Genomic DNA, 55,382 nt, shown 5'->3' with positions numbered 1-55,382 from the left:
GCCGCCAACTCGTTCTTGGAGGAGTAATGCCGGTAGAAAGTCGCGATCGCCACACCCGATACGCGGATGATCTCATCCACGCTGACATCGCGAACGCCCCGCTGGGAAAAGAGGTCGTAGGCCGTCATCAGGATGCGCTTCTTGGCGCTTGGCCTCGTCGCATCCGCCATGTCAACCCCTTTTCTCCTACTTGACAGAATCCCCGGTCTACCCCCTAATGGGTGGTAGAGAGAACGCTCGCTCTTAGATACTACCAACGGGAGGTCGGACAGTGAGCCTTGCAGAACGTATCGAACCCCGCGTTACCTCCAAGACGGTAACCGCCAAATCGCAGAAGGTAACCGCCAGCGCCCAACCGGATACCGCGCGGAGGCCAATCCCCGGCGCCAGCGACGACGCTGTACGGGACTACCTGCAGAAGATCGGGTCAATCCCGATCCTCACTGCAGAAGAAGAAATCGAGCTGGCCATCTGCATCGAAGTCGGGGTCCTCGCTCAGGAGAAACTCGACTCCGGCGAGGTGAAGCCGGGCACCGAGTTGGCGCGCGAACTGCGAACCCTCGTCCACGACGGAGAGGCCGCCTACCTCCGATTCTTCCGCTCGAACCTCAAGCTGGTTGTCACCGTCGCGAAACGATACGGCGGGAAAGGCACCCAGTTCATGGATCTCATCCAGGACGGCAACCTCGGCCTCGACCGCGCCGTCAAGAAGTTCGACTACCGCCAGGGATTCAAGTTCTCCACCTACGCCATGTGGTGGATCAAGCAGGCGGTGGCGCGGTCTGTGTCGGAAGCCAGACTCATCCGTGTGCCGGTTCATACGGCGGAGAAGGTCGCCAGTGTGCGCCGAACTTCACATCAGCTCGAGTTGGAGTTGGGACGGGTTCCCACTCCGGAAGAACTCGCCATCGAGACGAACTTCAGCGTTGAAGACATCCACAAGTTCCTGGATGCCGACCGGGAGCCGGTGTCCCTCCATACGCTTGTCGGCGACGACGGCGGCACCGAACTGGGCGACCTGATCGAAGACGACGAGGACGCCCCCGTCGTCGACATCATCGGGGCACTCCTGCGCACCGAACTGTTGCGCAAGAAGGTGGCGGACCTTCCGCCGCGGGAAGCCGAGATCATCCAGATGCGCTTCGGGCTGCGTGAGGACGCGCCGATGACCTTCACGCAGGTCGGTTCGGCCCTGGGAGTGTCCAGGGAGCGGGTGCGCCAGATCGAGCATCGCGCCTTGGCACGGCTCCGCTGCAAGGAGCTGAAGTAGGGCTACCGCGCCAGGTGGTCGCGCAGCACAACAGCCTGATTGTGCTCCGTGTCGCGCGCGCCATAGAGCAGCGTCACCTTGCGGTGTGAACGGATGATCTCACGCAGGCTTTCGAGAACAGGGTTGGCTGCGAGTTCTTCTCGATAGCGTTTCGCGAAATCGTCGAAGCGGTCTGGATCATGGCCGAACCAGGAACGCAGCTCATCCGTCGGCGCGACGTCCTTCACCCACTCGTCGAGGTGGGCGGAATCCTTGCTCAGGCCCCGCGGCCAGATGCGATCGACCAGCACCCGGTAACCGTCGCGCTGGCCAGGGTCGTCGTACACCCGCTTGATGACTACGGTCATAACTCCACCTTGCCACTATCGGCAGGATTCGAGCCGCGGTCATGAGTGCCTTCCACCAAAACTGTGCTGCCTTTGTGTAGGTTCGCTCCCAGCATTCACCGGCATGATCGGCGATGATTGTGGTACGAGTGCGCGAGGAGATAGAAGGACATGGGAGTCACCGCAACCACCCGCCTGCCGGCCGGGTGGTATCCGGATCCGGAAGGCGGCAACCGACGCCGTTGGTGGGACGGCCAGGAATGGACCCAGTACACCGCCGACTTCCAGCGGCCAACCTCCGTGGACGAGCTCACGCTCGAACCGCCCATTGACGCGCCGAGCGGCAAGAAGAAACCGGCCAAGGCCGCTCGCAAGCTGCGCCGGGTCGAAGACACCGAGGTGCCGGATGCTTCCCCGGCAACGCCCGTGAGTTCCACCCCTGAGCGCCTGGGGCGCTGGCTCGCCGGGGTCGTACATCGCGCTCCCTCGGTCACCAAGCGTCGGACCCGCAAGGGTCGCCGCGCGCATCGATCGGCCGATTGACCGATCGTCTGCGCCCCCAACACGGGGGCATGAAAGCTCATATCTGCTGCCCTAGACTCACACGAGGGGGAACGCGAGGTCTCGGTTAGGGGACAGAGAAGTATGACCGACGCACTGAGTCCAGCAGTGCCGGCGGGCTGGTATCCAGACCCGTGGGGGTCTACTTCGCAGCGCTGGTGGGACGGCACGTCCTGGAGCGCGAACCTGGACCCGCAACCGGAGGCCCAACTGGAAACTCAGCCGGAGCCCCAGCCGGAGAAAGCGGCGGATGCGCCGGTGCCGGTGGCTGTCGGCGCCCAGGTTTACGACTCCTCCGCCGCAGTGGAGGAAGACTACGTACCGGTCGCCGCGCGATCGACCTTCGAACCGGCATCCTCGTATCGGGACGCCGCAGCGCCAGCACCGGTTTCGCCGTACCCGTCACGTCGCACCCTGCGCGAACTGGCCTCCGCGACGAACACAGCGTCCGACGAAGAGCACCCTGCTGCACTAACGGAGGACGGCCCCATGGAATCGCAACCCCGCGAAGCTCCCCTCAGTGGTGGCCTGCCTGCGTTCACGCAGGCCCCCGAGTTCTCACCCGAACCCGTTTCGGCGCTGCCTCCTCCGGTGTGGCAAGACCCAGAGGTCGAGGCAGACGTTGCCGTGCAGGCGACCACACCGGAACCGGTGGCCGAGACACCCGAGCCAGCACCCGCACTCCCTCCGGTGGCGTTGGAGCCGCCGCTTCCGGTGCCCGAAACCAGCGCCTCGTCCGAGCCGGCCACCTCCACGCCTGCTGACGATCCGACCGGTGCCGACGACGACTGGGCAGCCTCCCTGGCCCGCTGGGAAGACGTGGAGACGACATCCGCACCCCCGGACGCCCTGCCCATCTTCGGCGACTCGCCGCCGGTCTCGTACTCGCAACGCGCCGTGAAGTACCAGCCGATGCACGGTCGCACCTCTCCGGTCTGGCTGATCGTGTTCATGCCGGTGGTGCAGCTGGTCAGCATGGTCGGAAGCCTCTACCTCTTCCCCGGCCTGCTCGGGTTCGACGCCGAACTGTTCGCTCTCGTCCCCACGGAGGCCGCCGCGATGGGGCTCCTGCTCAGCCTGCGGGACTGGCTGCTGTTCGCCGCGCTCCCCCTCACTTTCGCGTTCTTCGTCTTCACCTTCATCATGGGGTTCCAGGACCGTGCCCGGCTGCGCCTGCTCGGTCACGACCAAACCGCCTCGCCCTGGTGGATCGTGCTGAGCCCGCTCGTCTACCTGATCGTGCGCAGCGTGAGGGTGCGGCAGTGCACCGGCCGCCGTGGGTCGGGTCCGCTGACCACCTACGTCTGCCTGTACATCGCGCCGCCGATCGCGCTCATTGTCGCGCGTGCGGTGACCACTGCGCTCTCCGGGGCGATCCCAGGCTGATTCATTCGTCGCCGAGTACGCAGTCGAGTACGCGAGAATTGCCCTATGCAGGCCCTCGCCATACTCAACCAGCCGTCAGCGGATGCGCCACCCCACCAGCCGGGACAGCCACCCTTCGAGCTGGCGGACCCGAACGGCCTTCACCTGAGCGTTCTCGACCTGGGCGCGACCCGCGGCGACGGCGTCTTCGAGACCGTCAGTGTCGCATCCGGTACTCCCCAGGCCCTGGAACCCCACCTGGCCCGCTTCGCCCGCTCGGCGATGGCGCTGGACCTTCCGGCACCGGACCCGGATGCGTGGCGCCAGGCGATTATGGCGGTCGCCGACGCCCTCGCCGACCTGCCCGAGGCTGCGGTCAAGACCGTCTACACCCGCGGGGTGGAGGGCGACGGGCGGCCAACCGGCTGGGTGTACGGTACCGCGGCACCAGACTTTTCGCATGCACGAGCCCGCGGCATCCGTGTGGTCACCCTCGACCGCGGCTACCGGCACGACGTTGCCACCACGTCGCCGTGGCTGCTCGCGGATGCCAAGACGCTCTCCTATGCCGTGAACCGTTCGGTGTTGCGGGAGGCGGCACGACGCGGCGCCGACGACGTGATCTTCATCAGCTCGGACGGTTACGTGCTGGAGGGGCCGTCATCGTCGGTGCTGTTGCGACGCGGCGACACGCTCGTGACCCCGGGCACCGGCCTGGCCATCCTCGATGGCACCACCCAGGGCAGCATCTTCACCTTCGCGGCAACCCGTGGGATGCCGACCGAATTCGCGCTCGCTCCCGCCGAGACGCTGCGGCAGGCGGATGCCCTCTGGCTGGTTTCCAGCACCCGGCTCGCTGCGCCCGTCGTCGCGCTGGACGGCGTGCCGATGCCCGTGGACCGGGAACTGACAGCCGCCATGAACGAGTACCTCGCCGCTCGCACCAGCTGACTAGGCAAGCACGCTGCGGAGGCTGTTCGCCAGCCACTGGCGATAGGCCTCGGCGCTCCAGTCGCCGTCGACCACCAGCGATCGGTAGGACTGCGGATGCCCGAGCGCCCAGATCGCGGCAGCCACCTGCGCGTCGCTCGACCCCGACGTCAGCCCGCCGCGGCTGCGCGCCACCGCGGCAACTTTTCCGTAGTTGCTGAGCCGGCGTTCCCCGCGCTCCCGTTCCAGCGCAGCAACCTCCGGGTAGACGGCGGCTGTCTGGTGGATGAGGGTGAGGATCTCATTGCTGCGTTCATTCACCTCCGCGATCCAGTCGGCGAGCAGGCGGCTGAGGCCGGTGAGGCCGCCCGTGGCATCCGCCCGCGCCTGCATGAACTCGGAAACGCTCCGCGGGGCGTCAGGACCCGCCGTCACCTGGTCGAGCACGGCCGCCAGCAGGGCGGCCTTGTTGCCGATCGAGTTGTAGATGGTCTGCACTGCGACTCCAGCGAGTTCAGCCACAGCGGTCAACGAGGTGCGCACATAGCCCCGGGTGAGGAACAACTCCCTGGCGGCGGCCACGATCTCGGCCCTCGTGGCACCCGCCTGCAGGTCCCGTCGATTCGCCATGGTTAGAGCGTATGCGGTTGCCGGCGGGTTCCGTGGCTGGACGCTCGCTGAGCACCAGTACCGCGAAGGCACACCGGTGCCTATCGTCGCCGGTATGAACACGTCAACAGGAAACGAAGATAGCGACCTGGGAACCGACCTGCGGAACACCTGAAGCTTCGCTGTGTGAGGGTTCCAGGTCGGTGAGCGGATGCCTATGGTGGCCGCATGAACGAGCGCGAACGAGCCCAGGATCCGGCAGAGGGCCCGGACGATCCCAACGTCTACGAGCCGGAGCCTGGCCAACCGGGCACCGGACCGGATGGCGACGATGCCGAAATCGGTATCGATGACATCGGCGAGGCGATGCCGGGCGCCGGACGGATGAACGAGAGCACCGAGGACCCGAACTCCTCGGACCCCGACCTCCGCCCCGACAGCCCTGCTCCACTGCCCTGAGCCGGAGCACCATGGAATACCACCCGAAGCGGGCAATTGTCACCGGGTCGGACTCGGGTATCGGTCGTGCGACCGCGGTCGCATTGGCGGCAGCTGGCATGGATGTCGGCGTGACCTGGCACTCCGACGAGGCCGGCGCGTACGAGACCGCTGATCTGGTGCGCAACCTCGGCCAGAACGCAATCGTCGAGCGTCTCGACCTGACCGAGCTGCCCGGCTGTGCGGACGTCATCGACACCCTCGCTGAGCAGTTGGGCGGCCTGGACGTATTCGTGAACAATTCCGGCACCGGGTCGAACACGCCCATGCTGGACACCGATTTCGAACTGTGGCGCACGATCATGGCCACAGACCTGGATGGCGCGTTCCTCTGCATCCAGCGCGCCTGCCGCCGGATGGTCGCGGCCGGCAACGGCGGGCGGATCATCGCGGTGACCAGCGTGCACGAACACCAGCCGCGAGTCGGGTCGGCGGCATACGACGCCGCCAAGCACGGGCTCGGCGGCCTGATCAAGACGATCGCCCTTGAGCTGGGCGAGCACGGTGTGACGGCCAACTCGGTCGCTCCCGGCGAGATCGCGACCCCGATGACCGGGCAGGAGGACGCGGACCCTCACCGCATTCATCGCCCGGGCGTGCCGCTCGGCCGCCCGGGTGACGCCCGCGAGGTCGCAGCGGTCATCGCGTTCCTGGCGTCAGCCCAGGCGTCGTACGTCACCGGCGCATCCTGGGTCGTCGACGGCGGCATGCTGCAGATGGGCCCTCAGGCCGGATCGCACCTGACCTCGGATGAGTGGCGGAACGGTTGACCGCGACTAGGCGGCGCTGATCCCGAACAGGCCGATGATGAGGGCCATCACGAGGTAGGTGACCAACTCGTGGGAGATGTTCAGGAGGGTGAGCATCCGCGGCCGGTTCTCAAAAGCATCGTGCGTGATGAAGCGTGCAGCCGTGAAGCCGGCCCAGAGGATGATCGCGGTGACTATGGTGTTCGCCAGGAAGGCTCCGCCGTAGAAGTGCTGCGCGATCGCGGCCGCGCCAGCCAGTACCCAGGCGCTGATGAAGCTCACGATGATGGTCACGATGATCGCCACAACCGCGTTCGACTTGGTCTCGACGCGGGCCGTCTTCTCCCACCAGGTTCCGAAAACCCTTGGCGCGTACCAGACGGATCCGACCACCATCGTCGACAGCGTGGCGACGATCACTGCCCACCAGTTGATCTCGGGAACCATGACGTACCTCTTCCTTGAAGTTGTCTCGAAGTCTACCCTCGCCGCCTTGCGTGGCCACGCTCGCGGGCGTACACCGGTACACACGAACAGTTGTACAGCGAAGCACCACCCACACGAAAGGGTCGATGATGAGTACACACGGAAATCGGAACCGCGGCCGGGACGACAAGGACCACGCCAACAGTGGTTACAGCACACGGGACGAGCGACGCGGAGCGGTTCCGGTAGAGCCGACGAGTTCGCTCCGCGAGGACGTCGCCGAGCGGGAGGAAGAGCGTTTCGGCGGGGTCAAGATCGGTTCGGCATTCTTCGGCTGGCTGGCCGCCATGGGCATGGCAGTGTTGCTGACGGCGGTCGTCGCAGCGGCTGGAGCTGTCGTCGGCCTGGGGCTCACCGGCGATGTCGAGGATGCCACCGGAGCCGCCGCTGACAATGCCGAGACGGTCGGCGTGATCGGCGCAATCGCGCTGATCGTCATCATGCTGGTCGCCTACTATTGCGGCGGCTACGTCGCCGGGAGAATGGCCAGGTTCGACGGCGCGAAGCAAGGGATCGCCGTGTGGGTCTGGGCGGTCGTGATCGCGATCGTCGTGGCCATCCTGGCTGCCATCGGCGGCGCCGACTTCAACATCCTGGCGAACGTGAACGGGTTCCCCCGCATCCCGATCAACGAGGGAGACCTGACCACAGCGAGCATCATCACCGCCGTGCTGGTGGCCGTGGCGAGCCTGGTCGGAGCGATCCTCGGCGGGATGGCAGGCATGCGCTTCCACCGCAGGGTCGACCGCGTCGGCCTCGGACGCTAGGAGGGTGCAGCGATGATCAGCAACGAGAACCTGGGCAGCATCATGGGCGCGCCCGTCGTCGGCCCGGACGATGACCGCATTGGAACGGTGGGCCAGGTCTTCGTCGACCCGACCACCGGTGCACCCAATTGGGTCACCGTCCACACCGGCCTGTTCGGCCGGCACGAGACCTTCGTTCCCCTGAACGAGGCGACCTGGGACCGGGAGGTGCTGCACGTGCCCTACGAGAAGGACCTGGTGAAGGAGGCACCGCGCATCGACACCGACGAGGCGCTGACTCCCCGGGCCGAGGACGACCTCTACCGGTACTACCGGATGGGCGCGGAAGCATCAGACGATGATGAAGAGCGCGACGATGATGAGCACGAGGATCGTACTGAGGACGCGGATGCTGCGCCCACCACCGGCGAGAGCCTCCGGTTGCGCAAGTACACGGTCACCGAGGAGCACAACGTGACCGTTCCGGTCACCCACGAGGAGGTTCGCCTGGAGCCGGATACGAACGCCGAGGCGCCGGGCGCAGAGGCGAACGGCGACAAGGAGGGGTCGTCAGACCGCAATCGCCGGGGCCGCCACCGCGCCTGACAGCCGACGCGTGACATCCGCAGGTTGCAGTCGTAGTATCTCCGCATCAATCCGTGCAAAAAGGGGAACCACCATGAGCAACACCAACCTTCCGTCGGGCACCCACGAGACGATGGCCGACGTCTACGACATGGACGGAGCCGACACCCAGGAGGAGTACGTGGGCGCCGACACTGTCGACGACGAGGACGTTGTAGATGACGCCGACGAGCTGGTCGATGATGACGACGACGACCTGCTGATCGAGGACGACGATGACGACCTGCTGGATGACGAAGACCTGGTGATCGACGACGAGGACGACGACGACCTCTAGCGCCATCCGCACGCCTCGCCCGTCAGCTACGGACACGCCCGTACACGCAACGCAGCCCGCTGGGTCCGCAGCTGACGGGCGAGGCGGTCAGGAAGCGCGCACCACGTACCAGCGGCCCTTCACCCGCTCCGTGACCTTCCACACCAGCACCTCGGCAGCCTGGGCCGTCGCCGCCGCAATGTGCGCCCCGAGTTGCCGGGCGAGCTCTGCGTCATCCGCTGTGAACCGAATCGTGATTCGCGGGGCTCCGGCCACGATCCCCAGGTCGGCGGCCTCGACCGTGGTCAGCTCCCGCGCCGCCTCGGCCGCGACCGGAAGCACCCGGTCGGGGGCGACGCCCGGCTTCAGCATCCCGACGGTCATGGTCACGCGGTAGGAGGGCACCCAGTCAGGCTACGGGGAAGCAGCCTAGGCTGGCATCATGGCCAAGGAACTTGCACACGAGACGGATGCCGGACGCTACACCCTGCGCGACGGCAAGGACCTGCTCGCGACCGCCGATTACCGCATCAACGGCAACCAGATCTCATTCCACCACACCTACACGAGCCCCGCGCACCGCGGAAAAGGGCTGGCCGGGGAAGTGGTCACCTATGCGATCGACGACGTGGAGCAGAACACCACCTACCGCGTGGTCCCGATGTGCTGGTACGTCGGAAAGTGGTTCGACGAGCACCCGGAGCGCGCGGGCCTGCTCACCCGCTGACCGGCTATTCGCCTGGCTGCTCCACCGGCAGTTCGATCGGCTCCCCCGCCATCGCCCTGGCTGACGCCTCCGGCACCCACAGCACGTCCCCGTGCTCGACGTTGGCGCCGCGCGCGATCACGAAGAGCAGCAGCGACAACCGGTTGAGGTAGTGCGCGGACAGCTCATTCAACTGGCCGGGATACGCCTCGATGGCCGTCCACACCGAGCGCTCAGCCCGCCGTACCACCGCGCGCGCCTGATAGAGCAGCGCCGCGGCGAGAGTGCCGCCGGGCAGGATCATGCCGCTGAGGTCGGAGGCTTCCAGCACGAAATGGTCGACCGCGCGCTCCAGCCGCTCAATGTGCGCCTGCTGAATGCGCGCATCCGCTTCTGAGCCCACCGGCGACGCCAGGTCGGTCACCAGGTCGAACAGGTCGTTCTGCACGCTGGCAAGCATCGTGATCACGTGATTCGGCAGCGCACCGCCGGCGATGGCGACACTGACGGCCGAGTTCGCTTCATCGCAGTCCGCGTAAGCGGCGACCCGCGCATCCGTCTTCGACAGCACGCCGTGCCCACCCAGCCTGGTGTTCCCGGAGTCGCCGGCATGGGTTTTCCTGGTGAGTTCGTTCAGGTTCGCTTCGTGCTCTTCAACCATGCGGACACTATAGGCGCACCCCCCGTCCGGGGGTAGCGTGGCTGTATTCAGTCCCGGAAACCGACGACGGCTCGAGGAGTGACATGGCGCACGTTCCAGACGATCAATACGCGGCACGGATCGGCGATCCGGTATCCGCACCACTGGCCAGGGGCTGGGCGAGCGTCGACAAGGTGGTGTTCGGAGTTTCGGCCGGCATCATCCTGGTCATCTGCCTGCTCGGCATCCTGGTAACCGACACCTTCGAGGCGGCGGCGAGCGCGGCGCTCGGTTGGGTCACCGAGAACGTCGGCTGGCTGTTCATCCTCGGCGCGACCGGGTTCGTCGTCTTCGCCCTGGTGCTCGCCTTCGGCCGGTACGGCAACATCCCGCTCTCCAGCGAGGGCGAGAAAACCGAGTTCTCCACGATCTCCTGGGTGGCGATGATGTTCAGCGCCGGCATGGGCATCGGGCTGATGTTCTTCGGCGTGTACGAGCCGGTGACCCACCTGGCCGACCCTCCCCCCTATGTGAATGCCCCGGCGGAAAGCGCGGAAGCCGCACGCGCCGCGATGGCCTACACCTTCTTCCACTGGGGGCTGCACCCGTGGGCCATCTACGCGGTCGTCGGCCTGACCCTGGCCTACTCGACGTTCCGGATGGGGCGCGGCAACCTGATGAGCGCGCCATTCCAGTCACTGTTCGGCAAGGAGCGCATCGAGGACAAGGGCTGGGGCAAGCCGATCGACATCCTGGCGATCATCTGCACCAAGTTCGGCTCGGCGACCTCGCTCGGGCTGGGGGCGCTGCAGATCGCGGCCGGCATCGCGCTGCTCCGCACCGGCGAATTCGCGGATGAACCAGACACCGCCGTCGCGATCATCGTCATCTGCGTGCTCACCGTCGGGGTCGTGCTTTCGGCGGCCAGCGGAGTCTCGAGGGGCATCAAATGGCTGAGCAACACCAACATGGTGCTCGCCGGCGTGCTGCTGCTGTTCGTCTTCGTCGTCGGGCCAACCGTGTTCATCCTCGACCTGCTGCCGTCGTCTATCGGCTCGTACCTTTCCAACCTGATCCCGATGAGCTTCCACTCCGCGGTATTCGGAGGCGGCGAGTGGCTGGCCAGCTGGACCATCTTCTACTGGGCCTGGTGGATCTCCTGGACCCCGTTCGTCGGCACCTTCATCGCCCGCATCTCCCGCGGTCGCACCATCAAGGAGTTCGTGCTGGGCGTGCTGTTGGTGCCCACCGCGGTGAGCACGATCTGGTTCGTCGTGTTCGGTGGAGCCGGCCTGCACCTGCAGCTGGGCGGCATCGATATCGCCGGAACCGGAGACGAGGCGGCCGGCTTCTTCGCGGCCCTGCAGCAGTACCCCTTCTTCATCGGGGCGGCCCTGGTGGTGATGACCCTCACCGCGGTCTTCTTCGTCAGCGGGGCGGATGCCGGTGCTCTCGTGCTGGGGACCCTCTCCAGCCGCGGGCGCAAGGAACCGTGGAAGCCGCTCGTGATCCTCTGGGCGGTGCTGACCGGCGCTGTCGCCGCGGTGCTCCTCTATGTCGGCGGACTGCCGGCGTTGCAGACGTTCACGATTCTCGCGGCGACCCCGTTCATCCTGATCATCATCGGGCTGTGCCTCGCCCTGTACGCGGACCTCAGACGCGACCCGCTGCGCCAGCGGCGGGCAGGGCCGGTGCGCGGCGCCTCGGAGACGCTCTCCACGGTGCCCTTCACAGAACCCGTCGACCTGCCCGATGCGGATGATGAGCAGTAGTCGCAGTTAGCATCCTGTGCCATCATGAACCATGCATGGTGAACCCGGGTTCGATGTCTCATTCGACTTCCGGACCGACGTCCCCGTCGGGAAGGACCCTGACGAATTCAGCGCCAGATTACGAGCAACCCACCGGCTTCTCTGGTCAAGGCCACTGAACTCGGGCACAGCGCTGGAGCTGGTCGCCCCTTCGTCCAGACGAAAGGGTTACCTCCTCAACGCGTACCCGAATGGTCCCGAGCTCTGCTTCGGCAGCGACGCGATTACTAACTCCTACACCACCTGGATACGCCCGAGAACGTTGGTGAATGCGATTGCCGAGCTGGATGAGCATCAACGTTTGAGGTACCTGAACCCTGCATACACCGTAGGAAGCACCATGATCTGGCCAGTCCGGACCAAGGACCAGCCAACAATAAATCAAGCGCGAGGAACTCGCTCAGAAATCGCCGACCGTATAGACCTCACTCTCGAGTGCGTTCGACTGCACTACGCGGGCGATTCAGACTCACCGTTGGCTGATGTGTTCCACGCTTACCGCGACTTCTTTTCGCTGTTCGCCGACTTCTCGGAATTCATCACCTTCTTCCACTTTCAAGACCTGGTTACAGACGATCACACCCGAGTTGAGTTCTTTCTACCGTTCGACGGGTTTGACCGCCCCGGCACTCCCCAGTCCACCGATGAATACATCACCTACCGCGAGGCAACGGTGTCGTTTATCGAGGGCCGCGAACGTCTGATCAGCGATAGGATGACTCGCGTTCAGCCCTGATGAAAGTCAACGCCAGCCGACCGTCGGCGCGACCAGTTTCACGATGCTCTCGAGCAGACGGGCGTTGTAGTCGACACCGAGCTGGTTCGGTACCGTCACGAGCAGGGTGTCGGCCTCCTGGATTGCGACGTCCTTCGCCAGTTCTTCGGCGAGCGCATCCGGCTCCCCGATGTAGCTCTTGCCGAACCGGGCCAGCCCGCCGTCGAGGTGGCCGACCTGGTCCTTGCCCTCGACCTGGGCGCGCAGCCCGAAGTAGTGGCGGTCCTCCTCGGTGACGAGAGGCATGATGCTGCGGCTGACCGAGACCCGAGGCTCTTGCCTGTGCCCGGCATCCGCCCAGGCGTCCCGGAACATGCGGATCTGCTCGGCCTGCAATTGGTCGAACGGCACGCCGGTGTCTTCCGTGAGCAGGGTCGAGCTCATCAGGTTCATCCCCTGCTCGGCGGCCCACACCGCCGTGGCGCGGCTGCCGGCTCCCCACCAGATGCGTTCGCGCAGCCCCGGCGAGTGAGGCTCGATGGGCAGGAACCCGTCGCTGCCGACCATCTTCGGGTTCGCCCGCGCCACCCCTGCTCCGTCGATCGCCGCTCGGAAGATGGCTGCCTTGTTGCGGGCGTCATCCGCGTCGCTGCTGCCCTCGCCCGGCACGTAGCCGAACGCCTCATACCCGTTCAGGGCCGGTTCTGGTGAGCCGCGGCTGATGCCCAGCTGCAGGCGCCCGTCGCTGATCAGGTCGACGGCGGCCGCCTCCTCCGCCATGTACAGCGGATTCTCGTACCGCATGTCGATGACGCCGGTTCCCATTTCGATACGGCTGGTGCGCGCGGCGATCGCGGCCAGCAGCGGGAACGGGGACGCCAGCTGCGGCGCGAAGTGGTGCACGCGCACGAACGCGCCATCCACCCCCAGCTCTTCGGCGGCGACCGCCAGCTCGATGGACTGCACGAGCGCGTCGCGGGCGGTCTTGACGACCGAGCCAGGCACATCCTGGTAGTGGCCGAAAGAGAGGAACCCGATTCGCTTCATACCCGGTGCAGCGTTCATGCCTTCGAGCGTATTCCTCGTTCCCACCGTTTTCCGAAGGAGGTGCCATACGGTTCGACTATGGAACTTCGCACCACCACCCTGACCGACCTCCCGCTGACCCGTCTGGATGGCACCCCGGAACGCCTCAGCGACTATGACGGCAAGGTGCTGCTGGTGGTCAACGTCGCATCCCGCTGCGGATATGCGCCGCAGTACGAACAGCTGGAAGAACTGCAGCGCACCTACGCGAGTCACGGGTTCAGCGTGCTCGGGTTCCCGTCGAACCAGTTCGCGCAGGAGCTGAAGTCGGCGGATGCGATCGAGCAGTACTGTTCGGCCACGTGGGGCGTCACCTTCCCGATGTTCGAGACCACGCGGGTGAACGGGCGGTCCAGGCATCCGCTGTTCTCGGCGTTGCACCAGGTGAAGGACCAGGCCGACCGCAAGGGCCGGGTGAGGTGGAATTTCGAGAAGTTCCTTATCCTGCCGAACGGGGACATGCACCGCTTCCGCAGCAAGACGCTGCCGGACGACCCCGCGATCGTCGAGCTGATCGAGCACGCACTCCCGGAGGATTAGGCGCCGATACGATTGAGCCCATGATCATCGCCGCAGCAGACGGGTCCGCCCTCGGAAATCCTGGACCCGCCGGCTGGGCCTGGTACGTGAACGACGGATGCTGGGCGGCCGGAGGCTGGAAGCACGCCACCAACAACCAGGGCGAGCTGAAGGCCGTGCTCGAGCTGTTCCGGGCGACCGCGCACCTCGACGACGACCTGCACGTGCTGTGCGACAGCCAGTATGTGATCAACTCCGTGACCAAGTGGATGCCCGGCTGGAAGGCCAAGGGCTGGCGCAAGGGCGACGGCAAGCCGGTCATGAACCTGGAGTTGCTCAAGGAGCTCGACGACGCGATCGTCGGCCGCCGCTACACCTTCGAGTGGGTGCGCGGGCACGTCGGGCACATCCTCAACGAGGCCGCCGACCTGCGTGCGCGCTCGGTCGCGGAGGCGTTCCAGCGCGGGCTCCCGATCCCGTCCGGCCCCGGCTGGAACGACTGAGGCGTTCTGTCAGCGACGCTCGCTTAGGCTGATCGGGTGCGACTCTTCCTCATCCGCCACGGCCAGACCCCGGCCAATGTGCTGGGCCAACTCGACACCGCCCACCCGGGCCCGGGTCTCACCCAGCGCGGCCACGAGCAGGCTGCGCGGGTTCCGGATGCGCTGAGCAGCGAACCGATTGACGCCCTCTTCGCGTCGACGCTGGTGCGCACGCAGTTGACTGCCGCTCCGCTGGCGGATGCCCGGACACTCGACGTCGAGGTCAAGACGGGCCTGCACGAGATCGAGGCCGGCGACCTGGAGATGCGCAGCGACCACCACTCGGTGCGCCGCTACCTGGAGACGGTGTTCGCCTGGGGCTCGGGCGAACTGGATGTCGCCATGCCGGGCGGCCCGACCGGCCACGACTTCTTCGGGCGCTACAACGCCGACCTGGAGGAGATCGCGGAGTCTGGCGCGTCTTCGGTGGCCGTAATCAGTCACGGTGCCGCCATCCGCGTCTGGGTTGCCGGCAACGCGACCAATGTCGCGCCCAGTTTCGCCGGCGAGAACGACCTCGATAACACCGGTGTGGTCGTCGTTGAGGGCTCCTTCACCGACGGCTGGACCCTCACCCGCTGGGCCGACCAGCCGGTGGGCGGTGCTGAGCTGGCGGATGCGACGGCAGCCGACCCGACGGGAGAATCCCTGAGCGAGGCGCAGGCCGCCGACAGCTAGACCGCGCCAGCCGTCGCGCAAAAGCAGGAGAAACCAGGTCGTTGCCGAAAATAGTTCCCTCATTCGGTGCGGATGGCCGAAAAGGTCCCTCATTTGGGCCTGACCGAACCTGAACGTGAGAGGACCCCGCCCGGTGAGCACGGGCGGGGCCACATTGGATGGGGCTAGTCGGTGAAGGCGTCTTTCACGTTCTCGCCGGCCTGCTTGAGGTTGGCCTTCGTCTGATCCATCTTGCCTTCGGCTTCGAGCGATTCGTTGTCGGTCACCTTTCCGGCGCCCTCCTTGACCTTGCCCTTCATTTCTTCTGCCTTGTTCTCCATGTCGGCCATATTGATCAACCTCCTAGTCGAAAACGTCAATTGGTCGGGTCCACGTTAACCCTCGCTATTGGCGGCGGGGAGGGGCTGACAGCACTCTCGCAGGCTCGCGCTGACCTAGGCTGTTCGCGTGAAACCACCGCGAGTTCCCGGCACCGTGAAGCGGTTCTTCACCGGCCCGCGCTACCTCGCCAAGGGGCTGGGAATGTGGGCCACCTCCCCCAGGCTCATGTTCCTCGGCGCGATCCCCGCCCTCATCGTCGGCGCAGTCTTCATGGCCGGGGCGGTTCTGTTCGTCATGAACATCGACACGATCGCGGCCTGGTTGACCCCGTTTGCCGAGGGCTGGGACGAACCGTTCCGCATCGCCACGCGGGTCGCGGCCGGGCTGGCGGCATCCGTCATCGTCGTCTACGCAGGCCTCTTCACCTTCACCGCCCTCACCCTCGCGGTCGGCGACCCCTTCTACGAGCGCATCTGGCGTGAGGTCGAGAAACGCGGCGGCGGCCCGGTGCCTGAACCGTCGGAGACCGTGTGGGCATCCGTCCGCCGCGGGGTGGGCAACGGCATCCGGATGTTCGCGGCCACCGCTGCGATCGGCGTGACCCTGTTCGCCTGCGGGTTCATCCCGGTGGTCGGCCAGGTCGCGGCGCCCGTGTTGGGCGCCCTGTTCGGCGGCTGGCTGCTCGCGGTCGAACTCTCCGGATTCGCCTTCGACGCCCGAGGGGTGACGCTGCGCCAGCGGCGGCGGATGCTCGGGGCGAACCGCGCGGGCACCGTCGGTTTCGGCGTGGCCACCTACCTGCTCTTCCTCGTGCCGTTCGGGGCGGTATTCGCCATGCCGGCGGCGGTCGCCGGGGCCACCATGCTCAGCCGTGACGCGCTTGATCTCTCCGTGGGTTGAGTAGGCGCGCAGCGCCGTATCGAAACCAAGCCATATTCACCGCGGCCGCTCAAGCCATCGGCTGATGGAGTCGCGTGCGGGAGCGGCTAGGCGGGGGCGAGGAATGCCTCGATCGCGGCGGTGAACGCGGCGGGGTCCTCGGCGCCGCAGAGTTCGCGGGCCGAATGCATCGACAGCAGCGGGATCCCCACATCGACGGTGCGGATGCCGAGGCGGGTCGCCGTGAGCGGGCCGATGGTGGTGCCGCACGGCATGTCGTTGTTCGACACGAACTCCTGGTAGCCAACTTTCGCCTGCGCGCAGGCGCGGGCCCACTCTGCCGCACCCATCGCATCCGTCGCATACCGCTGGTTGGCGTTGATCTTGAGCAGCGGCCCGCCATTCAGCACCGGGCGATTGGCCGGGTCGTGGCGATCCGGGTAGTTCGGATGGACGGCGTGGCCGGCGTCGGCGGAGAGGCACCAGGAGTCGGCGAAGGCTCGCATCCGGTCGGTGTCGGATGCTCCGAGGCCGGCGCTCACTCGGGTGAGGATGTCGGCGAGGAACGGCCCGCTCGCCCCTGAGCGGGTGGCCGAGCCGACCTCCTCGTGGTCGAAGGCGGCGAACATCGGGATGTGCGCGTGCCGGTCGCCGAGGCGCAGCAACGCGGTCAGGCCGGAGTGCACCGATGACAGGTTGTCGAGGCGGCCGGATGCGAAGAAGGCGTCGTCGAGGCCGAACACGGTCGGGGGCGCGGTGTCGGCGACGGAGATGTCGTAGCCCGCGACCTCGGATGCCTTGCGTCGCCCGGCGAGGCCGGTGAGGTGGCCGAGAAGGTCGGCATCCGCCCGGTCGCCGAGCCCGAACACCGGGTTCATGTGTGCCTGGCGCTTGAGGGTGAGCTTGTCGTTGACCTCGCGATCGAGGTGGATGGCCAGCTGCGGGAAGCGCAGGAACGGTCCGGTGCGCACCAGCGAGGTGGTGCCGTCCGTGAAGGCGATGCGGCCGGCGAGTTCCAGTTCGCGGTCGAGCCAGGAGTTGAGCAGTGGGCCACCGTACACCTCGACGCCGGCCTGCAGCCAGCCCTCCGAGCCGATGGTCGGCTTCGGCTTCAGTTTGAACCCTGGCGAGTCGGTGTGCGCACCGAGGATGCGGAACGGCGTGGTCGCGGTGGCGTTGGCCGGCCGGATCCAGGCCACGATCGACCCGTCGCGGATGACGTAGTGCCGTCCTGCAGCCTTGGTCGCCTTGCGCTGGGGGCGGCTCCAATCATCCGCCTCATGCAGCTGGGTGAAACCGGCCTCCTCCAGGCGACCGGCCGCCTCGGCGACAGCGTGGAAGGAGGAGGGTGACGCTTCGACGAATCGGGCGAGGTCCTGGATGTGGTCGGAGGCAGTCATACCCCAATTCAAGCACCCCTGCGGCGGGTCCCGGCTCGGCGCAGGAATCGAGGAGAAAGCAGCATCCGCTCGCCGTTTTCTCCCCGAATCCACGCTGATCGCGCGATTGGTCCTCGAAAACGGCTAGCCGGCGGCGGCGTGCTCCAGCTCAGCCTCCGCCGGCGTGGAGCTCGACGCGGCGGCGAATCCGAGCAGCGCGACTCCGAAGTTGACGGCAGTCTCCGCGAAGCCAGGATGCGCGAACCCGGTGAAGTTGGACAGCACGAACACCAGCGGCAGCAACACGGCCGGCGCAATCAGGAAGGCGGCCGGCATCCGGAGCCCAGGACGGCGGATCAGCGCAAAGCCGAGCAGGATCGGCAGCACCAGCATGAACAGGAATGCGACGGTGAACACGATGCCGACCGCGCCGAGTGCCTCCACGCCGACCCCCGAGAAACCCGACCACAGGGTCACGCCGCCGAAGAGCAGGAAGGAGAACGCCAGCAGCCGCCGCACCCATCGCGAGAATCCGCCCCGATCGATGCGCGGGCCGAGCTGCACCAGCAGCACGGCGAGGATGAGGTACGGGATCGCGTGGGCGAAGTCGACCCCTCGCTCCATCCAGACCAGGCCGCCCACTTCCGCCCAAGGTGGCGGCGTTCCCTCGAACCCCTGCCAGAGGGCATCGGTGAGGGCGACGGTGGAGACGATTGTTGCGCCGACCAGGCCGGCGATGGGGAGCAGTTTCATGACGTGTCCTTCTGTTGCGGCGGTCGTTCCGCCGGGCTGACATCAGCGTGGCCGGGAGCGGCGAGCCGGACATCCGCCAGGGCGCACCAGCATGGTCGTCCCGAAGTCGTGTGCAGTTGTCCCCCGCAGGCGGATGCTCGTCAGACTTTTGGGGGACGCGCTGCAGCATCCGTCGCCGCTAGCCTCTGATCATGCGTCTCAGCCGACCATTGCTCAGTGAATGGGTTGTTGCTGCCTCAGGCGGTCTGTGGGTTGCCGCTTTCCTCGCGCCCGCGACCGAGTGGGCGCTGGCGATCGCACCGGTGGCCGGTGTGGTGATGCTGTGGTTGCGGCAGGCGCCGGCGACCGGAGCACTCCTGCTGGCAACCCTGCACCTGGCAACCGTGGCCCTGGGCGTTCCCGCGGAGAACCCCGCCGGACTGGTACCCGCCTTCGTCGCCCTGTACACGCTGGGCCGTCACGCGAGGGTCATCCGCGGCTCCGTGACGGCCATCCTGTACCTGGCGGCGATCGTCGCCTGGGATTTCGCCGTGCCGACCCTGCTGTTCGCGGTATTCGTGATGGGGGGAACGTTCGCGTTCGGACGCGTGGTACGACACCGCTCATCGAGTGCCGGCCGTGCCCGCGCTGCGGCGCTGAGGCTGGAGAACCTCGATGCCGCGTGCCTGACGGCCGAGGTGGTCGCCGACGAGCGGGCGCGGCTGGGTGGCCAAACCCTCGACGTGATCAGGCACTCGGTGGAGGAAATGAAACGGGACGCCTCGGCGGCCGCAGCCGACCTTGATCCGGTCGTGGTCCGGCGCATTGCCGAACGGGGCAGGGCAGCCGTCGCAGAATTGCGCTGGCTGCTCGGCCTGCTGCGCACCGAGCCGGAGCCGGCAGCGACAACCGCACCGAACCGCCGCCGGCGTTGGCTCACGGATGCCGCCATCACCCTGGTCATGCTCGCACTCTCCGTCGTCGACGGCCAGATCGCTGTCGAACCGCTGTCTCCGATCGGCTGGCTGCTGCTTCTCGCGCTGCCGACGACGCTGCTGATCCGTCGCATCCGCCCGGCGATCGCCTGCCTGGCGGCGGCCGCCATCGTCGCTCTCATGCTGGTGGCCGGGTCGCCGCTCCTCGTCGGCGTGGGCTTCGCCGCCCTGCTGACCCTGGCGCTGTTGGCCTGGTCGGCGGCCATCGACGGGAGCCCCCTGGCGTGGGCAGGCCTGGCGCTGCTCACCGGTGCCGCCCTGGCCCGGCTCGGGGCACTGGACCCGGCTAACGTCCCCATCACCTTCATGCTCCTGGCCCTTCCCGCGTTCGCCGGCCACGAGTGGGGTGCCCGTGACCGCGCGGGCCGCCTGGCCGAAGCTCGCGCGTCCGCGTTGAGGGCTGCCCTCGACTCGCACATCGACCGCGCGGTTCGGGCCGAGCGCCTGCGCCTGGCCCGCGACCTTCACGATGTGACCAGCCACGCGGTCGGCGTCATGGTCTTGCAGGCGTCGGCTGCACAGGCGTTGCTGGCCTCAAACCCTGACGCTGCCCGCAGCGCGCTGCGCACGGTCGAGGTCGCCGGCGCCCAGGCGTTGTCCGAACTGGACGTCCTGTTCGACATTCTCGATGCCGGCGCGATCGGCGGCCCCGGCCTCACCAGACCAGCACCGGAAACGCTTGACGAGTTGGTCGAGCGGATGCGCGCCATCGGGTTGCAGGTCACCCTGCAGTCGGCCCCCGTCGACCCCGCCCTCGGCGAAACGGTTTATCGCATCGTGCAGGAGGCGCTCACCAACGTGGCCAGGCATGCGCACGCCAGCACGGTGCGCGTTCGGGTCGGCGTGGTCGGCGGGGCGGTCGAGGTTGCTGTCACCAATGACGGCCCGACCGAGTTGGTGGATGCCGCGGACACGGGCACCGGCTTCGGTCTGGCCGGTCTTGCCGAGCGGGTTCGTGCGGTCGGCGGCGGGTTCACCGCGGCCCCACTCCCCAGTGGTGGCTACGGCGTGTTCGCGCGGCTGCCAGTCATGCGGCGCGTACCGTCGGGGATGTCATGATCCGGGTGGTGATTGCGGACGACCAGGACCTCATTCGTGCCGGCCTTCGGGCGATTCTCCAAGCCGAGCCGGATCTGAAGGTGGTTGGCGAAGCATCCGACGGTGCCTCGGCAGCCCGGCTGGCAGCATCCGAAACCGCCGATGTGGTGTTGATGGATGTGCAGATGCCCGGTAGTGACGGCATCGAAGGCGTGCGGCTGGTCGCTGCATCCCGACCGCAGGCACGCGTGCTGATGCTCACCATGTTCGACCTGGACGAGTACGTGTTCGGGGCACTGCGCGCGGGGGCGAGCGGGTTCCTGCTGAAGACGACACCGCCGGCCGAGCTGGCATCGGCGATCCGCGAATGCCACAGCGGCGAGCTGCTGTTCGCGTCGACCATCACCCGCCGACTGGTGGAGGCTTTCGTGCAGCGGCCGCCGGTCAGCGACGGCGTTCCTGGCGAGCTGGCCGGGCTGACTGAACGCGAGCTCGATGTCTTCCGTGCGTTGGCGGGTGGCCTGTCGAACGCCGAGATCAGCGCGAAGCTGTTCCTCGGTGAGGCGACGGTGAAGACGCACATCACGCGCATTCTCTCCAAGCTGGGCCTGCGCGACCGGGTGCAGGCGGTGGTGCTGGCGTACGAGTGCGGGCTCGCCGGGCGACGCTAACGCGATAGCAGGAGATATCGCGTTCCGGGCTGCGAATCCTCCTCCTTTTCGTGCGGATGTCCGAAAAGGTCCCTCAATTGGGATGGGGACCGGCGGGGGCGTAGCTATCCCGCAGCTCCAGTGCGACAGTTGGTAGTACGCATCCGCCGGCAACGCGCGAGGAGTGACGATGAAGTTCATGATCATGGTGTTCGGTGACGAGAAGGACCTGCACTCCCGCCCGCCGGAGTGGGCTGAGGACGTCACCGCGTTCGCGGCGAAGCTCGACAACGAGCTGGCCCACACCGGTGAACTGGTCTACTCCGAGATCCTGGAGGACGGCGGCGGCGCCACCGTGGTCGACCGGCGGCGGCGGTTCCACCACGGCTCGATCACCGGCCGCGGCTTCCCGCTGTCCAGGTTCTGGGTGGTGAAGGTGTCGAGCGGGGAGCGGGCCGACGAGATTGCGGGCTCCCTCGCCGAGGTCATCGGCGCTGCGGTCGAGGTGCGCCGGGTGATGGAGGGGTCGCAGCGGCCCTGAAGTCCCCGGGCTTAACAGACGAACCGGCAGTGACTGGTTCGTCACTGCCGGTTCGCGGTTCGCGTTGTTACTCGTCAACGAGCACATACTCGTCTGCGCTGGGCCGCACCTCGAGTTCGGTCGGGACGACGAGCTCCTGGAGCTGCTGCTCCTGCTCGAGCATCCGCTCGTGGGCGACGCGTTGGTGCTCCAGTTCGCGGGGCATTCGCTCTTCGCGCTGCCTCCACAGTGTGTATGTCAGGTACTCCGACATTGTCTTGCTCCTTCATGGGATAAGTCGTGGGTGATGGTTGGGGTGCGGCGACCGGTGGGGGCGGATGCCCGGAAGGCCGGTCGGCGATCCCTCGGTGCTGGCCCGGCGGTGCGGGCGGACGGGTGGAGGGTCGGGCACATTGGCCCGGACGTGGAACTAGTCATCGGTTAACCTCATCGGTTGAGCGCTCTGCGCTCCGATGAACGGTTACGCGGTGAGCGGGGTGGAAGTGAAGAGTGGGCGGAGGGAGGTGCAGAACGCGATATCAATCGCGGCACGGTTTGCGATGGTGTTCATCACGGGTACCCCCTCCTCTCTGACTTCCGGCGCGGCCTTAATGCGGCGCAACTCGAGTAATACTACTCACCTCATGCCGCCTTTGGCTAGAACTTTTTTCGGCGTTTCTCCTGCGAGACTGGACGCATCGACTTCCTCAACTCCCTCCTCGCCCCTGCTGAGCCGATTGATGTCTCCGCGCCGGTCATGCTCGCCATCCTCGCCGGGGCCGCCGCCCTCAGCGTTCCCCGCGCCACCTGGCAGTGGTTCGGACTGTTCACCACGCTGGTGCATGAGCTCGGCCATGCTGTCGCGGCGATCGTGACTGGAAGGGTGGTGCATGGCATCCGCATCCGTCGCAATCATTCGGGTGATGCGCTGAGCAGTGGGCGCGGTGTGCTCGGCACCGTCATCAGCGGGGTGATGGGCTACCCCGCCCCGGCGGTGGTGGGTGCCGCGCAATTGTGGTGCGTGTTCACCGGGTACACCTCGATCGCGCTGTTCGCCGGCGGGGTGGTGCTGTTGCTGACGCTGCTGGTGATCCGAAACGCGTTCGGGGTGCTGGTGGTGCTCTTGTCAGCTGCTGCTAGTGCGGCACTGTGGTTCTACGCGACAGCGGAGGTGCAGAGTTACGCCCTGCTGGTACTCGGCATCGCGCTCCTGGTCGGGTCGGTGCGCGGGTTGTTCGGGGTGATCGCGGTGCACACCAGTCGTCGCGCCCAGTTGCAGACGTCGGATGCCTACCTGCTGTTCCGCAGGACGGGCGTCCCCTCGCCGCTGTGGCTGGCCCTGTTCGCGGCCATCATCGGGGCGTGCGTGCTCTTCGCGGTGACGGCGTACATCCTGCCGCGCGTCTCGTAGCGATGCTGCCGTGCTACTTGTCGACGATCACTTTGCCGAGCGGCAGCAGCGCGACGGGCACCATTTTGAAGTTGGCGATGCCGAACGGGATGCCGATGATGGTGAGGCAGAGCAGAACGCCGCTGATCACGTGTTCGGCGGCAAGCCACCAGCCGGCAAGGACAAGCCAGATCAGGTTGCCGAGGAGCGACCCGAGGCCCGAGGTGGGCTTATCGATGACCGTCTTGCCGAACGGCCACAATGCGTAGACGCCGATGCGGGCGGCGGCGATCCCCCACGGAATGGTGACAATCAGCACGCACATGATGGCGGCGGCGAGCATGTAGCCGAGGAACAGCCAGAACCCGGAGAACACCAGCCAGAGCACGTTCAGGATCGTCTTCATGTGGTTCATCCTCCCCGCCGCGGCTTGGTGGCCGCTGCGAATCTGCCGCTTAGAACGGCGCCCGGGCCTGCTGCTGTTGTCGCCGCACCTCGGCTCGACCCCGCTGGGCGCCAAGCTCGATGTCGAGGATCGGGCAGGCGAAACTCGAGCGGTCGATGAGTCGGCGGCGCACCAGATTGCCGACGAGCTGTTCGGTGATCCGCAGTTGCACGCGGCGCTGAACCAGGTCGGATGGCTGCCGCTCCAGTTGCACGAAGATCGACAGGATGAAGACCAGGTCGTCCGCGTGCATGACGCGGGCGACGGCACCCTCCGGGTCGAACTGGCGCTCGGCGGCGAGCACCGCCAAGTCGGAGGTGACCAGAATGCGTTCCGCTTCCGACTCAATGCAGCGGCGGAGTTGCACCTCGACGTCGTGAATGCGGCGGAGGGTGAGGCCCTTCTTGCCGGAGGTCTGGCTGGCGAAGAAGGACTGGAGGATTTCGTTGATGGTGTGGCGCGCAGTTGTCATACTTCGACGGTCGCGCCGGCCACCGACATCCGCCTTCAGTTATCCACAGCCGCAGTTATGGGCGAGCGGAGAGCACGCAGAACTCGTTGTCTTCGGGGTCGGCCATAACCACCCAGGTCGGTTCGCCCTGCCCGATGTCGATGCGGCGGGCGCCCAACTTTTCCAGGCGGGCAACCTCAGCATCCTGATCGTCCGGTACGAAGTCCAGGTGCAGGCGGTTCTTGAGGGTCTTGCTCTCCGGAACCTCGATGAAAAGCAGGGTCGGACCGGATCCGTTCGGGTCCTTCAGCTCCAGCTCGTCGTCGTCTTCGTCGATGATCTCCCAGCCGAGCGCTTCAGCCCACCAGCGCCCGAGCACTGCGGGGTTCTGGCAGTCGACAACAACTTGTTCCCATTTGAGTGTCATGCCTGCGAGGCTAGTGGCGGCTGCCGACACTTGCCACTTTCCGGCGGCCAACTGTCGCTTCCCACGGATGCGCTACCGATCCTCCGCGTGTCGCAGCACCCGCGGCGGCGTGGCGGACCGAATGGCCGTCGTTAGCGACAGAGGGGGAAGGTCCAGGCGGAGTCGCCTCAGTGTCGAGGCGCCTCAGTGCGGAGTGACCTCCGGAAGGGGCCGGACTGGTGAGCGGGTGCTCAGGGGGCCGGATACTCCACCAGCGTGATGAAGGCGCTCAGCTCGGCGACTCCGTCGGGGGTGGGCGGCAGGTAGTCGACGAGGTCGGGCGAGTAGAGCAGGTAGGCCGCCCACTTGGCACGGGAGATGGCCACGTTGAGGCGGTTGCGCATGATGAGGAACGACATTCCGCGCGGCACTTCGGTGGGGGCGGATGCCGCCAGCGTCACGATCGCGATCACCGCCTCCTGGCCCTGGAACTTGTCGACCGTTCCGACCCGCACCCCGTCGTAGCCGGCCGCGTCGAGCGCCTGCCGCACCAGTGCCACCTGCGCGTTGTACGGCGACACCACGATCACGCCCTCTTGGGTCAGCGGCTCCCGGTCACGGCTCTCGCTGGGGTCGCTCCAGGCGAGTCCGAGCACGCTGCGCACCTGTGCGACGACGCAGTCGGCCTCTTCCGGTGACTCCACCGAGTTGCCCTCGTGCCGCACCGGGACGATGTGCAGCCCGGGTGCGACACCCTCGAGATGGCGCGCGGAGGCATCCGGATGCGCGTGAAGCGCACCCTCATACGAGAGTTCGGAGACCGGCTTGGTGACGGCCGGATGCATTCGGCGGCTGGCCGGGAGGAAGTAGCCGAGGTCGGGCGGCAGCACGTCGTGGCCGTCGCTGATCCAGCCGAGGGCTGACCCGTCGACCGGCTCAGGGTGCAGCCCCTGACTCACCTGCGGCAGTTGTTGTGGGTCGCCGAGCAGCAGCAGGTTACGGGCGGCGACACCGGAGGCGATCGTCGCGGCGAGCGAGAATTGCCCGGCCTCGTCGATGACGAGCAGGTCGAGTGAGCGGCGGGGAACCCGGGCCGGGTTGGAGAAGTCCCAGGCGGTTCCCCCGACCACGAACCCGGTGGTGGTGTTCTCGAGGGCGAACAGGAGTTGCCCGTTCTTCGCCAGCGGCGTGAAGACGACATCCGTGTTCGCGTCCTTGAGCACTTTGCCGACCAGGTGCCGGGGCAGTCCGGATTTCACGATCTCGCACAGCAGGTTCTCGACGACCGCGTGCGACTGCGCGACGACGCCGACCTTCCACTGGTGCTTCCTGATGAGTTCGGCGATGACCCGGGCGCCGAGGTAGGTCTTCCCCGTCCCGGGTGGCCCCTGCACGGCGAGGTAGGAGTGGTCGAGGTCGAGCAGGCTGGCGACCACCGCGGGCTGCAGCTCCTCCCCTGCTGCGGGAGCGAGGGAGCCGCTCCGGGTGCGCGGCGGGGTGCGGCGCAGGATGTCGACCGTCGGGTCGGTCGGCCACACCGGGGCGGAGTCGACGATCCTCTGCGCCCATTCCTCGATGGCGGGGACCTGCTGCCCCGCGGGCGGCGGCAGGGCGGGGGTCAGCGCCATAGGGAACGCCCGATGCGCGGAGACGTCACCGGCAAGGGTCTCCTCGATCAGCACCGAGTCTTCGGTGACTTCCTTCACTTCGACCGGATGCGCCGAGCGGGCACCGGGGTCGGCGCGCGGGTCGCTGAAGGGGGCCGGTTGGTCGTAAAGCGCATACGGCATCGCGTCAGGGCTCGCCTTGACGGTGGAGCCGGGCGCCCAGGTTCCGTAGAGCCGCACGAAGCGCCGGTCTTTCTGCTGCCGCGACGTGTACCGGTGCCAGTCCGTCTCGACAACGCCACGCTCGACGATGAAAACGTCGCGGGTCTCCGCCCACTCCTCCACCGGTTGCACCAGCCGGAAGAAGTGCCCCCACCAGAAGGTCTTGCGTTCGCGGCGGTGGTATTCGAGTGCGGCGGCGGCGAAGGCGGCGGCCGTCTGGTCGGCCGTGCGCTCCGGGTCGAGCGGGTCGCCGGCGAGCGCGGTGAGTGCGTCGTGGAGGGGCGACGCCTCGAGTTCGGCGACGTCTTCCGCCTCGTACACACCGGTCGGGGCGACGCCGTTCTGCTGGGCGAGGCCGAGCATCCAGTCGCGCAGCCGCAGGGTGGAGACGCAGTCGTAGCGGTTGTAGTCGCCGATCTCGTCCAGCTTGTGCTGCTGGGCGGTGAGGTCTCCGGATGCTCCGAGCGCCATGGCATCCGCATATTCGGTGATCGAATCGGCCGCGTTGGTCACACCGAGCGGATCGCGAATTTCGGAGCCCATGTAGAGCGGCTCCAGTTTCTTGATCGAGTAGGACGGCGAGCCGACGCGCACCGCTTTGCGCACGATCGGGTAGAGGTCGACGAGCACGTGTTCGCGCAGCAGTTGGTCGACCTCGTCTTCGCCGATGCCGTGACGCGCGGCGAGGCTGGACAGGTGCGTTCGCTCATAGGAGGCGTAGTGGTAGATGTGCAGGCCCGGGTTCAGCGCGCGTCGGCGTGCGACGTCGTCGAGGAAGTCGCGGAGGGCCTGCTTCTCCTCGGCGAAGGTGTGCGCCCAGTAGGCGGTGAACTGTTCGTCGCGGTCGACCATGCCGAACAGGTAGTCGATCCCCCAGCGGGTGGCGTCGCCCTCGGTGTGGAGCGGGTCGCCCTCGAAGTCGAAGAACAGGTCGCCCGGGTCTGGTTCGGGGATGGCGGCAAGCACGGCGGCATCCGCCACCAGGTAGGGCGGCGGGGACTCGGGGATGGCTTCGAGCTGCAGCTGCGCCTGGGTGCGGAGGCCGGCGAGAGCGGCGTCGCCGATGCCGTCCACTGGGTCGGCGGATGATGCCAGCTGGTCGATGGTGCGGATGCCGGCACAGCTAAGTTTGGCGCGCTGGGTGACGCGCATCCCGGCGACGAGAAGTACGTCGCGGCTGGCCTCGATTTCGGCCTCGCACACGTCGCAGTGCCCGCAAACCGCGTAACGCGGGTCGCCCCATTCGACGAAGTGGTTGCCGTCGAGGCGTTCTCGGATGATGCGGTGCAGCCGGTCGCGGCGGTTGCGGTAGACGGGGGCGATGTCGCGCAGGCGGTGCTCGCTGACGGTGCCGTCGCCGAGCAGCAGTTCGACGGTGTCGGCGGTGGGGATGCCGATGCGTTCCAGCTGTTCGGCGTAGGCGGCCAGTTGCAGCAGGGCGGTGACGCGGGCGCTGCGGGCGAGTTTGGTGTCTTGCACCAGGTAACGGCCGTCGGGGGTGCGTACGATGAAGTCGGCGAACCCGAGGAACGCGATCCGGCCGGCAGTGTCTGGCAAACCCGGGTCATGGAAGGTGGCCTGGAAGACGACCTCGGTACCGCCTTCGAAGGCACGGCGGGTCTGCTCGGCGGCGGCCGCGAGCGCGGCGGAATCACGAACATCCGGTCGCTCGATCTCCACCACCTGCGCCTCGGCACGGTACTGCTCGAGCTTGCGTTCTTCGTGCTCGTCGCCGAGGCGTCCGGCGCGTTCCAGCATCGGGTCGGGCTTGGGCGGGGCCGCATCGATGCGCTTCAGCCGGGCATCCAGTCCGCGCAGGAAGGCGAACTCGCACTTGGAGGCGACGGTGAGGTCGCTGGCGCTGGTGTAGACGACTCTGCTGTCAACGTCACCGCTCAGGAACATCCGCCACCTCCATCCGTTGCTTCGCACACTATCGGAGGCGGGTGACACGGGACCGCCGCTGAACTTTTCCCCTCCCCACCTCGTGTTCTCTTTGCACCCCTGACCACGACATATCTGGAGGTTCACCATGAAGACACGTTTCGCATCCGCTCTGGCCGTCGCCACCCTGGCGGTGCTGCTGACCGGCTGTACCGGCGGAGGCGACACCACTCCCCCGCCCGCCGACACCGGCACCACCGAGGAGACGCCGGAAACCACGCCGGAAACCGGTGACGCCGAGCTGATGACGGCGGACTCCGACCTTGGCGAGATCGTCGTCGACGCCGAGGGCATGACCGTCTACATGTTCGACAACGACACCCAGGGTGGCGACACCAGCACGTGCGAGGGCGAGTGCGCGACCAACTGGCCGGCCGTGACCACGGATGCTGATGCTCCCGCAGTCGATGGCGTCACCGGCGAGGTGGGCACCATCACCGGTGTGGACGGCTCCACCCAGGTCACGTTGAATGGCTGGCCGCTCTACTACTTCGTCGGCGACTCCGCTGCCGGTGACGTGAACGGGCAGGCGATGAACAACGTCTGGTGGGCGCTCGACCCGGCCGGGGAGAAGATCAGCGAGTAGTCGCTACTCCTCCACATCCTCCTGCTTCGGCCGCGGCTTCACGTCGTCCCGCCGGCGCCTGGCGTCGGCCCAGCCGGTTCCGCGTAGGGTGTCCAGGGTGAGCTGACCGGAGGATGCGACGACCTCCAGGTCATCGCGCCCCCGGATCGCGGCCTGCCGCCCCGGCTGCATCTCGCTCGTCTCCGCGGAGCGGTACATGACGATCTCCACCGCGCTCTCCGGCTGGTCGGTGCGGTCCGGAGAGCCCTGCAGGTCGCGAGCGGTGAGGCGCTCGATCGCGTCGAGCGGCAGCAGCACCGTGAGCTCGTAAGTGTCGAGCACCATCTCCCGGTGGCCGCGGAATTCAGTGTCGTTCCGGTCGGGGATGCCGACGGCGATGCCCGGGTCGATCAGCGGCTTCATCGCCAGAATCTCGTCCCCGCTCTGCACCGCGAGGAAGTCGGTCCCGCGAACGCGCTCCGGGGTGAAGGTCGGCACGTCGACCTCCAGCGAGTCGAGCACCGTGATCCGGTCGCCGCTGACCTCCAGGCGCAGCCCGAGGCTGCGGCCGTCCATCTCGTGTGCCTCCCTGTCCGCTTCCGGGGGCAGCGGCAGGTCTCCCCTGCCCACCTCACGGTCGGACTGCACGGCCTGCTTCGTGGCATCCGCCACTGACGGCTTCGCCCGGCCGGTCAGTTCGGGCTCGAGCGGCCGGCCCTTGAGCGAGCCGGCGGCCACCCCGTTCGATGCGGCCGGATGCTCGGTGGCAGCCTTCTCGTCCGGCTCTTCAATGCGCTTCTTGCTGCGCTCGGTCTCGTCCATGGTCTATCCCTCCACCGCAACCGTCACCAGTTGCGGCCGTGCCGGTAGTTGTGCACCCAGCGGTAGTAGATGCTGTCGAGGGTGAGCGGGCTGGCCGTGCGGATGGTGCCGAGCCAGTCCCGGTTGTGTGCGATCACGCGCTCGGGGCCGCGGGGCACCAGGATGTGGTCAGTGGCGAGGCGGCGGGAGATCACTGGGGCGCGGTCGCCGATATCCGTCACCACGATGCGCCGGGCCGCCGGTGGCACCGTGGTGAACCGATCGAGGCTGCCGAGGTGCCATTCGCCCACCCAGTCCTCCCGCCAGTCCGCGACCAGCGCGGTGCCGGTGGACCGCATCCGGCCGGCGTATTTCGGGCCCCAGTCGACCATGTTCCAGGCGAACAGGCCGATCCGCCCGTCGCCGGTGAGGTCGACCGGCAGGAATCGGTCGTGCTCGCGCATGCCGCCCCAGCCGGGAACATCGCCGTCGTAGCGACGCTGATACGCGAAGGCGCTGCCGGTGGAGCGGAACATGCCGAGGTAGGCCTCGGACCAGTCCCGTCCGTTGAACAGGTAGAGGTCGTCTCGGCCGTCCGCGTTGAAGTCGCCGATGTAGATTTGGTCGTGCTTGGCGAAGCCGCCCCACCCCGGCAGGTCGTCGGTGTACATGCGGATGCACCGCAGCCCGCCGCGCTGCATCCGGCACAGGCCGAGGTAGATGGATGACCAGTCCTCCGCGTTCCAGATGAGCACGTCGCTGCGTCCGCTGCCGGAGAAGTCCCCGAGCTGCACCTGGTCGCGGCGGCGCATGCCGCCCCAGCCGGGGATGTCCCCGTCGTAACGCCGGGTGAGAGTGAACCCGGTTCCGGTGGAGATCAGGGTGGCGACGTAGGGCATGGACCAGTCGGTGAAGTTGGTCACGAGCAGGTCGTCGCGGCCGTCCCCGTCGAAGTCGCCGACCAGGAAGCGGTCGTTGCGGGCGAACCCGCCCCAGCCCGGGAGGTCGGCGTCGTAGCGGCGGATCAGCCGCAGGCTGCCGTCGGCCGCCACCTTGATCAGGCCGAGCAGCGGGATGGTCCACCAGGTGGGGTTGTAGACGACCAGTTCGTCGCGGCCGTCGCCGTCGAAGTCGCCGGCGACATAGACATCCCCGGGCCGGATGCCCCAGCCTCCGGGGATGATGCCGGCCGTGCTTCGCACGTGCTCCCACCGAGCGCCGTCGGCCCGATAGAGGCTGAGCCCGCGACGGTCGATGCCGAAGAATTCGCTGCGCCCGGTGCCGGTGAACCGGCCGGTCACCGTGGTGCGGAAGGTGCGACCCGTCTCATCGTGATGCTGCTTCTTCATCTCGGTGTAGCAGACCGGGCAGAACTCGTCGGCGTTGTGGCGCATCCGACAGTTGACGGCTGGCCGGTAGATTCGGGTTTCGAAGGTGTTCGCTCCTTCGAACAGGCCGGCATCCGTTTGGTCGTCCCAACCGGCCGGCTTGGTGCCCGCCGTGTACCCGGAATTTGCGCCCGTGCCGGTCGGCACCGGGGTGCCCGGCGCTATGTACTGACGCCACTTGATCTTGGACCGCCTGGTCTCGATCGTCACGTTCACCCGGCCCGGCTCCGAGCCCGTGTATGCTCCCTTGCCGGTGGCGCTGTACTCGTCGGCCAGGTTGGCGAACCCGTGGCCGAACTCATGGGCGATGACGGCGGCCGACTCCTGGGTGGTGACTTTGAGCACGTCGCCGGAACGGAGCCCACCCGAACGCGTGGAGTTCACGACGATGAGCACGAAGTCCGCATTGGGCGCCCAGATGGCGCGGGCAAGCAGCAGGTTGCACGCCGTGTCGTCGCCATCCTCGAACCAGTTGTGCCACCACTCGCCGCTGGAGATGATGTCGAGGGCGGTGTCGACGATGTTCTCGGTGAAGGTGTCGTCAGCGAGATTGCTCGGGGTGCCCATCAGGTTCCAGTTGCGCGTGCTGACGCCGGAATTGTTCGATTCCAGGTTGACGCGCACGATATTCCACGCGGAGATGTCTTCGTTGAAGGCGTCGCGGAGGAAAACGTCGCGCATGACCTCGTCGCGCACGTAATTGTTGTAGGTGGTTTGGTCGGCACCGGCGGCGAACCCGTCCCCGAAGATTGCGAGCGTCTTGCCGCTCGACCCGACGTCCTGAAGAACGGTGCGGCTGTTGGCCATGACGGAGCTCCTTTGCTCGGTCTGCGTGCGGGAAAGTATGCGCGCCCGTCGCCCGCACCACAAGGGCAACTTTGACCGCCCCGAGGCGACTCTCGACACCTACCCCTGATCCCCGACGCGATCGACAAGCTGCGTGCCGCCGGCGCCGGGCATCCGCTTTCCTACAGGGGCGGATGCCCGGCGTCAGCGATGTCTGGAGACCAGCGGCTTCTAGGCGCAACCCTCCATGAGTTGGATCCCGTGCTCGGTCTGCCGGTTCACCAGCACGGAGCCCTGGGAGTCGCAAATGGCATTCACCAGCAACGCGTAGCCTTCCCCACTCTGGTAGTTCCCGTTCGCGCCCGGCAGATCCGGCACGGTTCCCGGAGGAACGAACACCCATCCTTCCGGAGCTCCCGGGAAGACGCTGGGCAGCCAGGCCCAGTTGCCTTTGAAGACGGGCCCGTCGGTACAGTCCGAGCCGCATGCGGCCGGTGGACGTGAGACGTTGACACAGTCCAGGGCGTAAGCGGCCGTGGGCGCCAAGACGAGCCCGGCCGCGATGCCGACTGTAATGAGGGATTTCTTGAACACGATTACTCCTTCAGGGTTTGCGATGTGGACGCCGCACCCCCCAAACGGGTGACAACGACAATACTCAGGTTTGAGCCGGCGTCAAGAAAATTCTTCTTGCGGCCTGACTACTCCCTGCAAGCTTCGTGGGATTCGCTCGGCCGGCAACCTCGTCGCCGTACCGTGGAATCTCAAGCAAAGGAGTTCCCATGCCGAGCCTGACCGGTAAGACGATCGCGTTCCTCGCCACCAACGGTTTCGAGGATTCCGAGTTGACGAGCCCGTGGCAGGCGGTGACGGATGCCGGTGCCTCCGCCGTTCTGGTTTCGCCGCTGTCCGGTTCCATCGAGGGCAAGAATGGTCATGACCAGTCGGTGGACGTGATTTCTGGCGATGCCGACGCATCCGCCTTCGACGCCTTGGTATTGCCTGGCGGCGTCGTCAATTCGGACCACCTGCGGATGGATGACGCATCCGTCTCGTTCGTGAAGGCTGTCTTCGGCCAGCACAAGCCGGTCGGCGTGATCTGCCACGGTGCGTGGATTCTGACCGATGCCGAGGTGGTGAGTGGTCGCACACTCACCTCGTACCCAAGCCTGAAGACCGACCTGCGCAACGCGGGTGCTGACTGGGTGGACAAGGAGGTCGTGGTCGACCAGGGACTCGTCTCGAGCCGCGGGCCGGACGATCTGCCGGCGTTCAACGCGAAGATTGTGGAGGAGTTCGCCGAGGGAGAGCACGCCGGCCAGACGGCGTAGCGCGATTGCTGGTCGAGACTACCGCTCCCTGAGCTTGTCGAAGGGGGCCTACGAGTAGCTGTAACCGGCCGGGATCGACAGCAGTATCCACCCCATCGTGGTGAGCACCATGATGCCAAGGGTTACCGCGCCGAGCACGAGCCCAGCAAGCGCCTGCCCACGTCCGAGTCCGCCGAGCGCTCGTGAACGGGTGCGTCCAATCACGCCGAAGATCACCGCGAGCACGCCTGGGGCGAACGCGAAGAACGCCGCCACCAGCCCAAGGATTGGGATGACGCTCCACACACCTACGGCGATGGCGACGATGCCGAGCACCAGGGCGGCGACGGCCATGCCGTTCGACGGCGGACGCACCACCTGCTGGTAGATGGTCTGGGAAGGTCCGTATGGCTGTGCGGGTTGTGCCGGGTTGTCGCTCATGCCGCGATTATGGCAGAGCCCTGCGACGGGCGGGATCCCCAGAGCGGGGCGGATGTCTGCGCTCGCCGCTACAGTGGTGCCCAGGTTCAAGAGTGACGGCCGTAGGTACCTGGCTGGCCGTCCGGCAACCCTCTCCATCGTGCGGGGTGCCCCAGGGGAAGAACTGGCCTGCGGCATCCGTCGCCGGCAAGTCGATGGGGGTGTGTGCCTCCGGGAGGGAGGCGCCATGCCTCAAAATTTTGATGCGGATGCCACGGGGTTGGCAACAGCACAAGCCAAGTGGGATCCGATTCCGCACGAGCGTCGGGTGCGCTGGTGTCAGATGCAGTTGGACTATCCGCCGGTGTGGTTCGGAACGTTCCCGATGATCTACACGGCCCGTGCGGTGCAACGGGATGGGTACACGAACATCACTGAGTGGGTGGAGGTCGCGCACGACTTCGAGAACGCCGGCTTCACTCCGGAGCAGTACTACCTGCTGCGAATGTGCATCAGCACCAGCCTGAGTGGAGGGCGGGACCACCGCCTTCTGTACTCGCACAGGGGAAACCCCGGAGGGCCGGAGGGCCGCTACATCAGGGCATCCGACTGGGTGCTCTGGCCGGAGCTCGTTGCATCAGGGATGACACCGCTGCGCGCAGCCGGTCTCATCCTCGACGGCGGCAAGAAGGCGTTCCCCGATGGGATGATCCTCGACCGGAGCGGCCGGGTGATCTTGAGTACCGACGACTGACGCCCTTGCTGGTCGAGTAGCGCCGCACGAAGCATGACGCGAACCGAGCCCGCCGCGCGACGACACCCTCACTGGGTCTGCGCCGGCACCCACTTCTCCCCCTAACGTGTAGGCGTACCTAGGGGGATGTCGTGGGCAGAGCGCCGTGGCGGCCGAAGTTCGGCGCGAGTTTCTGGGTGGTGACGCCGCTGGTGGTGGTCTTCACCATCGCGGGTGTCGCATCCGGCGGGCTTGGCGGGCTACTGCTCGCGTGGGGTCTCATCGCGGTGGCCACCGCCCTGTACTCGGTCGCGACCGGCCGAGTGGGCTGGGCTTCCATCCCTGGGCGCAAGGTGGCGGCCGTCGTGTTGGCGGTTTCCGTTGTCGTGATGGGGGTTGGCGCGACCCTGCTACCGCCGCGCGCTGACGAGTCGCTGGCGAGCGCGGAATCGCCAGCACCGAAACCGACGCAGACACCAAAGGCGACGGTGGCGGATGCTCCGGCGCCCGAGCCAGAACCGGTCGCCTCCCCGACCACCCAGCCGGCGGCATCCGGTGGCGACTCAACAGCCCTCGCGCTGTTGGCGACGTTGCCGGTGAAGGGCAAGTCGCCGATGACCGGCTACGACCGCACCGGCATGTTCGGCAGCGCGTGGCTGGATGTGGACCGCAACGGCTGCGATACCCGCAACGACATCCTGCAGCGTGACTTTGCGTCGACCGTGAGGAGCGGGCCATGCAAGGTGACCAGTGGAGTGCTGGCGTCGCCGTACACGGGCGAGACCATCAACTTTGTGCGCGGCAATAAGACATCGATGGCCGTGCAGATCGACCACGTGGTGGCGCTTGCTAATGCGTGGCAGACGGGTGCGCAGCAGCTGAGCCAGGACCAGAGGATCGCGTTCGCCAATGACCCGATGAACCTGTTCGCAGTGGATGGTGCGTCGAACTCGCAGAAGGGGGCGGGCGACACGGCGACCTGGCTGCCAAAGTCGAAGTCGTTCCGGTGCACGTATGTCTCGCACCAGGTGTCGGTGAAGGCGTCGTACGAGCTGTGGGTGACAAAGGCGGAGCACGAGGCGATGACTCGCGTGCTGAGTTCGTGTGCGGATGCGCCCGCAATGCTGGTAGACCCTGTCCCGGTGGTCGTGCCTGTTCCTGCACCTGTTCCTGTACCTGAACCGGCGCCGGCCGCGCCTGGCTGTGACCCGAACTATGCGGGTGCGTGCGTGCCGATAGCGAGCGACGTGGACTGCGCAGGCGGCAGCGGGAATGGGCCGGAGTACGTCCGCGGCCCGGTCACTGTTGTTGGTGTCGACATCTACGACCTGGACCGCGACGGCGACGGCATCGCTTGCTGAGCGAGCGGTCACCAAATGTGCATCGGCACTACCAACTTTGGACACGGTGTTCCATCGGGTCCGGTTCGACGACGTGGTCAGCTCGAAGTAGCCTTTGTACCTTCCACGGCCATCCACGCGATCAGTCGGACGTCCTCCTTGCTGATGGGCGGGAGTGGTTCAACTTTCCCCGCAGGCTGGATCCCAAATTCGTCAAGAACGTCGATGATGGCCGCGATTCGCTCGGTCGGTTTCCCCTCAGCGCGAAGCGCTTGGCGCATCGCGCGTGAAGCCTTCGTGCTTGGCACAGACTTCAGGCGACGGACCAGCTCGCCCTGCCCCGAGGCGCCCAGCGAGCCACCGTGGTCAATGGCAATCTGCGCAGCTTCACGGAAGGATAGTGGCAGGGGTGCTGCGAGCGCATTCGGGTCCGTGCTATTCATCCATTCTTCGAACGCGTGATCGCGAGCGAGCGCCCAAGCATCGTATGCGGCGCGAAAAGCCTCTTCCGGAAGCCACCGCGGTCGATCAACCCCTCCCGGATCAGCAGTCACTAATGACGTGAGAGTTTCGTCTTCAACCGCGACGAGACCCTTCTCACCTGCAGGCGGCGTCCAGTCCAAGCCGGCTTTGACGTTTCGGAACCAGACTCGGCCGCTGTCGCCCATTCTCATGCAGAAGACGAACGCGTTGCCTTCGACCTCGGGATTCTGGAATCCGCTACCAACCGCATGCGGCAGTCCCTCCAATCGCCGCTGCAGGCCACTATCCGCGTCCAGTGCATTCGCGAGCCGTCTCCGGTACTCCTCACCAGACCCTGCCGCCGAACCACCACCCGTCTCCACGAGAGCCTCGATCTCGTCGACGAGATCATCGGGGTCGTAGTGGTCGCGAGGGCCGTAAGAGTTAATACCCGGGAGCACTGTGCCGGTTCCGATCGCCGCATCCGCCTGTTTGAGCTTGCGTACCAGGGTCAGTTCTAGACGAAGGAACTCATCGAGGTGCTTCGACGGGAAGAACACACCGAGATGGATCTCTGGGTGTTCGCTGCCGATCCGGTCGACGCGGCCGTGGCGCTGCACGATGCGCATCGGGTTCCATGGCAAGTCGTAATTAACGATCTCCCCGGCCTGCTGCAGGTTGACACCTTCAGCCAGCACATCGGTGGTGAGCAGGATGTCGTACTCATCATCATCCAGAGGAACTCCAGCATCATTGAGCCGGCCCGCTGTGCGCGGCGCGAAATTTGCGATGGCGCTTGCGCGGGCGGACTGATGGATTCCCCCGGCCTTGCCTGAAGCGTATTCACCGATGATGGCCGGTGCCAGACGACCCCGGTACGCGGCAAGAGGTGAGTTGTCGCTGGCAGAGTCAAGAGCCGCCGACAACCGTTCGTGTAGATCCCGGATGGTGTCCGCGTATGTGGAGAATACGATGACCTTCCGCCTGTCGGCTGAGGAGATGCCCTTGGGGCTCACCCGATCCGCCGCCGCCGCAATCTGGCTGAGCTCTCCGACTAGGCGCTTGACTTTCGGCGCTGCCGCAGCCGCAACCACGGCTAGCTCGCGGAGCTGTCTCAACAGTCCCAGATCCAGTGCGACGTCACTCCTGAGCAGTTCAGCGCGATAAAGGCTAGCCGGCGTTGCCTGGTGTTCGGCATCCGCATCGAGCCCTTCTATGATCTCCTCAAGATCCTCTGACTCGGAGTTGACGTAATCCCGCAGCGCGCCGCCGATGAGCACATGCCCTTGCGCAAGTGCGGAAAGGAATCCTTCGTGGGCGGTGATCAGCACACCAAGGGTTGCTTTCAATGCCGTTGGTGACGATTCGAGGCGTTTCAGCAAGGCAGATCGCAGCAGCCCCATGTTGGACACCTGGGTGGCATTGAGTTCTTCGCTCAGAAGGTAGGCGCTGGGCGCATAGCGGGATAGAAGGAGACGTTCGGGATCATCGCGTCGCACTTCGAACGAGGCTGCATGGACCTCCTCGTCGGGAATATCAAGAGCGTAGGTGACCGCGTCGACGAGTTTCTCGCCGCTGGCGTCGAGTTCATAGTCGACTCGTCGCACTTTGGCGTCCGGGAACTCTACGGGAATTTTCTTGCCTCCCGGCCCTGGCACGGTTTCACCTTGGTAGTTGTCTTTCACGAATCGGCGAGTGCGACGCACCGCGACCTGATCCATGAGGTCGAACAGGTGACCCGGTGTCAGCGCTTCTGGGTCAAGTTTCTGAGCATTACGAATGTACTGGCGGATCGAGGAGATGCCGATGGACGCGAAGCGGGCATCATCGCGAATGAAGTACTTGACTAGAGTTTCAAGGTCAATAAGGGAGTTGTTCACCGGCGTTGCTGTGAGGAGTACGACTTTCTTCGGGTGCTTGCCGGCCAGGATGATCCGGTCGAGCGCCGCCGACCGGGCAGCGCCTGCATTACGAAGGTTGTGAGCTTCGTCGACGATGATGAGCGCGGCGTCTTCGGCGCGGTCATAGAAGTCGCGGTGCCCCGGGTGCTCGGGGTCCATCCGATTGCGTATCTCCTCATAGGAGTGCACGGTTACGCGGCGGCTCATGTTGTAGTGATCAATGATGGGGTCCCACACGCTTGCTTTGAGTGCGGCTGGAGCTGCGACGAGAACCCTCTGACGCTGCTCTTCTGTGGCGGCGGCTATGACTTCCAGCGCGAGGAAAGTCTTGCCGAGGCCCACTTCGTCGGCAACGAGCACTCCACCGATCTCGTCGAGCAGGCGCCGCATGCGCTTGACCCCGTCGGCTTGGAATCGCGTGAGCTCGAACCGTGTGGGGCCAGCGGTCTCGTCGTCGAGGTTGGCACCGTAGCGTTCCCACAGCATGCGCAGGAAGATTGTCCACGGGGTGTGTTCTGCCCAGAGCGGTTCGTAGAGCTGCGCGAGATCGTACACTTCGCTGTCGGCCCAACACTCCTCGAACCAGTCGATGACCTGGGGTGTCGACCCGTGAGTTCCGGAGGAGCCGACGTTGAGTTCAGCGTTTCGGGTGAGCCCGGCAAGCGTGAGGTTGCTGGAGCCCGCAAGGAACGCGGGATGGGTTGGATGATTGCTGATGTACGCCTTGCCGTGAAGGAAACCTCCCGTGTAGCGGCGGATTTCAACAACTGGGTCGCCAGCTTCGTCCGCAGCCCGAAGCCAGGAAACGAGTCTCTTGGCGTTCTGCGTCGCTTTGATCTCGAAGCCGAGTGCGTCCCGCTCCGCCTTGAGCCAGGTGTTGTGGTCCGCGAGGGCGGTTCGGAGCCGCTCTCGCGCGGGTGCATCGGGTTCTAGCCGGATCTGCGGGTCGGGGATCGGTTCGGCGCCGAGGAGAATCCGAATGCGCGGCAGGCGTTCGAGCTCGTCCGCAATGAGCATGAAGCCGGGTGGGTTCACATATGCGGTCGCGATTGCCGCGCTCGGTGGTGTGGCGAGTGCCTCTCGGTTCACGCGCAGCAGCCGATTGATTTCTTCACCAACCGTCATTGGCGGTGCAATGCGGTTTGTCGCAAATACCGGAAGCTGGTCAGTCATTGATTACCCTCCCACAAACTAGCCAGTCGAATGAGCGCCTTGTCGAATACGCCTTGTGGCATACCCGCGGCGGAGAAATCCGATCGGATTACTGCCAAGTCGCCCTCCGTGAGCCCATGACCGAAAGCGACTAGGCCCTCGATTGCCGCGAGATGGTCGTCACGGGACTCGTGTGCGTAGGACGACGCGGCTGCGCGCTGCTCGACATCGATGCCGCCGGCCAATGTTTGGTATCCGGCGGCAACTAGTAGATGCACCACCCGATCCGCAATTTCACTAATCGCTTCGGCGCTTGATTCTGGGAGAGGCAAATTGTTGATCACAGGTGCCGTGACATGCCGGTCGGCGAATCGTCGAACCCACCAATCCGCCACATTGGAGTTCATAAGACCGAGTAGTCCAAGCTGGGCTTCGGCGGGAGGAGCACCATGGAGGTGAATCGAGTGAACCGATCCATTGTTTGGGAGCCACCCCTTCGCAGGGAGTGCTGCTGCGATGAGCGTCCGAGTGTCGTCACTCCGGCTAGGTCGTCGGATCATGATCAAGGAGTGCTGTGAAGACGCAACCGCATCAGTGCCCTCACGGACAATCCCTCGCCCAAGTGCAATAACCGGCTCAAGATTGTTCACGAATTGTTTCTGAGGTATCCCCGATGCAATTCCGTATTGGAGAACATGTCGAGTCATCATGATGCTCCACGCTCCATCGCGAGCAGACACTTCCGAAAGCGAGTGGTCCCGCCCTGATGCAGTGAAGTCCCAACGGGATTCATAGTTACCGTGAATCCAACCATCGCCGGAGCTCAAGCGTGCGCCACGTCGAATCTTGTCGAACACTTGCCGATCCGACGTGCTCTCAAACCACGGAACGACCATAGTGTCGGAAAGACTCTGGAGTTCTACCACGGAGAAGTCCACCATTTCTGCCGCGTCTAGTGCCATCAAGTGCGATGCCGAACCGACTACGGCAACCCGAACCGGATCGTCATCCTTCGGGCCGACAGATAAGAGAACAACGGCATACCTCGCGTCAACCCCTTCGAACATCCAGCCTCCCGCATTCCGCGCCTGGACGAGGGTGGCCGCGTGATTTGTGAAGGTAACTTCGCGAAGTCTCTTCCAGCCCGCCAGCACTAGCGCTTGCCGAGGGAGGACGAGACCCAGGTGACCATTCGGCCTAAGGCTCTTCAGCGCACGCTCCATCATGAGCTGCGCGAGTTCCAGGTGCGAACCACCGCGCCACTCGAACACTCGCTTGAAGTACTCCTGCAGATGTTGCCGATCGGCCATCTCGGCCTGCTCACGAGCCGCCTCAATCGGGCGCTCAATTCGAAGCGCATCGATTCTCGCCTTGCGCTGTGTGTCAGGTAGCGCCATGAGCCCTGGACTGACCTTTGACCAGAAGGGGGCAGCCTCCCAACGGACCTTGTCCCACGGGGGATTACCGACGATGGCGTCGAAGCCGGGATCATCTCGGAGGAAAACTTCCGGAAAGAGGTAAGGGAAGTGGCCGGGTACAAGCCGCTTCGTTGTGTCCCGAATTGCCGGATCCTCTAGGAGCTCGTCGAGGTCCTCCCTCATGAACCGCGCTCGTGGTTCAATCTCGCCGCTCCGCAGGGCAACTGCAGCATCGAAAACGCCACGAGCCGTGGCAGATGCCGCTTGCGCCGCCGCTAACAGGCGTTCACCGGCCTCAACCTCGGACTTGTCCGCCTCGCTCGCATTTGCGAAGTCCAAGAGTCGTGCTTTGGCCTCCTGAAGCTCGTCAATCAGGATCGAGTCGAAGAACCCAACACTCCCAGACTGCCTACGTGGGTCAAGAGCGCTCAGCGCTTCCTCAACCGTGCCGATGCCGGTCAGTGAGTTCGCCAGCACGAGTCCATGGTCGAGACTCGACATCGGGAGTCCAGGCACAAAGGTGTGGATCCAGAGTGCGAGTCGGGAAAGCTCGACTGCGAGCGGGTTGATGTCCAGACCGTATATGCAACGGCGGGCGACCTGGCGACGTAGGAGCTGCGCCTCGGTGATCGCTTCCGCCGCTTCAACGTCCGCGCCAAGCTCTTCGCGTGCCTTCTCCGCCAACCGTGCAAGTTCTGCGCGAACGGGAGGAACAGGTGTCACCGTGAGAAAGTCACGCATGCCCCGTTCTATCTTGTCGACCGCAGCAACGAGGAAGTGTGCTGAACCCATTGCAAGATCTGCAACCTTGAAGTCCCAGAAAAGCGTGGCTGCTTCGTTATCTTTTCCGGCATTGATGAGCTCCTTGACTCGGCCCAGATGGGCGTTCAGAGCCGGTGTAATCGAGCGCTCTATGAGGTGGTCGACGATTACCTTCGGGGTGAAATACGAGCCAGTCGCCTTCCGTTCACCCGAAGCCGAATGGAAGTAGGGCTCCCCAGCCCATGCCGCGACGTCGTCACCTTCTTTCGCCGGGACATAGGCTCCCGAACGATTGACCGCGAGGTCGGAGCCTGCGAGCGAAAGGGAAGACTCCAAGAGGCCCTCATAGATGGTGCCGAACTCTCGAACCTGCAACGATCGAAAGTCGACGGGGCCTGGAACACCGTCGCCGGTAACTTCCGTGAGCATTGCTTGAAGTGCGGGGCCGAGCACACTGTCGGGAAGTTCGAGCTTCCTGAGCAGTGCCCCCTCGACCGTGGTTGGGTCGAAGATGCTGCCCCCATAGGCCGGAACCTCCCAGCGTGGGTTCCCGCTATAGATCGCATCCCATACCTGCACTAGGTCGTACCAGATCGACGATGCTGACTCGCTGAAGTCTTCCGGCGACGTCGTCATTTCGCGTTCGACAAACTTCTGGAGAGAGTTCGCGTCATAATGGCCATTTCGCCCGGCCGGCAGGAGTGCGCTGTCTTCTCCATACGCCTGGAAAAGCAACCGAAATAGAACGCGGAGAGTTAGCGAGTAGGCGACCTTCACCCCCTCTGAGTCAATCTCGAGTCCGAGTTGAGGCAAGCGCTTCGCAATCGCGATCGCAATTTGCGGCACCACATTGTCATAGACGCGATCACGAAGTCGGCCACCGAGGTCCGCCGCGTACCTAGCCGACCCTTCCAGGATCTGCTCGGCAGGGCCACCCCGCTCAAGTGCAGTCGCAGAATAAATGAGCGTCAACAGGCCTGCATCTGCACTGTCGATAAAAGAGAGGTCGAGCTCGAAAAAGGTCTCTGACTGTCCGCGCTGCCCAACGCCCACGCCGTCCCGACCTGGGTATAGGCGAAGTGTCGACTGCCGCAGCACCATGAGCCAGGGCACTTCTTCACGACTGGCAACTTCAAGTCCATGCGCAACGGGAGAGAGCTGATAGGCGTTACTTTTCTGGTCGAACAGCTCAGATTCGTCCAACAGCACGGCAACGGCGCGCCGGGAGCCGGACGCCGCACGCAGCACCAGTGTGCTCGACGACGAATTGCCGACTGGTTCGGCCTCGAATCCGAGGTTAGTGATCAGGTCCTTGCCACGCTTCTCCAGAAGCGGTTCGGCGCTCGCACACGAAGACATCCAATCAGGGCGGCGCTTCACATCTTTTTCTAAGTAGTACGTAGCGAAAAGAAACTGGTTGACGTAGCCGCCGGTACCAATAGATGAATACGCGGCTTGAATCGCCTTGATCGTCTGCTGAGCAGCGATGCCATCGTGGTCATCAAGAACGGCTTGAAGACGACGCTGTGCCTGACTGATTGGAATCGGACCGAGAGGGGCTTCCCTCCCGTCATACAGCCACACACCGTTCAAATGAATAGCAGCAACCAGCACCGGCATCGCCGTGTTCAGCCCTCGTGTGCGCCATGCGGTATCCAGGTGCCCCTTAGTGGGCTTCACCGAGGCCATGGCAACCGCAACCTGAACCTCGCCCACACCGCTGGTGTCACGCCCGAACACGACCTCTTGGGCAGTCAACCCTGACGGCAAGGCGTCCTTCCACGGAATCGTTCGGGTCCCTGCAAGCTCAAGGTCTTTCTTGTCCATTACTCCACACTTTCGATTCGTAACGCTCAACCCAGATGTCCTGGGAACCAATCTGCGGGGGTAACGGTGGTCAGCCGCTCAATGTCGTTTGCATCATCGATGATGAGGACGTCGCCGTAGGTGGTGACCCGGAGCAGTGTCCCGTCGTCCACATTAGCGGTGACCCCGAACGTAAGGATGTCCCCAGAATCAAGGTCGCGGATGTCCTCGATGTCGACCTTGCCCACGCGGAACTATTGCTCATCTAATACCCTCAGGCCGCGTAAAGGGCCGCGGCATTTTCCCAAACGCGGCGAAGTGCGGCACGGATCTCGAAGGTGGCATCGCTACTGTCTCGCGCAGGATCGCGCTCGAACTGAAGGTCGGCGAGCGCGACAGCGTAGCCCGTGAAAGCGATCTCGTAGCAGAGACGTCGAAAGGTCGCCTCGTCGTCTGGCAAGGCCTTCGCGGCCTTCACAACTGCGTGGTCGAGATTAATTGTGATTCGACGCATTTCGGGATCCCAGCGGTAGCGGTCATAGTCACCGCCGTAATGGTCGAAGTCCACGGAAAGACCGCCCCGGAGCCTGCTGTGGCCCGTTCCGGCCGGAGCGACTCTGGCGTCGCCTTCTGGGTCGACGACACCTGCCGGCGATGCGTTCTCGCCTCCGTCTCTACCTGGACCTGGTGGAGTGGGTGGTTGAGGTGTCGGGTTGGGGTTGGGAACGGGCTCGTCGACGTTCTCGCCTCCGACTCCGTCTTCTCTGCCCGCTTCTCCACCGCGAAGGTCTATCAATTTCTCGGTTGGGTCCTCGTCCGTTCCACCGGCGACACCGTCCAGGGGTGTACGACGACGAGTTGTGTTCCCGAGCCCCTCAACTCGTTCCCGGAAGTCCTTGAGGTCGGCGTTTAAGATCCCCTCAATCTTGCTCGTCGTTTCTTTCAAGCGTTTGGCATCGGCATCGGCCTTCGCCCGACGACCGACGTCAACGAGTTCCATTCGGACCTGCTCGAGACTCGCGCCGATGAAGCCAATTAGCGTCACTGCGACTTGGTGAGAGGCATTCAATTTCATGCTGCGATCGTTCGTGTATGCAGCAACCGGATCATATTTGGGATTGTCGAGTTCCGGGCAATCGACATGACCGAACAAGTACTTACCGTATTCTTTCGTGTCAACGCCAGCCGTCTCAACTGCAATGAGATTGCCCTTACCGACAGTGATCTGCACGCCCCGGTGAATGTCGTCAAGGGGGGCTGTCGCCGCTGAGACTACGAGTTCGACTGAACCAAGAAGTCTCGCCTGCTCCGCAGTGGGGGAGAAAGTTCGCGACAATGTCGCGGTGGGGCGCACAATCTCGCATACCCGACCATTTACCGTAACAACGGGTGAACCGTGGAAGGCAGAAAGGTGCCGTTCGATGAGCGCAACGATCGGCTCCTTGGCCAGGCGAACACTGATTCCGGAGATCACCACGGTCGTTCCATTGGGCTCACCATCGACGCTGACGTCCTCCTCGATGAACGTCACTGGCACATGGGCGCCGTCAGAAGCTTCGATCGCCCGGCGATCCAGAATGACCGTTTGACGCCTCCCGTTCCGAGTGGTCGACACTGTGAGTTCTGTGCCTATCCCGAACGCGGCTGACTTTCCCGTTCCGAACTTGCCACGACCGGGAACCCCTTTGCGTCGCTCTTTATTCTCGCCGTGCATCGTAAAGAAATGCCGAAGACCATCGAGGTTCATCCCCGATCCGTTGTCCGAAACCGTGATCTTCTTGGCTGGAACATCGACGGTCACTTCAACACGCGCAACCGTGCCCTTATCAACGTACTGAAGCGAGTTGACAACGTATTCCCAGACTGCCGCCTCCGGTGTCTTGAATAGCTGCGCGGACTGGATGATATCCCGCCCTACGTGGGTGACAACATTTAGTTCGTTCATCAGTTCTCCTCTTCCTCGAGGCGCCCTACCGGAGCGCGCAGCGCGAGCGCGGCGGGGATCGCCACCTTCATGAACTCGTCGATCTCTGGATCCCCGCCTGCAAGCTCCTGGAGCTGCGCGGCTTTTCGGCTCCGGTCTTTTGGGGGCGTGTACTCGTCTATGCGGAAGACATCAGCTGCCGTGCGGGGCGCCAACTCCTTCCCCGCCGACCACAGTCGGAATGCGTCGGATGTACGAATCCGGTTCACTGCAGCGCCAGACCCTCGTGTCTCAGCGCGCCAGCGCTGTGCAGCTGCAGATGTGGGTGCGACAGAGACCGTGCCGCCGCTGAGGACCGACTGGTTCGCCTCAAACCAAGCAACACCGCGTGGAGTTAGATGCCATCCATTCTGAATAGATCCCTCAATTCGAGGTTCCTTAGCTTCGCCCTCATGACGAAGCGTGGTCCGCACGGCATCAAGGTCAACGCGGTCGCTGTACTTCTTCCACCCGAAAGCGCGGGCATCGATTGCGTGAGCAGCGATGGCCGCATCCTCGGTGTCGATGATTTGCGACGCACCGCCGAGTTGAGCCAAGGCCAACACCGCCACATCCTTCTTCGTCAGCTTCATCTGCCGACTCCTTTCGCACACTTACTACCAAGAGAATGTTCGCACACTTACTACCGTGTGTCAATATTGGCTTGTGGACAAATCCGATAGCGGTGATCGCGAAGAAATGCGCCGTGCAGCTGAGGCGGTGACCAGAGACTGGTCACCCCGGAAGGCGGAGATGGCCTTGCGAGCAGTGGGGCTCGAAGGCGATGACCGCCCAAGCCTTGATGCAATAGCGACCGACGTTGGTGTATCGCGCGAAACGGTGCGGCGTGCGCGAAATGAACTGCTCACGAAACTCGATGCGCAAGCAGAGAAGCTCAATATTCCACCCGATTTTTTCCTTGGCGGATTGAGCAATACCGCTGCAGATGACGCGCCGGCAACCGCGCGCGCGCTCCGGCGCCTTCTCACCATGACGGGCCCACTCGCGTGGGATGAGGTGCTGGCCGCATGGGCGCGAGCGGGCGGAAGGCAGCCGTATTCGCCTCTGCCGAGTGATGTGGCGTCGATGCGTCGTTGGGCACACTTGGCTGGCGGCATTCTCGTTACGCCGGAGAACAGCCCCGTGGACCGAGTGACCGTAGGCGCCGCCAAGCCGGAACAACTTGATCGGGTCGGTCAGTTCCTGTGCGAGGTCTTGAGCGACCGCCCCGGCGGAGTCGATCGCACCGATATATTGTCATACGCGGAGGCCGCTGGCTTGAGACCAACAACGATCGCTACCGCTCTTAGTCAACATCCAGCGGTTCTGCGACTGAGCCGCGCAACATGGGCACTGCGAGGGCACGGTGCCGAAAGTCACCCACAGGGCCGTGCAATCGCCTCCCCTCCGAAACCCAGTCGTATACGCCCGACGTCATTCTCGTGGGCGACCGACGGGTCCCTTGTAATCGAGTTTTCCGTTCCACGAACCCCAAGCCCTGTCTTAGCCGTCCCCAAAGCCGTTGCCCCGCTCGTCGAGGGCAAAGAGTTCATCGTTGAAGGCGCAAGCAAGCCCACTCGAATCTCAGTGGGTAATGCTCGCATTTGGGGCTTCGGATCGCTAGTCTCTGAGCGGGGAATTGCCGGCGGCCAGCGAGCGCGAATCACGTTGAACCTGCTTAATGCCACAGCCGAAATTGACGCCGCATCGCCAGAGAACGGACAGCCATGAGTGAAAACACCGTCGAGGACGAGTTCGAGATCGCACTCGCTTACGCATACAAGGCTGCCTTCGGCAAGGAAGCAAGCCAAGACTGGCTCAGAGCACTCGCGATGCGCTTCGGAGTCCACGGTAGCGTCGCTACGCTGGATCAAGCCGGAGACGCAATCGGGGTGACCCGGGAGCGAGTGCGACAAGTCGCGAAGAGGGTAGAGCCATTCCTCAAGCGAGCGTCCGTAAGCAACCTGCGAGAGGTCGCAGAGGTGCTTGCTGCACGCTCGCCGGTCCCTGAGCCAATCGGTCGCCGACTCGCACGGACAGGCCTGACACGACCCACAATGTCAGGGGCAGGCTTCCTTAACATACTCAAGCTCCTCGGCACGTCCGCGGTCGAACTTGTTGGCACTGATCTGGTTCAAGTCGACGACTGGCTTGTCAATGAGTCGGAAGTGCCCGTCATGAAGTCAATGTCGATGGCAAAGAAACACACGAGCGCTTACGGACTAACCACAGTGGAGGAAATTCGACAAGCGCTGGCAACTCCGGCATATCCGCTCGATAGCTCGGACATCCGCCGCATTCTGAGGGCAGAGCCCTCGGTGAAATGGGCGGGCGACTGGCTCTGGGTGGAACGAGAAAATGACGGGCTCCACGCAAATCGGCTCATAAACACTGCACGCTCAATCTTGTCAGTGAACTCACCACAGACCATTGCTTCGATACATGAGGGGGCGCGCCGGATGTGGAAGTTTCGCGGCCTAGACATCCTTCCCCCGACCGAAGCAATGCGAATATTCTTCGAACAGAGCCCCTACTTCACAGTTGACAAAGACACAGTGGAATCCGTAACGCCACTCAAATATCGTGATCTTCTCGGCGAAGTTACAGCCACTATGATCGACGTCTTGAAGAGTTCGCCCTTTCAAGTCATGGATCGTCAGTCCCTCACAGAGGCCTGCGACGATGCCGGAATCGCCCCTGGTACGTACGGTATTTGGACTACCTACGCCGAGTGGATGGAACGGTTCGCTCCAAACGTGTGGGGCCTTAGGGGCAGCAACCCGAATCCGGCCGCGGTCGAGACCATTCGCCTCGCGGCCAAGGCCCGTTCCAAAGCCGAGCCGCGTAGAAAGGCATGGGCGTGGTCCACGGATGGAAGTGCAGTTCAGACTCTGGACGTGACTACATCAATTCTGGCAAGCGGCGTGCTCTCCTTCGATCAAGGCATCCATGGCCTTCTCGCCGGCTCTCCCCTTGATGTTTTCGAGTCCGGCGAGAAAATCGCGACTGTGAAGCTTGGAGCCGAACACGGCTTCAGTTGGGGTTGGCATCAGGTTTTCAACTTTGTGGGCGCGAAGCAAGGAGATGTGCTTCAGGTTCGTGTGAACGTTGGAGCTCGTACTGCCACCGTGGAATGCGGTGGCCAAGACCTTTGGGACTGAAGCCATTTCACGCGATGGGTTGAGCCTGATTATTTTGAGTTCGGCTGTTCGCCATTCGTAGCATTGCTGCTCGCTCCCCGATAACCCGGTCACCCCTGCCCACTGCGGTCGGCGACTCGGCCGACTCGCCGCTCGGCACACGAGCCCTCATGACTGGCTCGGATGCCGACAGCTACCTCTTCGCGGAACTCCCGCATGGCGACGTCCGCCGGCGGCTCTCCGGCTCCGGCCTGCCTCGGGGCCGACGATTTGCCAACGACTAGCTGGGGTCCGTGAAGGGGCGCCCAATCTTCCAGTAACGCCGAACTTTTCTGGACCACACCGATTCGAGGATTCCTGCCAGAATGAACCCATCCGACAGGGGGTCAGGATGTCAGCCGGTTCTTCAGCCGCGCAGCAAGCTCAGCGACTCAGTGCGCTCGCGCAGAGCTACCGACTTGAGGCGGAGCGGGCGACCGCGGACTCGGGTAGGTTCGCTGCGGCAGCTATCGCCGAACGCCGGCTTGCGAAACGCCTTTCGCCGCTGACCGCCCACGGCTACTACCTACTTCCCGACCGGCAGTGGCCCGGGTCAAAGAACGCACAACTCGATCTCATCGTTGTCGGCCCATCCGGCGTCTGGATTGTCGACTCCAAACACTGGAATGACTTCGAGGTTGCGGCCGGGCATATGTTCCGCGGGCAGGCCGATGTCACCGACGAGGTGCTACGCCTCGCTGACGTTGCCAACACCGCAGAGGAAGCTTTCGTCGCGGTCGGGCTAGCACCGGGCGAAGTCCGTCCCATCCTCGTCATGGCAACACGCAAAGGCCGGCTCGGTGAAGTCGGACCGGTGGAGGTCGTCGGAGAAGACGACGTGCACAAGCATCTCGCAGCACGCGGCCGCCGGCTGACCACTAGCCAAGTAGAACAAGTGCTCGCGGTGGCGATGCAATACTTCCCGTCTTACTCGGGAGCTCAGCTGGAAGCATCCGTGCCGGTAGTCGTCGAGCCAGTTCTGGAGGAGCTACCCGAAGCCGTGCTGGAGGACGACGCTCTCCTCAGCGAAGCTGAGGTCAACGAAGCGCTCACTGCAACCGAAATGGCAGCACCGGTCGAAGACTGGATGACATTCCTACACCCCTCGCAGGCATCGTTGGTGCGGCGCAGCTTCAACGGTCCTGCACGCATCCGGGGTAGCGCCGGCACCGGCAAGACCGTCGTCGGACTGCATCGCGCTGCCTACCTGGCTCGCATGCATCCGCACGGCCGCGTGCTGTTCACCACATTCGTGAAGACGCTGCCCGCCGTGATGGGCAACCTGTTGACGAGACTCGCACCGGAGGCCGCCGAGCACGTCGACTTCATGGGAGTTCACTCGTTCGCATCCCGCGTGCTGTCGGAGCGCGGTGTGCGGATCAAGATCGACTCCCGCCGGGCGGGCGCGCTGCTCAAGAAGTCCTGGTCTGACCTGGATGCGGATGCTCGACAGCGGCTGACGGAGCGGGGCGGGACTGCCGGTTTCGAGTACTGGAAGGAGGAGGTGGGCTCGGTCATCAAGGGTCGCGGCTTCACCTCGTTCGAGCAGTACGCGGACTGCGCGCGGCCCGGGCGGATGATCCGCCTCAACATTGACGACCGGCGCGCAGTGTGGGCGCTGTTCCAGGGGTACGAGCGCTCATTGCGTGCCGAGAGCATCCACGACTTCAACGACCAGGTGCTGCTCGCCGAGAAGGCGCTACAACAGCGGCCGCTTGAGGGTTACGCCGCCGTCATCGTCGACGAAGCGCAAGACCTCTCACTGTCCATGGTGCGAATGCTCCACTCCCTCGTTGGCGACGGCCCGGATGCGTTCACCCTCATCGGCGATGGGCAACAGAGCATCTACCCCGGCGGCTACGTTCTCTCCGAGGCGGGCATCTCGCTGTCGGGCCGCGGAGTTGTGCTCGACCGCAACTACCGCAACACCCTCGAAATCCAGGAGTTCGCCGCCACATTTGTCGTGGATAACAACTACACCGACATCGATGACGCCGCACTGATTGACCTGGTCGGAGCCAGGCGCGTTCAAACGGAGCCGGCCCACGACACTCCAGTGTCTGGACGCCACGGCCCTGCCCCGGCCTCAGCGCGTTTTGCAACGCGGGCCGAGCACGACCGCGCGCTAGTCGCCCACATCAAACTGGCGACGGATGCCGTCGGCATGAATGTAGGAGACATCGCCATCCTCTGCGACACCAACCGGGAGGCGGATACCGCCCGTGCGCTTCTTGCCGCCGCATCCATCCAGTCGATGAGCTTGATGGACTACACCGGCGTGACAGTCGATGCCGTGAAGGTCGGAACCATCAACCGGGCAAAGGGCCTCGAGTTCAAGCTGGTGATGTTGCCCTGGACCCCTTCGACGCCCCGCCACACAGATGAGGAACGCGCCGCCCGGGACTTGCGCGAACGCTACGTGGCGGCGACTCGGGCGCGGGATGAGCTGTGGGTGGGGTTCTGTTGATGAGCTGGCGACAACGATGATCGGACTGTGGGCACCCCGGGGCGGAAGCTGGCCAACGCTACTTGGGCTCCTGGCTGACAGCCTTGCCGAACATTGGGAGGACGACGCCTCGATAGTGCAAGAGCTCGCAGTGCTCATGAACGAAAAGGACATGTTTCGACCCCTGCCAGGATCCGCGCTCTCGCTAGACGACGAGATGGCAAGTCCGTACGGAGTGTCCCACGCAGCACTGCACAACCTTCACGCCGGAGTCTTCCAACTGCATGCCGCCCAGGAGCTAATGCAAAGCGGCCCTCATCGGCTGATTGCGGCCGCCACCCTGCTGAGGTCATCCCTGGAAGCACTGGCGGTTGCACTGTGGGTCATCCACCCGGCGGAACAATCCGAACGTATTGCCCGCACTCTTGCTTGGTCCAAGCGCAATGTGACGGATGAACGGGTCGCGTTCGCGGACATATCCGGAAGGGAACTTTCCGGTGACGAGCGCATCGCGGATATCCGGAGAATCGCAAAGAACAACGGTGTCGACGTCTCAAAGGTGAACGCCGGCGTTCAGAGCACTGAGGCGCTCAGCTATGCCGACAGCACCCTCGACGTTCCCAACCACCTGGTCCTTTATGCCTGGAGGCTATGCTCCGGGGTTGCGCATGGACGACCATGGGCATTGGCCAACCTTGCGAAGGCCGTCCCCGGGACGCCCGGCGTCTCATTCGACAAGGTGAGCTTCGACGAAGCGAACCTGTTGGCTCCGTTCCGCATTGCCGTGATTTTGTTGAATGCGCTCGTAGAGGTCTTTGGCGAGCGCACGGCAGCCGACCCGGCGCTTCCGCTTGACACCCCTGGTAGGACTAACTCATGAGGTCCGAAGCTGAGCAGCGAATGATCAGAGAGGACATCTTTCGCTGGCTCGACACGAAACTGGGTTCAGGCCAATCAGAGCTCACACGCGCCGAGCTGGAGGGCTACCACTTCGGGAACGAGCGAATACCACTGCTCGACACGGCCCGTGGCATCCGAAACCCTCGCGATTTTGACTCCACTCTCACCATCATGTCCAGCGTGAAGAGTCCGTACGGCGACGAGACGATCAGCGCCGACGGAATCGTGCGGTACGCGTACCAGTCGCGAGATGGCGGGGACAACGTCAAGCTGCGGCGGGCATTCCAGCAGAAGGACCCGCTCGTCTATCTGCAGGGCATCCGTCCAGGCGCCTTCGTGGCGTACTACCCGGTGTACATCGTGGCTGACGACCAGGTTTCGCGGCAGTTCCTAGTCGGCCTGGACGAGACCATGCGATTCTTCGGCGACCCGCTGCACATGACGACGGATGAGCGCCGGTACGCGGAGCGCATGGTGCGCCAACGACTGCACCAGCCGGTATTCCGTGCTCGAGTGATGCACGCCTACGTCACGACGTGTGCGGTGTGCAGCCTCAAGCACGCGGACCTCCTCGACGCCGCCCACATCCTCGGCGACACGGATGTGAACGGACTGGCCCGTGTGACGAACGGGATCGCGCTATGCAAGATTCATCACGCCGCGTACGACCGCAACCTGCTCGGGATCACGCCCGACTATGAAGTGCGGATCGACGCCGACCTGCTGAACGAAATCGACGGGCCAATGCTGCGGCACGGTCTGCAGGATATGCACGGAAGGCCGCTGACGCTTCCAGCGCGACGGGCCGACCGCCCTTCGCGGGAGGCGTTAGCGGCGCGGTTTGCTGAGTTCGCCGCGTAACGGCCGCGATCGTCACTTCTTGACCAGGTGTGCCAGCAGCTATCGGTCGGACTCGTTTCAATCGTGACGCCTAGTCACGTGTACACAGCTGTGGGTACCACGAACGACTGTGTATCGACGACCGTTGGCGCAAGCGCGAATGCTCCGCGCGACAGGGCATGCACGGAACCGATATAGGGCGTTGTCGTCGGCGAGCAGTACATTGTGTGGAAGGGTACTCAACTTTACGCCGAAGGGAAGAGGCTGAGCGATGACCACTGTCCCTCAAGAACCTGCTACTACCACCCCAACTGTGGACACTGACTCGGAGTCCGGGGGTTCCGCGATCGATACGGATGCTGAATCCGCGGAGGAGCCAGAGGCTGAAGTCGAGCCCGACTCGTCGGCGAAAGGCAAGAAGCCACGTCGATCCCGTACACCTCGCACATACCCTGCTGCTTCCTTCATCGAGTCACTGCCACTCGCCGAAGCAATTCACAAGCACGCAGCCGGGCAGCGGGTTCGTCGACTGACACTTTTTGATCAGATGGGCCGATCCGCCGATTCGGGTCCTAGCAGGCAACTTGTTACGAACTCGTCACAGTACGGGCTTACAAAGGGCAGCTATCAAGCCGATTTTCTTGAGCTCACAGAAAAAGGCGCATTAGCGTCCGGTGATGACTCCCTCGGCCAAGCCAAGTTGGCGGCGCGGCTTCAACTCGCAATTGCAGACATTGTGCCGTTCAACGCACTTTACGAACAGTTCAAGGGTAACCGCATGCCTGCGGCGACGGTAATGAGCGACTTTGTCACTGAACAATCGCTTGCTGCGAAGGACAACGCAAATGAGTGCGTTGAAACGTTTCTCGCGAATGCGCGCGACCTCGGCCTGCTTACTACATATGCCGGCGCGGAGCGGTTGCTGACCTTTGAAATTCTTCTCGACGAGTTAACGGATGATGGAAAATTACGTGGCGATGTCGATAACAACGCTGATCTTGGGGCCGACCTTGAGTCCGATGCGGCGCGCCCGCCCGCCCGGAAGGCACCAGTCTCGCCAGCCCAGGTGATCGCCAACACAGCCGATCTCAAGAACGTCTGCTTTCTCGTGACCCCCATTGGCGAGGACGGTTCGGAACAGCGAATGCATGCAGATCTCATGCTGGGGTCTTTGATCGAACCTGCTCTCGACGGACTTGGTATGAGACTTGTGCGGGCGGACCGAATCAGCACACCAGGGATGATCACCGCTCAGGTCATCGATCATTTGGTCCGTGCACCGCTCGTTATTGCCGATCTGTCGTTCGGCAATCCGAATGTGTTTTATGAACTTGCCTTGCGACATGCAAGCCGACTTCCGGCAGTACAACTTATCCGTGCTGGGGATCACCTTCCGTTCGACGTCGGACAATTCCGAACCGTCCCAATCGACATGACAAGCATTTATACGCTCGTTCCTCAGATCGACACCTATCGCGCGGAGATTGCACGACAGTGTCGAGCCGCACTTGCTGAGCAAGGCGAAGCTGAGTCGCCATTATCATTGTTCTATCCAAAGTTTTGGGATCAGTACACGAGCTAGTGCCCAGCAGAGACACCCGCGTCTAGTACTGGCGGGCAGCGCCAGGCTGCCGGTTAACGACCGAGCAACCGCTCCAACCCCGCCTCATCCACGATCGGGATGCCGTAGTCACGAGCCTTGCGGGCCTTACCCGAGAGCGAGTCCGGGTCGGCTGCTACGAGAAGCCGCACCTTCTTGGTGACCGCGTTCCAGGGAGTGAAGCCGAGTGACATGAGGTGGGCGTCCCAGTCGGAGCGCGGACGGGTCATCTCACCGGTGAGGACGATGAGGTCGCCTGCCGCTAGAGCGAAGGATGTGCGGGTCTGGACAGGCTCGACCAGCGGGGTTGGCGGAAGCGCGGGTGATTCGAATGCGTGCGCCATGATCCCTGTCGGCACATCAAGCAAGTTGCCCACCTCGACCAGGTCGGCCATCTCAGCCGTCGTCAGCACGCCATCCGCCCACGCGATCTTGGTGAGTTCCTCGAAATACTCGAGGTGAAGTGCCTCCACCGTCGCGCGGTCGATGCCGAGATCTTCTGCGAGCGCCACGAGCGCCTCCGCCTCGTGCGCTGACAGGTGCCGATCCAGCAGGCAGCCATCCAGCAGCGCCAGGTAGTTGAGGCATTCAGCGGGGCCCGCGTACTCCGGCATCTTGATCGTGATGCGGCCGAGGAACGACTGTGCCGTCACCTCCACCGGCTGCGCGAACGACGGCCGCGGCATCCACTCCACCGAAACGACGGAGGCAGGCGGCCAGCCCTGCTCGAGCGCGGCACTGATGTGCGAGAACCAGAACTCACGATCATCCGTCGACTCAATGTAGGCGCCCAACAGCTGGGCGGTCGCCAATGCGTCGACGGATGCGCGGTGCGCGTCGATCAGGTCAATATCCAGGGCGGCGCAGCAATCCGAGAGGGACCGCCCAGCACCGGGTAGGTACTCGCGCGCCAACTGCATGGTGCACAGGGCGGCCGGTGGCTCCACCGCGTAACCGGCACGTTCGAGCTCCGCCACCAGGAACCGGGTGTCGAAGCTGGCGTTGTGGGCAACCAGTACGCGTCCGGTCAACAGGTCGATGAGTTGTGGCGCTATCTGTTCGAAGGTCGGCGCGTGCATGATGTCCGATGCGCGGATGCGATGAATGTCTTGCCGTCCCAGGTCGCGCCCCGGATTGATGAGGGTCTCCCACTGGCCCTCCACGCGCCCATGCTCATCGACGTGCACGACGGCGACCTCGATTACGCGGTCGTGCTTCGCGGGCGAGAGGCCCGTGGTCTCGAAGTCGATGACGGCAAAACCTGGTCCGGACATGGTGGTGCTCCTATCGAGTTGGGGTCACTGTATCGAGCTGCGGTTCCCTAGGTCAGAGCTCCGGCGAAGACTTGCATCAGGGCGGTGATGAGTGACGGGCCTGCGAGAGCGAGCGCCGCAGCAGCAGCGGCAAGCACCAGAAGCATCCACCCGACTCGACGGCGTCGAGCTTGGCTGTCCTCCGCCTGAAGCGCGGCGAAGGTGACCATGTGCGCCGGG

56 protein-coding genes and 1 riboswitch (2 of these 57 only partly in view) are annotated in these 55,382 nt (G+C 64.6%); of the genes, 30 read left to right on the top strand and 26 right to left on the bottom strand.

Annotated features, from left to right (window positions below; genetic code table 11):
* Positions 1-170: the beginning of a TetR/AcrR family transcriptional regulator gene (locus ACX3PH_RS11860; RefSeq protein WP_459092754.1), read on the bottom strand. 403 nt of this gene lie to the left of the window's left edge; only the first 170 of its 573 coding nucleotides appear in the window; the start codon lies at positions 168-170; its stop codon lies beyond the left edge, outside the window.
* 101 nt (positions 171-271) lie between these two features.
* On the opposite strand from ACX3PH_RS11860, the gene ACX3PH_RS11855 reads away from it, so the two are divergent.
* Positions 272-1,270 carry a sigma-70 family RNA polymerase sigma factor gene (locus ACX3PH_RS11855; RefSeq protein ID WP_459092752.1) on the top strand — a complete coding sequence of 333 codons (999 nt, stop codon included), beginning with the start codon at positions 272-274 and terminating at the stop codon, positions 1,268-1,270.
* Positions 1,271-1,272: 2 nt separating this feature from the next.
* Here the strand turns inward: ACX3PH_RS11855 and ACX3PH_RS11850 are convergent, their stop codons facing one another.
* Positions 1,273-1,617, bottom strand: a complete 345-nt coding sequence (locus tag ACX3PH_RS11850; protein ID WP_459092750.1) for a DUF488 domain-containing protein — start codon at positions 1,615-1,617, stop codon at positions 1,273-1,275.
* A gap of 150 nt (positions 1,618-1,767) precedes the next feature.
* Between ACX3PH_RS11850 and ACX3PH_RS11845 the strand changes: the two genes are divergently transcribed.
* The 3 genes from ACX3PH_RS11845 (at position 1,768) to ACX3PH_RS11835 (ending at position 4,473) form a co-directional block, all read left to right on the top strand.
* The gene (locus ACX3PH_RS11845) at positions 1,768-2,139 is read left to right on the top strand and encodes a DUF2510 domain-containing protein (protein WP_459092749.1); all 372 of its coding nucleotides are present in this window, start codon (positions 1,768-1,770) and stop codon (positions 2,137-2,139) included.
* Between the two features lie 102 nt (positions 2,140-2,241).
* Positions 2,242-3,543: a DUF2510 domain-containing protein gene (locus tag ACX3PH_RS11840; protein WP_459092747.1), complete on the top strand. Its 1,302-nt coding sequence runs from the start codon at positions 2,242-2,244 to the stop codon at positions 3,541-3,543.
* 45 nt (positions 3,544-3,588) lie between these two features.
* Positions 3,589-4,473 carry an aminodeoxychorismate lyase gene (locus ACX3PH_RS11835; RefSeq protein WP_459092745.1) on the top strand — a complete coding sequence of 295 codons (885 nt, stop codon included), beginning with the start codon at positions 3,589-3,591 and terminating at the stop codon, positions 4,471-4,473.
* Here the strand turns inward: ACX3PH_RS11835 and ACX3PH_RS11830 are convergent, their stop codons facing one another.
* Complete coding sequence (locus ACX3PH_RS11830; protein ID WP_459092743.1) at positions 4,474-5,082, bottom strand: TetR/AcrR family transcriptional regulator; 609 nt, start codon at positions 5,080-5,082, stop codon at positions 4,474-4,476.
* Here ACX3PH_RS11830 and ACX3PH_RS11825 point away from each other — a divergent pair.
* From ACX3PH_RS11825 to ACX3PH_RS11815, 3 genes are read left to right on the top strand one after another with little or no spacing between them, the layout of a single operon-like run.
* On the top strand, positions 5,081-5,236 hold the full coding sequence (locus ACX3PH_RS11825; protein ID WP_459092741.1) for a hypothetical protein: 156 nt from the start codon (positions 5,081-5,083) through the stop codon (positions 5,234-5,236). The genes ACX3PH_RS11830 and ACX3PH_RS11825 overlap by 2 nt on opposite strands.
* A gap of 53 nt (positions 5,237-5,289) precedes the next feature.
* The gene (locus ACX3PH_RS11820; RefSeq protein WP_459092739.1) at positions 5,290-5,520 is read left to right on the top strand and encodes a hypothetical protein; all 231 of its coding nucleotides are present in this window, start codon (positions 5,290-5,292) and stop codon (positions 5,518-5,520) included.
* A gap of 11 nt (positions 5,521-5,531) precedes the next feature.
* Positions 5,532-6,329 (top strand): SDR family oxidoreductase, encoded by a 798-nt coding sequence (locus tag ACX3PH_RS11815; RefSeq protein ID WP_459092737.1) that lies wholly within the window; start codon positions 5,532-5,534, stop codon positions 6,327-6,329.
* Between the two features lie 6 nt (positions 6,330-6,335).
* On the opposite strand, the gene ACX3PH_RS11810 is transcribed toward ACX3PH_RS11815, so the two are convergent.
* A complete protein-coding gene (locus ACX3PH_RS11810) occupies positions 6,336-6,755 on the bottom strand; it encodes a DUF1761 domain-containing protein (protein ID WP_459092735.1) in 420 nt (139 codons plus the stop codon).
* A gap of 128 nt (positions 6,756-6,883) precedes the next feature.
* On the opposite strand from ACX3PH_RS11810, the gene ACX3PH_RS11805 reads away from it, so the two are divergent.
* The 3 genes from ACX3PH_RS11805 to ACX3PH_RS11795 all read left to right on the top strand — a co-directional run bounded on the left by ACX3PH_RS11805 (position 6,884) and on the right by ACX3PH_RS11795 (position 8,462).
* Entirely contained in the window at positions 6,884-7,561 is a 678-nt protein-coding gene (locus tag ACX3PH_RS11805) for a hypothetical protein (RefSeq protein ID WP_459092733.1), read from the top strand.
* 12 nt (positions 7,562-7,573) lie between these two features.
* The gene (locus tag ACX3PH_RS11800; RefSeq protein ID WP_459092731.1) at positions 7,574-8,146 is read left to right on the top strand and encodes a DUF2382 domain-containing protein; all 573 of its coding nucleotides are present in this window, start codon (positions 7,574-7,576) and stop codon (positions 8,144-8,146) included.
* 73 nt (positions 8,147-8,219) lie between these two features.
* Positions 8,220-8,462 (top strand): hypothetical protein, encoded by a 243-nt coding sequence (locus tag ACX3PH_RS11795; protein WP_459092729.1) that lies wholly within the window; start codon positions 8,220-8,222, stop codon positions 8,460-8,462.
* A gap of 87 nt (positions 8,463-8,549) precedes the next feature.
* Here ACX3PH_RS11795 and ACX3PH_RS11790 read toward each other — a convergent pair whose 3' ends face one another.
* Positions 8,550-8,846 carry a hypothetical protein gene (locus ACX3PH_RS11790; RefSeq protein ID WP_459092727.1) on the bottom strand — a complete coding sequence of 99 codons (297 nt, stop codon included), beginning with the start codon at positions 8,844-8,846 and terminating at the stop codon, positions 8,550-8,552.
* 37 nt (positions 8,847-8,883) lie between these two features.
* Here ACX3PH_RS11790 and ACX3PH_RS11785 point away from each other — a divergent pair, with 37 nt between their 5' ends.
* The gene (locus ACX3PH_RS11785) at positions 8,884-9,168 is read left to right on the top strand and encodes a GNAT family N-acetyltransferase (RefSeq protein WP_459092725.1); all 285 of its coding nucleotides are present in this window, start codon (positions 8,884-8,886) and stop codon (positions 9,166-9,168) included.
* Positions 9,169-9,172: 4 nt separating this feature from the next.
* On the opposite strand, the gene ACX3PH_RS11780 is transcribed toward ACX3PH_RS11785, so the two are convergent.
* Entirely contained in the window at positions 9,173-9,808 is a 636-nt protein-coding gene (locus ACX3PH_RS11780; RefSeq protein ID WP_459092723.1) for a cob(I)yrinic acid a,c-diamide adenosyltransferase, read from the bottom strand.
* 83 nt (positions 9,809-9,891) lie between these two features.
* On the opposite strand from ACX3PH_RS11780, the gene ACX3PH_RS11775 reads away from it, so the two are divergent.
* Entirely contained in the window at positions 9,892-11,559 is a 1,668-nt protein-coding gene (locus ACX3PH_RS11775) for a BCCT family transporter (RefSeq protein WP_459092721.1), read from the top strand.
* Between the two features lie 31 nt (positions 11,560-11,590).
* Positions 11,591-12,334, top strand: a complete 744-nt coding sequence (locus tag ACX3PH_RS11770; RefSeq protein ID WP_459092719.1) for a DUF6994 family protein — start codon at positions 11,591-11,593, stop codon at positions 12,332-12,334.
* A gap of 6 nt (positions 12,335-12,340) precedes the next feature.
* Here the strand turns inward: ACX3PH_RS11770 and ACX3PH_RS11765 are convergent, their stop codons facing one another.
* Positions 12,341-13,360 carry an LLM class flavin-dependent oxidoreductase gene (locus ACX3PH_RS11765; protein ID WP_459092880.1) on the bottom strand — a complete coding sequence of 340 codons (1,020 nt, stop codon included), beginning with the start codon at positions 13,358-13,360 and terminating at the stop codon, positions 12,341-12,343.
* Between the two features lie 78 nt (positions 13,361-13,438).
* Between ACX3PH_RS11765 and ACX3PH_RS11760 the strand changes: the two genes are divergently transcribed.
* From ACX3PH_RS11760 to ACX3PH_RS11750, 3 genes are read left to right on the top strand one after another with little or no spacing between them, the layout of a single operon-like run.
* Entirely contained in the window at positions 13,439-13,939 is a 501-nt protein-coding gene (locus tag ACX3PH_RS11760) for a glutathione peroxidase (RefSeq protein WP_459092717.1), read from the top strand.
* Between the two features lie 20 nt (positions 13,940-13,959).
* On the top strand, positions 13,960-14,421 hold the full coding sequence (locus tag ACX3PH_RS11755) for an RNase H family protein (protein ID WP_459092715.1): 462 nt from the start codon (positions 13,960-13,962) through the stop codon (positions 14,419-14,421).
* Positions 14,422-14,457: 36 nt separating this feature from the next.
* Positions 14,458-15,138: a histidine phosphatase family protein gene (locus ACX3PH_RS11750; protein WP_459092713.1), complete on the top strand. Its 681-nt coding sequence runs from the start codon at positions 14,458-14,460 to the stop codon at positions 15,136-15,138.
* A gap of 164 nt (positions 15,139-15,302) precedes the next feature.
* Here the strand turns inward: ACX3PH_RS11750 and ACX3PH_RS11745 are convergent, their stop codons facing one another.
* Positions 15,303-15,467, bottom strand: coding sequence for a CsbD family protein (locus tag ACX3PH_RS11745; RefSeq protein WP_459092711.1), 165 nt, complete (start codon positions 15,465-15,467; stop codon positions 15,303-15,305).
* A 118-nt stretch (positions 15,468-15,585) separates the two neighbouring features.
* Here ACX3PH_RS11745 and ACX3PH_RS11740 point away from each other — a divergent pair, with 118 nt between their 5' ends.
* Complete coding sequence (locus ACX3PH_RS11740) at positions 15,586-16,359, top strand: EI24 domain-containing protein (protein WP_459092709.1); 774 nt, start codon at positions 15,586-15,588, stop codon at positions 16,357-16,359.
* Between the two features lie 86 nt (positions 16,360-16,445).
* Here ACX3PH_RS11740 and ACX3PH_RS11735 read toward each other — a convergent pair whose 3' ends face one another.
* Positions 16,446-17,738 (bottom strand): M18 family aminopeptidase, encoded by a 1,293-nt coding sequence (locus tag ACX3PH_RS11735; protein ID WP_459092707.1) that lies wholly within the window; start codon positions 17,736-17,738, stop codon positions 16,446-16,448.
* Positions 17,739-17,861: 123 nt separating this feature from the next.
* Complete coding sequence (locus tag ACX3PH_RS11730) at positions 17,862-18,470, bottom strand: hypothetical protein (protein WP_459092705.1); 609 nt, start codon at positions 18,468-18,470, stop codon at positions 17,862-17,864.
* A 191-nt stretch (positions 18,471-18,661) separates the two neighbouring features.
* On the opposite strand from ACX3PH_RS11730, the gene ACX3PH_RS11725 reads away from it, so the two are divergent.
* The 3 genes from ACX3PH_RS11725 to ACX3PH_RS11715 all read left to right on the top strand — a co-directional run bounded on the left by ACX3PH_RS11725 (position 18,662) and on the right by ACX3PH_RS11715 (position 21,673).
* Positions 18,662-20,503, top strand: coding sequence for a sensor histidine kinase (locus ACX3PH_RS11725; RefSeq protein WP_459092703.1), 1,842 nt, complete (start codon positions 18,662-18,664; stop codon positions 20,501-20,503).
* Positions 20,500-21,153 (top strand): response regulator, encoded by a 654-nt coding sequence (locus tag ACX3PH_RS11720; protein WP_459092701.1) that lies wholly within the window; start codon positions 20,500-20,502, stop codon positions 21,151-21,153. The genes ACX3PH_RS11725 and ACX3PH_RS11720 overlap by 4 nt, the downstream gene beginning before the upstream one ends.
* A 169-nt stretch (positions 21,154-21,322) precedes the next feature.
* A complete protein-coding gene (locus ACX3PH_RS11715; protein ID WP_459092699.1) occupies positions 21,323-21,673 on the top strand; it encodes a YciI family protein in 351 nt (116 codons plus the stop codon).
* A 67-nt stretch (positions 21,674-21,740) separates the two neighbouring features.
* Here the strand turns inward: ACX3PH_RS11715 and ACX3PH_RS11710 are convergent, their stop codons facing one another.
* Positions 21,741-21,926: a hypothetical protein gene (locus ACX3PH_RS11710; protein WP_459092697.1), complete on the bottom strand. Its 186-nt coding sequence runs from the start codon at positions 21,924-21,926 to the stop codon at positions 21,741-21,743.
* Positions 21,927-22,409: 483 nt separating this feature from the next.
* Here ACX3PH_RS11710 and ACX3PH_RS11705 point away from each other — a divergent pair, with 483 nt between their 5' ends.
* Positions 22,410-23,063: a M50 family metallopeptidase gene (locus ACX3PH_RS11705; protein WP_459092695.1), complete on the top strand. Its 654-nt coding sequence runs from the start codon at positions 22,410-22,412 to the stop codon at positions 23,061-23,063.
* A 13-nt stretch (positions 23,064-23,076) separates the two neighbouring features.
* On the opposite strand, the gene ACX3PH_RS11700 is transcribed toward ACX3PH_RS11705, so the two are convergent.
* The 4 genes from ACX3PH_RS11700 to ACX3PH_RS11685 all read right to left on the bottom strand — a co-directional run bounded on the left by ACX3PH_RS11700 (position 23,077) and on the right by ACX3PH_RS11685 (position 28,078).
* A complete protein-coding gene (locus ACX3PH_RS11700) occupies positions 23,077-23,448 on the bottom strand; it encodes a YccF domain-containing protein (protein ID WP_459092693.1) in 372 nt (123 codons plus the stop codon).
* Between the two features lie 49 nt (positions 23,449-23,497).
* Positions 23,498-23,959 carry a hypothetical protein gene (locus ACX3PH_RS11695; protein ID WP_459092691.1) on the bottom strand — a complete coding sequence of 154 codons (462 nt, stop codon included), beginning with the start codon at positions 23,957-23,959 and terminating at the stop codon, positions 23,498-23,500.
* Between the two features lie 55 nt (positions 23,960-24,014).
* Positions 24,015-24,365: a VOC family protein gene (locus ACX3PH_RS11690; protein ID WP_459092689.1), complete on the bottom strand. Its 351-nt coding sequence runs from the start codon at positions 24,363-24,365 to the stop codon at positions 24,015-24,017.
* Positions 24,366-24,595: 230 nt separating this feature from the next.
* A complete protein-coding gene (locus ACX3PH_RS11685) occupies positions 24,596-28,078 on the bottom strand; it encodes a TM0106 family RecB-like putative nuclease (protein ID WP_459092687.1) in 3,483 nt (1,160 codons plus the stop codon).
* Between the two features lie 127 nt (positions 28,079-28,205).
* Between ACX3PH_RS11685 and ACX3PH_RS11680 the strand changes: the two genes are divergently transcribed.
* Positions 28,206-28,703: a COG4315 family predicted lipoprotein gene (locus tag ACX3PH_RS11680; protein WP_459092685.1), complete on the top strand. Its 498-nt coding sequence runs from the start codon at positions 28,206-28,208 to the stop codon at positions 28,701-28,703.
* Positions 28,704-28,706: 3 nt separating this feature from the next.
* Here ACX3PH_RS11680 and ACX3PH_RS11675 read toward each other — a convergent pair whose 3' ends face one another.
* The 3 genes from ACX3PH_RS11675 to ACX3PH_RS11665 form a co-directional block, all read right to left on the bottom strand.
* Positions 28,707-29,504, bottom strand: coding sequence for a hypothetical protein (locus ACX3PH_RS11675; RefSeq protein ID WP_459092682.1), 798 nt, complete (start codon positions 29,502-29,504; stop codon positions 28,707-28,709).
* Between the two features lie 23 nt (positions 29,505-29,527).
* Positions 29,528-31,678 (bottom strand): M64 family metallopeptidase, encoded by a 2,151-nt coding sequence (locus tag ACX3PH_RS11670; RefSeq protein WP_459092680.1) that lies wholly within the window; start codon positions 31,676-31,678, stop codon positions 29,528-29,530.
* 210 nt (positions 31,679-31,888) lie between these two features.
* On the bottom strand, positions 31,889-32,251 hold the full coding sequence (locus ACX3PH_RS11665) for a hypothetical protein (RefSeq protein ID WP_459092678.1): 363 nt from the start codon (positions 32,249-32,251) through the stop codon (positions 31,889-31,891).
* A 188-nt stretch (positions 32,252-32,439) separates the two neighbouring features.
* On the opposite strand from ACX3PH_RS11665, the gene ACX3PH_RS11660 reads away from it, so the two are divergent.
* Complete coding sequence (locus ACX3PH_RS11660; RefSeq protein ID WP_459092676.1) at positions 32,440-32,988, top strand: type 1 glutamine amidotransferase domain-containing protein; 549 nt, start codon at positions 32,440-32,442, stop codon at positions 32,986-32,988.
* Between the two features lie 48 nt (positions 32,989-33,036).
* On the opposite strand, the gene ACX3PH_RS11655 is transcribed toward ACX3PH_RS11660, so the two are convergent.
* The gene (locus ACX3PH_RS11655; protein WP_459092674.1) at positions 33,037-33,408 is read right to left on the bottom strand and encodes a DUF4190 domain-containing protein; all 372 of its coding nucleotides are present in this window, start codon (positions 33,406-33,408) and stop codon (positions 33,037-33,039) included.
* An 84-nt stretch (positions 33,409-33,492) separates the two neighbouring features.
* Positions 33,493-33,607, top strand: a riboswitch (SAM riboswitch).
* A gap of 27 nt (positions 33,608-33,634) precedes the next feature.
* Here ACX3PH_RS11655 and ACX3PH_RS11650 point away from each other — a divergent pair.
* On the top strand, positions 33,635-34,141 hold the full coding sequence (locus ACX3PH_RS11650; RefSeq protein WP_459092673.1) for a hypothetical protein: 507 nt from the start codon (positions 33,635-33,637) through the stop codon (positions 34,139-34,141).
* Positions 34,142-34,272: 131 nt separating this feature from the next.
* On the top strand, positions 34,273-35,481 hold the full coding sequence (locus tag ACX3PH_RS11645) for an HNH endonuclease family protein (protein ID WP_459092671.1): 1,209 nt from the start codon (positions 34,273-34,275) through the stop codon (positions 35,479-35,481).
* A gap of 77 nt (positions 35,482-35,558) precedes the next feature.
* Here the strand turns inward: ACX3PH_RS11645 and ACX3PH_RS11640 are convergent, their stop codons facing one another.
* From ACX3PH_RS11640 to ACX3PH_RS11620, 5 genes are read right to left on the bottom strand one after another with little or no spacing between them, the layout of a single operon-like run.
* A complete protein-coding gene (locus ACX3PH_RS11640) occupies positions 35,559-38,996 on the bottom strand; it encodes an SNF2-related protein (RefSeq protein ID WP_459092668.1) in 3,438 nt (1,145 codons plus the stop codon).
* On the bottom strand, positions 38,993-42,982 hold the full coding sequence (locus ACX3PH_RS11635; protein ID WP_459092666.1) for an Eco57I restriction-modification methylase domain-containing protein: 3,990 nt from the start codon (positions 42,980-42,982) through the stop codon (positions 38,993-38,995). The genes ACX3PH_RS11640 and ACX3PH_RS11635 overlap by 4 nt, the downstream gene beginning before the upstream one ends.
* A gap of 26 nt (positions 42,983-43,008) precedes the next feature.
* Entirely contained in the window at positions 43,009-43,209 is a 201-nt protein-coding gene (locus tag ACX3PH_RS11630; protein ID WP_459092664.1) for a hypothetical protein, read from the bottom strand.
* Positions 43,210-43,235: 26 nt separating this feature from the next.
* Positions 43,236-44,906 carry an ATP-binding protein gene (locus ACX3PH_RS11625; RefSeq protein WP_459092662.1) on the bottom strand — a complete coding sequence of 557 codons (1,671 nt, stop codon included), beginning with the start codon at positions 44,904-44,906 and terminating at the stop codon, positions 43,236-43,238.
* A complete protein-coding gene (locus tag ACX3PH_RS11620; RefSeq protein WP_459092660.1) occupies positions 44,906-45,517 on the bottom strand; it encodes a hypothetical protein in 612 nt (203 codons plus the stop codon). Before ACX3PH_RS11620 ends, ACX3PH_RS11625 begins: the two co-directional genes overlap by 1 nt.
* Before the next feature lie 1,134 nt (positions 45,518-46,651).
* Between ACX3PH_RS11620 and ACX3PH_RS11615 the strand changes: the two genes are divergently transcribed.
* The 5 genes from ACX3PH_RS11615 to ACX3PH_RS11595 all read left to right on the top strand — a co-directional run bounded on the left by ACX3PH_RS11615 (position 46,652) and on the right by ACX3PH_RS11595 (position 53,871).
* The gene (locus ACX3PH_RS11615; RefSeq protein WP_459092658.1) at positions 46,652-48,085 is read left to right on the top strand and encodes a hypothetical protein; all 1,434 of its coding nucleotides are present in this window, start codon (positions 46,652-46,654) and stop codon (positions 48,083-48,085) included.
* A gap of 370 nt (positions 48,086-48,455) precedes the next feature.
* Positions 48,456-50,570 carry a nuclease-related domain-containing DEAD/DEAH box helicase gene (locus ACX3PH_RS11610; RefSeq protein ID WP_459092656.1) on the top strand — a complete coding sequence of 705 codons (2,115 nt, stop codon included), beginning with the start codon at positions 48,456-48,458 and terminating at the stop codon, positions 50,568-50,570.
* Between the two features lie 136 nt (positions 50,571-50,706).
* Positions 50,707-51,429, top strand: a complete 723-nt coding sequence (locus ACX3PH_RS11605; protein WP_459092654.1) for a hypothetical protein — start codon at positions 50,707-50,709, stop codon at positions 51,427-51,429.
* Positions 51,430-51,449: 20 nt separating this feature from the next.
* Positions 51,450-52,310, top strand: coding sequence for an HNH endonuclease (locus ACX3PH_RS11600; RefSeq protein WP_459092652.1), 861 nt, complete (start codon positions 51,450-51,452; stop codon positions 52,308-52,310).
* 250 nt (positions 52,311-52,560) lie between these two features.
* On the top strand, positions 52,561-53,871 hold the full coding sequence (locus ACX3PH_RS11595; protein WP_459092650.1) for a hypothetical protein: 1,311 nt from the start codon (positions 52,561-52,563) through the stop codon (positions 53,869-53,871).
* Positions 53,872-53,924: 53 nt separating this feature from the next.
* Here ACX3PH_RS11595 and ACX3PH_RS11590 read toward each other — a convergent pair whose 3' ends face one another.
* Together ACX3PH_RS11590 and ACX3PH_RS11585 are read right to left on the bottom strand one after the other, a co-directional pair.
* Positions 53,925-55,163 carry an exonuclease domain-containing protein gene (locus ACX3PH_RS11590; RefSeq protein WP_459092648.1) on the bottom strand — a complete coding sequence of 413 codons (1,239 nt, stop codon included), beginning with the start codon at positions 55,161-55,163 and terminating at the stop codon, positions 53,925-53,927.
* Between the two features lie 47 nt (positions 55,164-55,210).
* On the bottom strand, positions 55,211-55,382 hold the final stretch of the coding sequence (locus ACX3PH_RS11585) for a nuclease-related domain-containing protein (RefSeq protein WP_459092646.1). The gene runs 659 nt beyond the window's last position; only the last 172 of its 831 coding nucleotides appear in the window; its start codon lies beyond the right edge, outside the window; the stop codon is at positions 55,211-55,213.

The sequence above is a fragment of the Homoserinimonas sp. A520 genome, assembly GCF_054489245.1.
This window is presented reverse-complemented; position numbering and strand designations above follow the sequence as displayed.

Coding starts and splice junctions, on each gene's coding strand:
- ACX3PH_RS11850 (WP_459092750.1), bottom strand. CDS start 1,617: ATGACCGTAGTCATCAAGCGGGTGTACGACGACCCTGGCCAGCGCGAC.
- ACX3PH_RS11845 (WP_459092749.1), top strand. CDS start 1,768: ATGGGAGTCACCGCAACCACCCGCCTGCCGGCCGGGTGGTATCCGGAT.
- ACX3PH_RS11840 (WP_459092747.1), top strand. CDS start 2,242: ATGACCGACGCACTGAGTCCAGCAGTGCCGGCGGGCTGGTATCCAGAC.
- ACX3PH_RS11835 (WP_459092745.1), top strand. CDS start 3,589: ATGCAGGCCCTCGCCATACTCAACCAGCCGTCAGCGGATGCGCCACCC.
- ACX3PH_RS11825 (WP_459092741.1), top strand. CDS start 5,081: ATGGTTAGAGCGTATGCGGTTGCCGGCGGGTTCCGTGGCTGGACGCTC.
- ACX3PH_RS11830 (WP_459092743.1), bottom strand. CDS start 5,082: ATGGCGAATCGACGGGACCTGCAGGCGGGTGCCACGAGGGCCGAGATC.
- ACX3PH_RS11820 (WP_459092739.1), top strand. CDS start 5,290: ATGAACGAGCGCGAACGAGCCCAGGATCCGGCAGAGGGCCCGGACGAT.
- ACX3PH_RS11815 (WP_459092737.1), top strand. CDS start 5,532: ATGGAATACCACCCGAAGCGGGCAATTGTCACCGGGTCGGACTCGGGT.
- ACX3PH_RS11810 (WP_459092735.1), bottom strand. CDS start 6,755: ATGGTTCCCGAGATCAACTGGTGGGCAGTGATCGTCGCCACGCTGTCG.
- ACX3PH_RS11805 (WP_459092733.1), top strand. CDS start 6,884: ATGAGTACACACGGAAATCGGAACCGCGGCCGGGACGACAAGGACCAC.
- ACX3PH_RS11800 (WP_459092731.1), top strand. CDS start 7,574: ATGATCAGCAACGAGAACCTGGGCAGCATCATGGGCGCGCCCGTCGTC.
- ACX3PH_RS11795 (WP_459092729.1), top strand. CDS start 8,220: ATGAGCAACACCAACCTTCCGTCGGGCACCCACGAGACGATGGCCGAC.
- ACX3PH_RS11785 (WP_459092725.1), top strand. CDS start 8,884: ATGGCCAAGGAACTTGCACACGAGACGGATGCCGGACGCTACACCCTG.
- ACX3PH_RS11780 (WP_459092723.1), bottom strand. CDS start 9,808: ATGGTTGAAGAGCACGAAGCGAACCTGAACGAACTCACCAGGAAAACC.
- ACX3PH_RS11775 (WP_459092721.1), top strand. CDS start 9,892: ATGGCGCACGTTCCAGACGATCAATACGCGGCACGGATCGGCGATCCG.
- ACX3PH_RS11770 (WP_459092719.1), top strand. CDS start 11,591: ATGCATGGTGAACCCGGGTTCGATGTCTCATTCGACTTCCGGACCGAC.
- ACX3PH_RS11765 (WP_459092880.1), bottom strand. CDS start 13,360: ATGAAGCGAATCGGGTTCCTCTCTTTCGGCCACTACCAGGATGTGCCT.
- ACX3PH_RS11760 (WP_459092717.1), top strand. CDS start 13,439: ATGGAACTTCGCACCACCACCCTGACCGACCTCCCGCTGACCCGTCTG.
- ACX3PH_RS11755 (WP_459092715.1), top strand. CDS start 13,960: ATGATCATCGCCGCAGCAGACGGGTCCGCCCTCGGAAATCCTGGACCC.
- ACX3PH_RS11745 (WP_459092711.1), bottom strand. CDS start 15,467: ATGGCCGACATGGAGAACAAGGCAGAAGAAATGAAGGGCAAGGTCAAG.
- ACX3PH_RS11735 (WP_459092707.1), bottom strand. CDS start 17,738: ATGACTGCCTCCGACCACATCCAGGACCTCGCCCGATTCGTCGAAGCG.
- ACX3PH_RS11730 (WP_459092705.1), bottom strand. CDS start 18,470: ATGAAACTGCTCCCCATCGCCGGCCTGGTCGGCGCAACAATCGTCTCC.
- ACX3PH_RS11725 (WP_459092703.1), top strand. CDS start 18,662: ATGCGTCTCAGCCGACCATTGCTCAGTGAATGGGTTGTTGCTGCCTCA.
- ACX3PH_RS11720 (WP_459092701.1), top strand. CDS start 20,500: ATGATCCGGGTGGTGATTGCGGACGACCAGGACCTCATTCGTGCCGGC.
- ACX3PH_RS11715 (WP_459092699.1), top strand. CDS start 21,323: ATGAAGTTCATGATCATGGTGTTCGGTGACGAGAAGGACCTGCACTCC.
- ACX3PH_RS11710 (WP_459092697.1), bottom strand. CDS start 21,926: ATGTCGGAGTACCTGACATACACACTGTGGAGGCAGCGCGAAGAGCGA.
- ACX3PH_RS11705 (WP_459092695.1), top strand. CDS start 22,410: ATGCTCGCCATCCTCGCCGGGGCCGCCGCCCTCAGCGTTCCCCGCGCC.
- ACX3PH_RS11700 (WP_459092693.1), bottom strand. CDS start 23,448: ATGAAGACGATCCTGAACGTGCTCTGGCTGGTGTTCTCCGGGTTCTGG.
- ACX3PH_RS11695 (WP_459092691.1), bottom strand. CDS start 23,959: ATGACAACTGCGCGCCACACCATCAACGAAATCCTCCAGTCCTTCTTC.
- ACX3PH_RS11690 (WP_459092689.1), bottom strand. CDS start 24,365: ATGACACTCAAATGGGAACAAGTTGTTGTCGACTGCCAGAACCCCGCA.
- ACX3PH_RS11685 (WP_459092687.1), bottom strand. CDS start 28,078: ATGTTCCTGAGCGGTGACGTTGACAGCAGAGTCGTCTACACCAGCGCC.
- ACX3PH_RS11680 (WP_459092685.1), top strand. CDS start 28,206: ATGAAGACACGTTTCGCATCCGCTCTGGCCGTCGCCACCCTGGCGGTG.
- ACX3PH_RS11675 (WP_459092682.1), bottom strand. CDS start 29,504: ATGGACGAGACCGAGCGCAGCAAGAAGCGCATTGAAGAGCCGGACGAG.
- ACX3PH_RS11670 (WP_459092680.1), bottom strand. CDS start 31,678: ATGGCCAACAGCCGCACCGTTCTTCAGGACGTCGGGTCGAGCGGCAAG.
- ACX3PH_RS11660 (WP_459092676.1), top strand. CDS start 32,440: ATGCCGAGCCTGACCGGTAAGACGATCGCGTTCCTCGCCACCAACGGT.
- ACX3PH_RS11655 (WP_459092674.1), bottom strand. CDS start 33,408: ATGAGCGACAACCCGGCACAACCCGCACAGCCATACGGACCTTCCCAG.
- ACX3PH_RS11650 (WP_459092673.1), top strand. CDS start 33,635: ATGCCTCAAAATTTTGATGCGGATGCCACGGGGTTGGCAACAGCACAA.
- ACX3PH_RS11640 (WP_459092668.1), bottom strand. CDS start 38,996: ATGACTGACCAGCTTCCGGTATTTGCGACAAACCGCATTGCACCGCCA.
- ACX3PH_RS11635 (WP_459092666.1), bottom strand. CDS start 42,982: ATGGACAAGAAAGACCTTGAGCTTGCAGGGACCCGAACGATTCCGTGG.
- ACX3PH_RS11625 (WP_459092662.1), bottom strand. CDS start 44,906: ATGAACGAACTAAATGTTGTCACCCACGTAGGGCGGGATATCATCCAG.
- ACX3PH_RS11620 (WP_459092660.1), bottom strand. CDS start 45,517: ATGAAGCTGACGAAGAAGGATGTGGCGGTGTTGGCCTTGGCTCAACTC.
- ACX3PH_RS11615 (WP_459092658.1), top strand. CDS start 46,652: ATGAGTGAAAACACCGTCGAGGACGAGTTCGAGATCGCACTCGCTTAC.
- ACX3PH_RS11610 (WP_459092656.1), top strand. CDS start 48,456: ATGTCAGCCGGTTCTTCAGCCGCGCAGCAAGCTCAGCGACTCAGTGCG.
- ACX3PH_RS11605 (WP_459092654.1), top strand. CDS start 50,707: ATGAACGAAAAGGACATGTTTCGACCCCTGCCAGGATCCGCGCTCTCG.
- ACX3PH_RS11600 (WP_459092652.1), top strand. CDS start 51,450: ATGATCAGAGAGGACATCTTTCGCTGGCTCGACACGAAACTGGGTTCA.
- ACX3PH_RS11595 (WP_459092650.1), top strand. CDS start 52,561: ATGACCACTGTCCCTCAAGAACCTGCTACTACCACCCCAACTGTGGAC.
- ACX3PH_RS11590 (WP_459092648.1), bottom strand. CDS start 55,163: ATGTCCGGACCAGGTTTTGCCGTCATCGACTTCGAGACCACGGGCCTC.